53 protein-coding genes and 13 pseudogenes (2 of these 66 running past the window's edge) are annotated in these 55125 nt (G+C 68.4%); 23 read left to right on the forward strand and 43 right to left on the reverse strand.

Going from position 1 to position 55125, the window contains the following annotated elements:
- Together OG379_RS00290 and OG379_RS00295 are read left to right on the forward strand one after the other, a co-directional pair.
- Positions 1–240: the end of a TetR/AcrR family transcriptional regulator C-terminal domain-containing protein gene (locus OG379_RS00290; RefSeq protein WP_405657976.1), read on the forward strand. 393 nt of this gene lie to the left of the window's left edge; 240 of the gene's 633 nt are visible here — the last part of the coding sequence; its start codon lies beyond the left edge, outside the window; its stop codon occupies positions 238–240.
- A gap of 362 nt (positions 241–602) precedes the next feature.
- Positions 603–775 (forward strand): annotated as a pseudogene (locus OG379_RS00295) (IS5/IS1182 family transposase); the annotation flags it as partial.
- 151 nt (positions 776–926) lie between these two features.
- On the opposite strand, the gene OG379_RS00300 reads toward OG379_RS00295, so the two are convergent.
- The 4 genes from OG379_RS00300 to OG379_RS00315 form a co-directional block, all read right to left on the reverse strand.
- Positions 927–1265, reverse strand: a complete 339-nt coding sequence (locus OG379_RS00300) for a MerR family transcriptional regulator (RefSeq protein ID WP_405657979.1) — start codon at positions 1263–1265, stop codon at positions 927–929.
- 967 nt (positions 1266–2232) lie between these two features.
- Entirely contained in the window at positions 2233–2511 is a 279-nt protein-coding gene (locus OG379_RS00305; RefSeq protein WP_405657981.1) for a hypothetical protein, read from the reverse strand.
- A complete protein-coding gene (locus OG379_RS00310; protein WP_405657984.1) occupies positions 2490–3206 on the reverse strand; it encodes a hypothetical protein in 717 nt (238 codons plus the stop codon). Before OG379_RS00310 ends, OG379_RS00305 begins: the two co-directional genes overlap by 22 nt.
- A 711-nt stretch (positions 3207–3917) precedes the next feature.
- On the reverse strand, positions 3918–4775 hold the full coding sequence (locus OG379_RS00315) for a helix-turn-helix domain-containing protein (protein ID WP_405657987.1): 858 nt from the start codon (positions 4773–4775) through the stop codon (positions 3918–3920).
- 199 nt (positions 4776–4974) lie between these two features.
- On the opposite strand from OG379_RS00315, the gene OG379_RS00320 reads away from it, so the two are divergent.
- The 5 genes from OG379_RS00320 (at position 4975) to OG379_RS00340 (ending at position 10540) form a co-directional block, all read left to right on the forward strand.
- Entirely contained in the window at positions 4975–5301 is a 327-nt protein-coding gene (locus OG379_RS00320) for a carboxymuconolactone decarboxylase family protein (protein WP_405657989.1), read from the forward strand.
- A 148-nt stretch (positions 5302–5449) separates the two neighbouring features.
- Complete coding sequence (locus tag OG379_RS00325) at positions 5450–5848, forward strand: cupin domain-containing protein (protein ID WP_405657992.1); 399 nt, start codon at positions 5450–5452, stop codon at positions 5846–5848.
- 157 nt (positions 5849–6005) lie between these two features.
- Entirely contained in the window at positions 6006–7025 is a 1020-nt protein-coding gene (locus OG379_RS00330) for a zinc-dependent alcohol dehydrogenase family protein (RefSeq protein WP_405657995.1), read from the forward strand.
- Between the two features lie 2678 nt (positions 7026–9703).
- Complete coding sequence (locus OG379_RS00335; RefSeq protein ID WP_405657998.1) at positions 9704–9913, forward strand: hypothetical protein; 210 nt, start codon at positions 9704–9706, stop codon at positions 9911–9913.
- Positions 9914–10099: 186 nt separating this feature from the next.
- On the forward strand, positions 10100–10540 hold the full coding sequence (locus tag OG379_RS00340; RefSeq protein WP_405658001.1) for a hypothetical protein: 441 nt from the start codon (positions 10100–10102) through the stop codon (positions 10538–10540).
- 54 nt (positions 10541–10594) lie between these two features.
- Here OG379_RS00340 and OG379_RS00345 read toward each other — a convergent pair whose 3' ends face one another.
- From OG379_RS00345 to OG379_RS00390, 10 genes and pseudogenes are all read right to left on the reverse strand, one after another.
- Entirely contained in the window at positions 10595–10936 is a 342-nt protein-coding gene (locus tag OG379_RS00345) for a DUF6233 domain-containing protein (RefSeq protein WP_405658004.1), read from the reverse strand.
- A gap of 2 nt (positions 10937–10938) precedes the next feature.
- A complete protein-coding gene (locus OG379_RS00350) occupies positions 10939–11172 on the reverse strand; it encodes a hypothetical protein (protein ID WP_405658008.1) in 234 nt (77 codons plus the stop codon).
- A 209-nt stretch (positions 11173–11381) separates the two neighbouring features.
- A complete protein-coding gene (locus tag OG379_RS00355; protein WP_405668346.1) occupies positions 11382–11585 on the reverse strand; it encodes a cold-shock protein in 204 nt (67 codons plus the stop codon).
- 282 nt (positions 11586–11867) lie between these two features.
- A pseudogene (locus OG379_RS00360) lies at positions 11868–12198 on the reverse strand (transcriptional regulator); the annotation flags it as partial.
- Positions 12199–12282: 84 nt separating this feature from the next.
- The gene (locus OG379_RS00365; protein ID WP_405658011.1) at positions 12283–13026 is read right to left on the reverse strand and encodes an SDR family oxidoreductase; all 744 of its coding nucleotides are present in this window, start codon (positions 13024–13026) and stop codon (positions 12283–12285) included.
- A gap of 78 nt (positions 13027–13104) precedes the next feature.
- Positions 13105–14214: an NADH:flavin oxidoreductase/NADH oxidase gene (locus OG379_RS00370; protein WP_405658013.1), complete on the reverse strand. Its 1110-nt coding sequence runs from the start codon at positions 14212–14214 to the stop codon at positions 13105–13107.
- 63 nt (positions 14215–14277) lie between these two features.
- Positions 14278–14667: pseudogene (locus OG379_RS00375) on the reverse strand (SRPBCC family protein); the annotation flags it as partial.
- 45 nt (positions 14668–14712) lie between these two features.
- Positions 14713–15114: a RidA family protein gene (locus OG379_RS00380; RefSeq protein ID WP_405658016.1), complete on the reverse strand. Its 402-nt coding sequence runs from the start codon at positions 15112–15114 to the stop codon at positions 14713–14715.
- Between the two features lie 46 nt (positions 15115–15160).
- Entirely contained in the window at positions 15161–15811 is a 651-nt protein-coding gene (locus OG379_RS00385; RefSeq protein WP_405658018.1) for an NAD(P)H-binding protein, read from the reverse strand.
- A gap of 50 nt (positions 15812–15861) precedes the next feature.
- Positions 15862–16293 carry a VOC family protein gene (locus OG379_RS00390; RefSeq protein WP_405658021.1) on the reverse strand — a complete coding sequence of 144 codons (432 nt, stop codon included), beginning with the start codon at positions 16291–16293 and terminating at the stop codon, positions 15862–15864.
- A 128-nt stretch (positions 16294–16421) separates the two neighbouring features.
- Here OG379_RS00390 and OG379_RS00395 point away from each other — a divergent pair, with 128 nt between their 5' ends.
- Entirely contained in the window at positions 16422–17090 is a 669-nt protein-coding gene (locus OG379_RS00395; RefSeq protein ID WP_405658024.1) for a GntR family transcriptional regulator, read from the forward strand.
- Between the two features lie 339 nt (positions 17091–17429).
- On the opposite strand, the gene OG379_RS00400 is transcribed toward OG379_RS00395, so the two are convergent.
- Positions 17430–17795, reverse strand: a complete 366-nt coding sequence (locus OG379_RS00400; RefSeq protein ID WP_405658027.1) for a winged helix-turn-helix transcriptional regulator — start codon at positions 17793–17795, stop codon at positions 17430–17432.
- Between the two features lie 222 nt (positions 17796–18017).
- The gene (gene namA, locus OG379_RS00405; protein WP_405658030.1) at positions 18018–19094 is read right to left on the reverse strand and encodes an NADPH dehydrogenase NamA; all 1077 of its coding nucleotides are present in this window, start codon (positions 19092–19094) and stop codon (positions 18018–18020) included.
- Between the two features lie 469 nt (positions 19095–19563).
- Here namA and OG379_RS00410 point away from each other — a divergent pair.
- Positions 19564–19845 (forward strand): annotated as a pseudogene (locus OG379_RS00410) (zinc-binding dehydrogenase); the annotation flags it as partial.
- Positions 19842–19976 (forward strand): hypothetical protein, encoded by a 135-nt coding sequence (locus tag OG379_RS00415; RefSeq protein WP_405658033.1) that lies wholly within the window; start codon positions 19842–19844, stop codon positions 19974–19976. The pseudogene OG379_RS00410 and the gene OG379_RS00415, both read left to right, overlap by 4 nt.
- A gap of 243 nt (positions 19977–20219) precedes the next feature.
- Here OG379_RS00415 and OG379_RS00420 read toward each other — a convergent pair whose 3' ends face one another.
- On the reverse strand, positions 20220–20795 hold the full coding sequence (locus tag OG379_RS00420; RefSeq protein WP_405658036.1) for a transcriptional regulator: 576 nt from the start codon (positions 20793–20795) through the stop codon (positions 20220–20222).
- A complete protein-coding gene (locus OG379_RS00425; protein WP_405658038.1) occupies positions 20795–22372 on the reverse strand; it encodes a helix-turn-helix transcriptional regulator in 1578 nt (525 codons plus the stop codon). The genes OG379_RS00420 and OG379_RS00425 overlap by 1 nt, the downstream gene beginning before the upstream one ends.
- 161 nt (positions 22373–22533) lie before the next feature.
- Here OG379_RS00425 and OG379_RS00430 point away from each other — a divergent pair, with 161 nt between their 5' ends.
- On the forward strand, positions 22534–25146 hold the full coding sequence (locus OG379_RS00430; RefSeq protein WP_405658041.1) for a Helicase associated domain protein: 2613 nt from the start codon (positions 22534–22536) through the stop codon (positions 25144–25146).
- Between the two features lie 102 nt (positions 25147–25248).
- Here the strand turns inward: OG379_RS00430 and OG379_RS00435 are convergent, their stop codons facing one another.
- Entirely contained in the window at positions 25249–25656 is a 408-nt protein-coding gene (locus tag OG379_RS00435) for an STAS domain-containing protein (RefSeq protein ID WP_405658044.1), read from the reverse strand.
- Between the two features lie 100 nt (positions 25657–25756).
- On the opposite strand from OG379_RS00435, the gene OG379_RS00440 reads away from it, so the two are divergent.
- A complete protein-coding gene (locus OG379_RS00440) occupies positions 25757–26086 on the forward strand; it encodes a helix-turn-helix transcriptional regulator (protein WP_405658047.1) in 330 nt (109 codons plus the stop codon).
- Positions 26087–26349: 263 nt separating this feature from the next.
- Here OG379_RS00440 and OG379_RS00445 read toward each other — a convergent pair whose 3' ends face one another.
- The 7 genes and pseudogenes from OG379_RS00445 to OG379_RS00475 form a co-directional block, all read right to left on the reverse strand.
- Positions 26350–26946: an isochorismatase family protein gene (locus OG379_RS00445; RefSeq protein ID WP_405658050.1), complete on the reverse strand. Its 597-nt coding sequence runs from the start codon at positions 26944–26946 to the stop codon at positions 26350–26352.
- Positions 26947–27027: 81 nt separating this feature from the next.
- Positions 27028–27243 (reverse strand): annotated as a pseudogene (locus OG379_RS00450) (HNH endonuclease); the annotation flags it as partial.
- 206 nt (positions 27244–27449) lie between these two features.
- Positions 27450–28367 (reverse strand): hypothetical protein, encoded by a 918-nt coding sequence (locus tag OG379_RS00455; protein WP_405658053.1) that lies wholly within the window; start codon positions 28365–28367, stop codon positions 27450–27452.
- A gap of 389 nt (positions 28368–28756) precedes the next feature.
- A complete protein-coding gene (locus OG379_RS00460) occupies positions 28757–29875 on the reverse strand; it encodes a YncE family protein (RefSeq protein ID WP_405658056.1) in 1119 nt (372 codons plus the stop codon).
- 619 nt (positions 29876–30494) lie between these two features.
- A complete protein-coding gene (locus OG379_RS00465) occupies positions 30495–31025 on the reverse strand; it encodes a nucleotidyltransferase domain-containing protein (RefSeq protein WP_329075014.1) in 531 nt (176 codons plus the stop codon).
- 925 nt (positions 31026–31950) lie between these two features.
- Positions 31951–32319 carry an STAS domain-containing protein gene (locus OG379_RS00470; RefSeq protein WP_405658060.1) on the reverse strand — a complete coding sequence of 123 codons (369 nt, stop codon included), beginning with the start codon at positions 32317–32319 and terminating at the stop codon, positions 31951–31953.
- A complete protein-coding gene (locus tag OG379_RS00475; RefSeq protein ID WP_405658063.1) occupies positions 32316–33785 on the reverse strand; it encodes a PP2C family protein-serine/threonine phosphatase in 1470 nt (489 codons plus the stop codon). The genes OG379_RS00470 and OG379_RS00475 overlap by 4 nt, the downstream gene beginning before the upstream one ends.
- Positions 33786–33986: 201 nt before the next feature.
- Here OG379_RS00475 and OG379_RS00480 point away from each other — a divergent pair.
- Positions 33987–35007, forward strand: a pseudogene (locus OG379_RS00480) (helicase associated domain-containing protein); the annotation flags it as partial.
- A gap of 334 nt (positions 35008–35341) precedes the next feature.
- Here the strand turns inward: OG379_RS00480 and OG379_RS00485 are convergent.
- Both OG379_RS00485 and OG379_RS00490 read right to left on the reverse strand, forming a co-directional pair.
- Positions 35342–35515, reverse strand: coding sequence for a CsbD family protein (locus OG379_RS00485; RefSeq protein WP_405658066.1), 174 nt, complete (start codon positions 35513–35515; stop codon positions 35342–35344).
- Positions 35516–36016: 501 nt separating this feature from the next.
- A pseudogene (locus OG379_RS00490) lies at positions 36017–36211 on the reverse strand (IS630 family transposase); the annotation flags it as partial.
- 71 nt (positions 36212–36282) lie between these two features.
- On the opposite strand from OG379_RS00490, the gene OG379_RS00495 reads away from it, so the two are divergent.
- The gene (locus tag OG379_RS00495) at positions 36283–36615 is read left to right on the forward strand and encodes an immunity 53 family protein (RefSeq protein ID WP_405658069.1); all 333 of its coding nucleotides are present in this window, start codon (positions 36283–36285) and stop codon (positions 36613–36615) included.
- On the opposite strand, the pseudogene OG379_RS00500 reads toward OG379_RS00495, so the two are convergent.
- Positions 36591–37114 (reverse strand): annotated as a pseudogene (locus OG379_RS00500) (IS5 family transposase); the annotation flags it as partial. The gene OG379_RS00495 and the pseudogene OG379_RS00500 overlap by 25 nt on opposite strands.
- Before the next feature lie 243 nt (positions 37115–37357).
- On the opposite strand from OG379_RS00500, the gene OG379_RS00505 reads away from it, so the two are divergent.
- On the forward strand, positions 37358–37630 hold the full coding sequence (locus OG379_RS00505; RefSeq protein ID WP_405658072.1) for a hypothetical protein: 273 nt from the start codon (positions 37358–37360) through the stop codon (positions 37628–37630).
- Between the two features lie 613 nt (positions 37631–38243).
- Positions 38244–39158, forward strand: coding sequence for a YceI family protein (locus OG379_RS00510; RefSeq protein WP_405658075.1), 915 nt, complete (start codon positions 38244–38246; stop codon positions 39156–39158).
- A gap of 82 nt (positions 39159–39240) precedes the next feature.
- Here the strand turns inward: OG379_RS00510 and OG379_RS00515 are convergent.
- Both OG379_RS00515 and OG379_RS00520 read right to left on the reverse strand, forming a co-directional pair.
- Positions 39241–39675 (reverse strand): annotated as a pseudogene (locus OG379_RS00515) (hypothetical protein); the annotation flags it as partial.
- Between the two features lie 39 nt (positions 39676–39714).
- The gene (locus OG379_RS00520) at positions 39715–40338 is read right to left on the reverse strand and encodes a TetR family transcriptional regulator (protein ID WP_405658078.1); all 624 of its coding nucleotides are present in this window, start codon (positions 40336–40338) and stop codon (positions 39715–39717) included.
- Positions 40339–40462: 124 nt separating this feature from the next.
- Between OG379_RS00520 and OG379_RS00525 the strand changes: the two genes are divergently transcribed.
- Positions 40463–41455 (forward strand): aldo/keto reductase, encoded by a 993-nt coding sequence (locus tag OG379_RS00525; RefSeq protein WP_405658081.1) that lies wholly within the window; start codon positions 40463–40465, stop codon positions 41453–41455.
- Between the two features lie 68 nt (positions 41456–41523).
- Here OG379_RS00525 and OG379_RS00530 read toward each other — a convergent pair whose 3' ends face one another.
- Complete coding sequence (locus tag OG379_RS00530; RefSeq protein ID WP_405658084.1) at positions 41524–42042, reverse strand: helix-turn-helix domain-containing protein; 519 nt, start codon at positions 42040–42042, stop codon at positions 41524–41526.
- Positions 42043–42321: 279 nt separating this feature from the next.
- Here OG379_RS00530 and OG379_RS00535 point away from each other — a divergent pair, with 279 nt between their 5' ends.
- Positions 42322–42717 carry an MmcQ/YjbR family DNA-binding protein gene (locus tag OG379_RS00535; RefSeq protein ID WP_405658087.1) on the forward strand — a complete coding sequence of 132 codons (396 nt, stop codon included), beginning with the start codon at positions 42322–42324 and terminating at the stop codon, positions 42715–42717.
- The gene (locus tag OG379_RS00540; RefSeq protein WP_405658090.1) at positions 42714–43082 is read left to right on the forward strand and encodes an MmcQ/YjbR family DNA-binding protein; all 369 of its coding nucleotides are present in this window, start codon (positions 42714–42716) and stop codon (positions 43080–43082) included. Before OG379_RS00535 ends, OG379_RS00540 begins: the two co-directional genes overlap by 4 nt.
- A 505-nt stretch (positions 43083–43587) precedes the next feature.
- Here OG379_RS00540 and OG379_RS00545 read toward each other — a convergent pair.
- From OG379_RS00545 to OG379_RS00560, 4 genes are all read right to left on the reverse strand, one after another.
- A complete protein-coding gene (locus OG379_RS00545; protein WP_405658093.1) occupies positions 43588–44511 on the reverse strand; it encodes a phosphatase PAP2 family protein in 924 nt (307 codons plus the stop codon).
- A gap of 98 nt (positions 44512–44609) precedes the next feature.
- Positions 44610–45566, reverse strand: coding sequence for a hypothetical protein (locus OG379_RS00550; RefSeq protein ID WP_405658096.1), 957 nt, complete (start codon positions 45564–45566; stop codon positions 44610–44612).
- Positions 45563–45904, reverse strand: coding sequence for a PadR family transcriptional regulator (locus tag OG379_RS00555; RefSeq protein WP_405658099.1), 342 nt, complete (start codon positions 45902–45904; stop codon positions 45563–45565). Before OG379_RS00555 ends, OG379_RS00550 begins: the two co-directional genes overlap by 4 nt.
- Before the next feature lie 578 nt (positions 45905–46482).
- Entirely contained in the window at positions 46483–46764 is a 282-nt protein-coding gene (locus OG379_RS00560; RefSeq protein ID WP_405658101.1) for a hypothetical protein, read from the reverse strand.
- Between the two features lie 20 nt (positions 46765–46784).
- Between OG379_RS00560 and OG379_RS00565 the strand changes: the two are divergent.
- Positions 46785–47156, forward strand: a pseudogene (locus OG379_RS00565) (transposase); the annotation flags it as partial.
- Here the strand turns inward: OG379_RS00565 and OG379_RS00570 are convergent.
- The 3 genes and pseudogenes from OG379_RS00570 to OG379_RS00580 form a co-directional block, all read right to left on the reverse strand.
- Complete coding sequence (locus OG379_RS00570) at positions 47147–47683, reverse strand: RICIN domain-containing protein (RefSeq protein WP_405658104.1); 537 nt, start codon at positions 47681–47683, stop codon at positions 47147–47149. The pseudogene OG379_RS00565 and the gene OG379_RS00570 overlap by 10 nt on opposite strands.
- 496 nt (positions 47684–48179) lie before the next feature.
- Positions 48180–48776: an isochorismatase family protein gene (locus OG379_RS00575; RefSeq protein WP_405658106.1), complete on the reverse strand. Its 597-nt coding sequence runs from the start codon at positions 48774–48776 to the stop codon at positions 48180–48182.
- A gap of 81 nt (positions 48777–48857) precedes the next feature.
- Positions 48858–49543, reverse strand: a pseudogene (locus OG379_RS00580) (HNH endonuclease family protein).
- Between the two features lie 398 nt (positions 49544–49941).
- Here OG379_RS00580 and OG379_RS00585 point away from each other — a divergent pair.
- Together OG379_RS00585 and OG379_RS00590 are read left to right on the forward strand one after the other, a co-directional pair.
- Entirely contained in the window at positions 49942–50511 is a 570-nt protein-coding gene (locus tag OG379_RS00585) for a hypothetical protein (RefSeq protein WP_405658108.1), read from the forward strand.
- Between the two features lie 180 nt (positions 50512–50691).
- The gene (locus OG379_RS00590; protein WP_405658110.1) at positions 50692–50868 is read left to right on the forward strand and encodes a hypothetical protein; all 177 of its coding nucleotides are present in this window, start codon (positions 50692–50694) and stop codon (positions 50866–50868) included.
- A gap of 1069 nt (positions 50869–51937) precedes the next feature.
- Here the strand turns inward: OG379_RS00590 and OG379_RS00595 are convergent.
- Positions 51938–52450 (reverse strand): annotated as a pseudogene (locus OG379_RS00595) (IS110 family transposase); the annotation flags it as partial.
- 62 nt (positions 52451–52512) lie between these two features.
- Positions 52513–52974 carry a hypothetical protein gene (locus OG379_RS00600; protein WP_405658112.1) on the reverse strand — a complete coding sequence of 154 codons (462 nt, stop codon included), beginning with the start codon at positions 52972–52974 and terminating at the stop codon, positions 52513–52515.
- Between the two features lie 342 nt (positions 52975–53316).
- On the opposite strand from OG379_RS00600, the pseudogene OG379_RS00605 reads away from it, so the two are divergent.
- Positions 53317–53434, forward strand: a pseudogene (locus OG379_RS00605) (IS5/IS1182 family transposase); the annotation flags it as partial.
- Positions 53435–53664: 230 nt separating this feature from the next.
- On the opposite strand, the gene OG379_RS00610 reads toward OG379_RS00605, so the two are convergent.
- Both OG379_RS00610 and OG379_RS00615 read right to left on the reverse strand, forming a co-directional pair.
- The gene (locus OG379_RS00610; RefSeq protein WP_405658114.1) at positions 53665–54744 is read right to left on the reverse strand and encodes an endo-1,4-beta-xylanase; all 1080 of its coding nucleotides are present in this window, start codon (positions 54742–54744) and stop codon (positions 53665–53667) included.
- A 30-nt stretch (positions 54745–54774) separates the two neighbouring features.
- On the reverse strand, positions 54775–55125 hold the end of the coding sequence (locus OG379_RS00615; RefSeq protein ID WP_405658116.1) for a glycoside hydrolase family 3 N-terminal domain-containing protein. Its footprint extends 1920 nt past the window's final position; 351 of the gene's 2271 nt are visible here — the last part of the coding sequence; its start codon lies off the right edge, out of view; it ends in the stop codon at positions 54775–54777.

Consider the following 55125-nt stretch of genomic DNA (forward strand, 5'->3'; position numbering starts at 1 on the left):
CCCGCCGACCACGCCGCCATCGGCGCCGACACCCTCCTCAGCCACACCACCGGCTTCGTGCTCCAGGAACAGAGCCAGTCACCCACCATGGACATCAGCGCTGAGGAAGCCGCCACGATGCACGCGCGCTTCCCCCTCACCCTGGCCGCCGCCTCCGCCTTCACCGAGGACGACACGTTCCTCCACAGCGTGCGGCTCGTCTGCGCGGGCCTCGCCACCCTCACCGACGCGGCGCGATAGAACCGGGTTCAGCTCTCGGGGCGCAGCGGGGCCAGGGCGTCGGTGGTTGGGGACGTGGACTCGCTCCGCGCTGCACGTGATGTTCTTGGACCTGTCGGTGGGGACCCCGGCTATAGGGCAAGCCTCCTCTGGGAACAGGATCGCGCCGGGCTTCCCGGCGCGGGGTCATCGGACGGACGTCGAAGACGAGTTGATGGTTGGTCCCGTTTCCCAAAACCGTGTTGTGCCAGACGCTGCCGTTGCTGGGGTTCGACGAGGTGGAAACGCCCATCAGGTTGGATGTCACCGTGTTGCTGACGATGCGGAACTAGATCGACGCCGGCGGTCTCGGAGTTCATAATGATTCCGGTGTCACCGTTCCGCTCGACTCCAGCGAGCGGCTCGGCCGTCGCAGGTGGGTCACGCACCATGTCCTGGGTGACCGGCTACCACCGACTCAACCACCGCTACGAACGGAAACCAGGCAACTACCTGGCCTTTCTCGGACGGAGCCGCTCTCTGCTGCTTCGAACGGTTCCTCAGACTGACTATGTAGGACACGGTCTTAACTCTCACCCACACGGGCGTCGACATTCACCGCAGGAACGATTCGCTCTCGCCGGGACGCGACCGCCGTCTCGGCGGCGCGCTCCCGCCAGGATTCTTTCGAGGGAAGAACTCAGCGGGAGTTGCGTGTCCAACTCCGTTCAGACCGCGACCGCGGGGTTCTGCGAACTGGTGGTGCGCCGGTAGTCGGCATTGACGCGCCGGGCATCTTCGAGTTGGTCCTTGAGAATGATGATGCGGCAGGCCGCCTCGACGGGGGTGCCCTGGTCGACGAGTTCCCGGGCGCGGGCGGCGATGCGCAGTTGGTAGCGGGAGTAGCGGCGGTGGCCGCCTGGGGAGCGCAGGGGGGTGATGAGGCGGGCTTCGCCGATGGCGCGGAGGAAGCCTTGGGTGGTGTTGAGCATGTCGGCGGCCCGGCCCATGGTGTAGGCGGGGTAGTCGTCGTCGTCGAGACGGGTGTGCGGGGCGTCTGCTGCCATTGGCACCTTCCTGTGGAACGCGTGGAGGGGCCCCGGTGCGATGGCACCGGGGCCCCGAAGGAACTGCTACACCATCTGCCGGACCTGGTCCTGCGCCGGCTTTCTGTTTCCGCGAGCCCGACCTGATTGCTGTGGTCGGGGGTGCGGGGATCGCGGTTGCTTGACCGGAGACCACCTCACTATCGATGTCCTGCGGTACCCGGACTCGCGTGGCGTCCGGGCGATCCTGATGGCGCCTGGTTCCTCCGTTCATCCCTCTGGGATCCAACTACTACTGCTGGTACTGCCACCGCACTAATGAGGACTGCCCGTGCGGAACTACTACGGCGGCCCCTGATCACTGCGGGCCGCCCGGTCCGGTCGCCAGTCCCGTCGCCGTCCTGCACAAACCCTGGCTTCGAAACTCCGCCACCGCACCGTCCTGCGAACTGTGATGCGTACTACTCGGTGGCCTGAGACAGCGCCACGCTCTCCGGCAGCCAGCCCCGTCGCCCGTCCTGCGATCCGCTCTGGCTTAGAACCCCACTGCCGAACCTCCCGATGCGCGCGCCCGCAGCCGACGCCTTCACCGAGGTACCACTCACGTACTGCACTGCTACTGCGTTAACCGCGGTCCTGCTCATGGCGGCCCCTGATCACTGCGGGCCGCCCGGTCCGGTCGCCAGTCCCGTCGCCGTCCTGCACAAACCCTGGCTTCGAGACTCCGCCACCGCACCGTTCTGCGAACTGCAACTACCTGTACTGCGTGTACTGCTGCCAGGCAGTTCGTCTCTGCCCGACCCTGCTGTCCTTCTGGCTACGAGAGAAACCATAACCACACCACCACCCAATGTCTACTCCGCCCAGTACAGATTTTCACTCTCCTGCCAGAGAGGTAGTCGCCTTCCTCCAGCAGGGACCAGAGTTCGCTCCGTGTCCGGCGGCAGACGCCACAGGTGATCAGCCGGGGGCGCTCGGTTCTGTGCAGCTACTGCATCTCGCCGAACGGCAGGACATCGGCTTCGGTGGTGTCCAGGCGGAGCCGTTCGTAGCGCAGCGGGTGGCGCCATACGCCGTGGTCCTGTGACACGTCCGCGCTGAACTCCGCAACCAGCAGAGGCGCCACCAGGGCCGGTTCCAGTGGGGTGCGGCTGTTCCAGGACGCGGTGAACCGGACGCCGGTCCACGGGTGGTCCGGGCCGGCCGCGGTGAGCTGCTCGGCGACGTCTTGGGCCGGGCCGGGCTTCAGCGGGACGGTCTTCCCCACCAGCCGTAGGCGGCAGGTGGTGTCATAGCGGCCCAGCAGCAAGACCTGGGGGCGGCGCAGCGAGCTGGTGACGCCGCCGATGAGTGCTTCGGCGGTGTTCCTGCGGCGGACCTTGGTCCAGCCGCGCACGCCTGGCCGGTGCGGCCCGTCAGGCTCTTGACCACCACACCTTCGACGCCGGGGACATCGGTCCACTCGTACAGCCATTCCTCCGCGACCGCGGGGTCCGTGGTCGACGGGCACAGCGTCCACGGCGGCCCGAGCCGGTGGTCGGCGAACAGCGCCTCCAGGACCTCGCGGCGGCGCGCGAACGGCTCCCCCAGCAGCTCCTGGCCGTCGCTCTGCAAGACGTCGAACGCGATGAAATGGGCGGGCATCTCGGCCGCCAGGACTCGAGCATTGCGGCCGGCGGTCGCGCGGCGCTGCAAGGCGGTAAAGCTGAGCTGCCCGTGGTGGTCCAGGACGGCAAGCTCGCCATCGAGGACGAGACCGGCCGGGAGACTGCGCGCGGCGGCCGCAAGGTCGGGGAAGCGGTCCTGGACCAGCGCCCCGCGCCGCGTCTGCAACAGCACCGGATCACCCGCGCGGAGCGGGGTGAAGAGCAGCGCCCGGAACCCGTCGAACCTGGGCTGCACCGCCACCCCACCGGGGCCGGTACCAAGGGGCGGGAGCGTCTCACGGGCCTGCGCAAGCATCGGCTCCACAGGCGGCCTCAGGACCACACTGAGCTCCCTCCCGGGGTGGTCAGGCGCTTGGGTTCAGGAGTCGGGGTACGTGTCTCTCTGAAGCCTCCACCAGCTCCCGGCACAGCCCTCCGGGAAGGAGGGGAAGCGGTGCCCCGTCATGTATATGCACGTATATGCTCCAGCGGCGGACTGGACCGAAGTCGCACTCGTAGATCCCGCTCTCCGGCACAACCTCGCCCGGACGCCACGTCTGTTCCTCACCCATGTATCCGGTGTACGACGCCCCGGCGTGGGGCGCGACTTTGGGAGCCCGCCCGGCCTGCTGTGACCGGCCCGGGCGCTACGCCCCCAGACCACAGGCGCGGCCGGCCCCGCAGCTGGGGTGTAGCAACTGCCGCCAGGTCGCGCCGGCCCGCAGCCCCGCGACGCGACAGGGGTCGGCGCAGCGAGCCCCGGTGTAGCCCTGGAGCAGTTGAGGGCAGCAGGGGGCTCAGCGAGCGTTTCCGCCTCTCCGCTGTAATTGGAAGCGCCACTCGCTCGTGTGACGCAGCTGAGAGCAAGTCGGATCGTCTTGGCGTTGGCGTTCAGCAATCCTGCCACGAAATCGGCGCGCGTTCTCGGGCCGGACTGCCCTCAAATGGCTACCCGGCGCCAGGGTCGGGACGGCAGGAACAGCAGTAGCCGGGTCCTGAGGATGGCATGGGCCGCGAACACGGCAAGTCAGGTCGCCGAGGCGCCGAGGTGGGTGCTGGCGGCCCAGGAGGAGAGCAGGCGCAGGCCGTCGTGGCTTGGCGAGCCGATTTCGGCGGTCCACACGATGAGGCGCTGGTCGGGGTCGGTGCCGGCGGTGAGGGTGTCCCAGTCGAGGGTGAGGTCGCCGGCGACAGGGTGGTGGAGGGTCTTGGTTCCCACCGCTCCGGCGGTGACCTGGTGGCCGCCCCACCAGGTGCGGAAGTCGTCGTCGCGTACGGACAGCTCGCCGACCAAGGCAGCCAGGCGCGCGTCCTGGGAGTAGGCGGCGGCTTCCTTGCGCAGCATGCCGACGGTGGTGCGCGCGACGGTGTTCCAGTCGTCGTACAGGGTGCGCAGGGCGGGGTCGGTGAACATGATCCGCACGTAGTTGCGGTGCTTGTCGGGGAGCGCCGAGAAATCGGTGACCAGGGCGGCGGCGAGCGTGTTCCAGGCGAGGATGTCCATGCGCCGGCCGAGGACGATGGCGGGTGTGGTGGTGAGGTCGTCGAGCAGCCGCCGCAGCGCGGGCTGGATCTTCTGGACGCCGCGCCTGACGGGGGCGGTGTCCTTGGCCGCGAGTTCGAAGACGTAGTCCCGCTGGTCGTCGCCGAGGTGCAGGACGCCTACGAGGGCCTGCAGGACGGGCCCGGAGGGCGGGATGCGGCCCTGTTCGATGCGGGTGTAGTAGTCGGTGCTGATGGCAGCCAGCTGGGCGACTTCCTCTCGGCGCAGCCCCGGGACACGGCGTGGGCCGGTGTCGGGCAGGCCGACGGTGCGGGGGCTGAGCTCGCCGCGGCGGGCCTTGAGGAACTCGCCCAGCTCCTTGAGTGGGGCGTTGCTGGTCATACAGCCAGTCTGCACCGTGAACGCGGCCTGGTGAGGGGGAGAGATCCTTCCCAGGAAGGACCGTTCCCAGGATGTTTTCCTCCCCTTTTCGCATCATTGCTGCCGTGTGACGGTGGAAACCGAGGCCAACCGGACAGCCCGCGACAGGGCAGCCCACAAGGCCCCAACCACACCAACCCCCGCACCACAGGAGCCCCCCATGGCCGCCAAGCAGACCCCCTCGCAGCAGCTCGTCGGCGACATCACGCCGAAGCTGGCCGACCTGACCGACGACGTCCTGTTCGCTGACGTCTGGGAGCGCCCGGGGCTGTCCAAGCGCGACCGCAGCCTGGTCACCGTGACCGCTCTGACTGCGCTGTACCGCACCGACCAGCTCCGCTTCCACCTGCGGACCGCACTGGACAACGGCCTCACCAAGGACGAGCTGTCGGAAATGATCACGCACCTGGCCTTCTACGCCGGCTGGCCGAACGCCATGAGCGCCGCCACCGTCCTGAAGGAAATCGCCGCCGAATCCGGCAACTGACCGACCACGAACCTCCCCCCACTCCCGCGCCGAAGCCGCGCCGAAGCCGCGCCGCAGCGCGCCCGCAACACCCGCCGGGAGTGGGGCGGTCTCGCCCACACCGGCGCCTCCAGCCCTCCACAGCCCCCGAACACGAAACAGAGCATCCATGGACCACATCACCGAAACGCCCACCATCAAAGGCCCGGCCGATCGCTTCACCGGCGACGTCTACCTCAACATGCACCAGGCACCCACCGAGCCGGGCCGCCTGGCCGTCGGGCTGGTGCGCTTCACGCCCGGCGCCCGCACCAACTGGCACTCCCACGCCCTGGGCCAGACCCTCCACCTCACCGACGGCGTCGGCCTGGTCGGCACCCGCGACGGCACCATCGTCCGCGTCACTGCCGGGCAGACCATCACCTGCCCGGCAGGCCAGGAGCACTGGCACGGCGCCACCGGCACCACCTTCATGGCCCACATCGCCATGGTCGTCGGCGACGGCACCGGTGACGGCACCACCTGGCTCGAGCCCGTCACCGACGAGCAGTACGGACAGCCCTCCTGACCCTGGGTTCGGCAACTCCGCCATCCCTGCCACGTTCAGCAACACCGGTGGGCTCGGCACCAGCAGAGACGGCGGCGGGCAAGTCGCGGGCGGTCCCGTGCCTTCCCGGATTCCAACCGGCGCAGACAGCGCCAACGCACGACAAGGAGATCCACCCATGCGTGGAGTAGTGATGCACAAGGCCGGCGACGTCCGGGTCGAGGAGCGCGAGGACCCGAAGATCATCGAGCCGACCGACGCGATCGTGAAACTGACCGCGACCTGCATCTGCGGCTCCGACCTGTGGCCGTATCGCGGCATCGAGCCCGCCGACCACCAGGTCATGGGGCACGAGTACGTGGGCGTCGTCGAAGAGGTCGGCGACGACGTGAAGAACGTCAAGGTCGGCGACTTCGTCGTCGGGTCCTTCGTGATGTCCGACAACACCTGCGAGATCTGCCAGGACGGCTTCCAGTCCAAATGCGTGCACGCCGTGTTCGCCACGACGGTCGGCACCCAGGCGGAGAAAGCCCGCATCCCGCTGGCCGACGGCACCCTCGTCGCCACCCCGGGACAGCCCGGACCCGAGCTGATCCCCGCCCTGCTCGCCGCCTCCGACGTGCTCGGCACCGGCTGGTTCGCCGCCGACGCCGCGCAGGCAGGGCCCGGTAAGACGGTCGCGGTGGTCGGTGACGGCGCGGTCGGCCTGATGGCGATCCTCGCCGCGAAGGAGCTGGGCGCGGAGCGGATCATCGCGATGTCCCGCCACCCGGAACGGCAGAAGCTGGCCCGCTACTACGGCGCCACCGACATCGTCGAGGAACGCGGCGACGAAGGTGTCGCGAAGATCAAGGAACTCACGAACGGGCTCGGCGCGCACTCGGTCGTCGAGGCGGTCGGCACGCAGGAGTCGTTCATGCAGGCCGTCGGCGCCACCCGCGGCGGCGGACACCTCGGCTACGTCGGCGTGAACTACGACGTGAAGATCCCCGGCATCCAGCTGTTCTTCGCCGGCATCCACACCCTCGGCGGCCCCGCCCCCGTACGCCGGTTCCTGCCCGACCTGATCCAGCTCATCTGGAACCGCAAGATCGACCCCGGCAAGGTCTTCGACCTCACCCTGCCCCTCGACCAGGCCCTCGAGGGCTACAAAGCCATGGACGAACGCCGCGCCACAAAGGTCCTCCTCACCCTCTGACACACCTGCCCATAAGCCCCGGGGACCGCTCCGCACCACAGACGGCGAAGGAGCAACCCCCGGGCAGGCATCTGCCTGACCCACCCCAGGGCTTGAAGTCCGGCGGTGCCGCCCCGGAGCCCGGCCCGGAGCAGCGCGACGGGCTGGAGAAGAAGGCCAGCGCAGCGCTCTCGCTTCCCCGAGACCACGCCCGCCCACCAGCCACCACCCCACCCCCATAGCAAGGCAGCCAGGTAGAAGAGGGGAAGTCTGAGCACTCACCGGACGCAAAACCTGGTTTGACCTGCGAAGACGCGAGCGTCCCACTTGCAGTGGCGCAACAGCCTGTGCAGCTCCCGGTGCAACCCCAGGTGCAACACTCGGTGCGCCCTGGCCCCCGCGACGTCGGTGGGCCGGTCCGGAGCTCCCGCGACGGGGCAGGGAGGCGGTCGTGGTGCGCGCCCGATGTTGGAGGGGATGGTGGGCGCCCCGTTTGGCTTTGTTCACGAGAACGGGTTCTGGCTCAACTTCCGTGAAGGCGACCCGTCGCTCGGCGACGGAGGCCGGCCGTCCTGAAGAACCGGCAGGTTAACGGCTTACTCCGAGGCAGGCCATGGTCGAGGCCGGTACGAGTTCACAGAAGTTGTGCCAGAGCCCGAGTAGTGACGTCGTTTCGACGTGAGATTGAGAGTCGCACACTCACGCGCATAGCTGATGTACGTGACCTCCCAGGGCATGGGGGCGGCCATGGCCTGGGGGGCGATGGCGGTGAAGGCTGCGGTGGTCACGAACACGGCGGCGATCGCACGCTTGCGCAGACGCATCTGGACTCCTCGATCGACGGTCGGCCAGTGGGATTCGGCGGCCGGTACGCTGCTCGGACAGGCCGCCACAACTGGCTGCCATTCTCACTCTGTGCGAAGCCCCAAGCCAGGCTCGTCGGACGGGTCCGGCACTTCTCCATACGATCACCGCGAATGGCGGACTGCGTTCCGGACAGGCCCGACAACGAATGCGGTGACTCCCCAAACTCATTGACATTGATCATGCAGCAGCGTCACGAAGTGACTCCCGAAGTCGGGCTCTGGCACAACTTCTGTGAACTCGTACCGGCCTCGACCATGGCCTGCCTCGGAGTAAGCCGTTAACCTGCCGGTTCTTCAGGACGGCCGGCCTCCGTCGCCGAGCGACGGGTCGCCTTCACGGAAGTTGAGCCAGAACCCGAGCACGAACAGCACATGTACACCACTTCGGACGGCGCCTTCAATCGAACGCAGGAGTGCCGATGGAATTACCGGAACGCCCCGGCAACCCCTCTACGAGCGACCGAACCTGCTTTTCTTGACGGGCCGTTCAGGATCCAGAGCCTCTTGCTCGTACTCCAGCTCAGCGATCGTGATCCGCATGATCGCTGTCCGAGTGATGGGAAATCGGTAACTGTCCGGCCAAGTCTTGACGGCGAGCTCCACGATCCAGTTCCTGTCTGTGGCCCGAAACACTCGCCGCCCACATGCCTCAGCGTTCAGCTCTCCGTAACGGGAAGGAACGTAGGTGCGAGCAACCGCAGTGGCCTGAGCGACCGCCTGATCCGGGCCGCCGTCGCAGGGGATGGCCTGGAGCAGGCACAAACGCGCGTCCTCGCGGTAAAGCCCTTCGGGGCCCTCCACAAGAATCCACCAACCACTACGGCTACCCATGGCAGGTCCCGTGCTGAACAGCGGTCACAGACATCGCGAATGCTGCTGACTCAGTCGCTGAGGGATACCTGTCCGGTCGCACCAACGTCGACTGCTGCCGTTGGGTGGAGCTCGTCTGCCTCTCAACCAAGTGCTTCATGGTGGTGACCGTCGCAGGTCCGGGCGCCCCTTGGCAACAGTCGAACAGCAGCCGCCCGAGTGCCGTCCGAAGCGGTGTACATGTGCTGTTCGTGCTCGTGAACAAAGCCACCCGTTCGGCGTCTGGTCGCTGCGGCGCCCATCGGGCCGCCGCAGCTCCCCGGAGCCAGCGCAGCGCCGCCCACTTCCCCGAGACCACGCCCGCCCACCGCCCACACCCACCACCTATAGCCAGGCAGCCAGGTAGAAGAGGGGAAGTCTGAGCACTCACCACGGGAAAGCCGGGGCTTGACCTGCGGTTGTGCAGAGGCCCGCTCCGGTGAGGTGTCGGCCTTCCCGTCGGTCATTGTGTCGGTCATGGTGTCGGGCCCCACGCCGGCCGCGCATGGCGCTCGCTGCGTCCCTGCGCCGACGGACCTTCACCGGGCAGCACGCTGCGCAGCCGAGCGCGCGCGCTGCGGCGGCGGCCTCGAGGAGCAGGAGGGGCAGCAGCTCGGCAGCGCTGCGGTTGTTCGTGTGCCAGGGTGTCGGGGCCCGGAGCGGGAGGCTGCTGCCTGGCACCGGCGACGGGCTCCCGCTCCGGGCATCTGGCAGTCGTCCCGCCACGTCGACCACCTGCGCGTCACGCCACGAATTCGACAGCAATAGTTTCCAGCGGCCGGGGCGCCGCGGATTCTTCGTGGTGAGGCTGGACCCGCCTCTGACCTGCGGTGGTGAGTAGCTGGCCGGAAAACTCACCACGGCGGGTCAACCGCGAAAACCACAGCAGGTCAGCAGTGCTGACTGCGCAGATTGCGCAGTCGGGGCAGGTAAGCCTTGCGCGCCCGGCATGCTGCGAGCAGCCGAGAGTCGCACCCTGAAGAGATGAGCGCGCCGATCGTCATTCACCGCCTCTCCCCCACCGGCGGGCGCCGGGTCACCATCCGCGGGCAGATCGCCGGACTCGCCTACGACGACCAGGACGTCGTCGAGTTCCTGCGCCGGGCCGGGCTGCCGGACGCGGAGAAGCTGCTGGACCGGCCGGAGTGGGTCCAGTGGCGGAGCGGGCGGACGCATACGTACGTGGCGGCATGAGCGGTGTGAGTGCCGGTTCCTGGGACCCTCGGCGCTCGGTTTCCGCGTCGAGTCCTCAGCGGGGGACGTGGGAAGAATCGGGGCCGATCAGGCTCTCTCTCTGACCGGGTGGCGCGCCTGGCGCAACCTGTACGACGGATGTTCGTTGGTGCGTTGATCACGTTCGTCTTCCTCGGGAGTCTTCGCATGACGTCACCGTTCCTGCTCCGCAAGTCCGCCCTCGGGGCGGCCACCCTTGCCTTCGCCCTCACCTTCGGGGCCGCTTCGCCGGCCGCAGCCCAGAGCGCCCAGGTCACCCTCAATATCCAGGGCAGGGACTTCACGGGCACCATTCCCATCACCACCGGGCCGCGGCCCGTCTTCGACGGCACCCTCTGCGACGCAGGCTCCGACAGTTCGACGCCGATCACTGCCCTGGTCGACGCCGCCGACAAGTTCGAGTTCAACGTGCAGTCCCACTACGACGAAGCTCTCAAGGACTTCATCGTGACCGCGATCGACGTCGACGAGGCGGACAGCGCCCACCAGTGGAACATCTACGTCAACGACGCGCTGGTCACAAACGGCGGCTGCCACACAGCGGTAACCAGCGGCGACAAGATCAAATTCGCCTTGGAGTCCGTATAGGCGTCATCTGTCCCAGAACGTAGCGGGTGAGTGCGCTGCGCTGGGCCCGGCGGCTCAGCGCAGCAGTCCGGTGCCCGGCCGGCAGACCTCGCACGGCTCAATGTCCGGTTCCGCCAGGGCGATCATCGCGTCTTCCCGGGAGATGAGCCCCACTTGGTCGGGGTAGGTGGCGCAGCCGCCGCGGTGCAGCAGGGCCACCGAGGAGGAGCGTTGCGGCTGGATCTTCCACGACATCTCCGCCCGCGCCCGCGCCCGCTCCCGCTCCTGCGCTTCCTGGATCTGCAGTTCACGGACGCGGCGTTCGGTCTGTCCGAGCTGCCAGCGCAGCCACTCCAGAAGGGCCCGGTTTTTCTCCAGGTCGCTGATGATGCCGGAGTGCGGGGCGGCGTCAGGCATGGCTACACCTCGGGGCCGGCCGGGTCGTGGGCGTGTTTGAGGGCGGTGCGGGCTTCCACCCGGTTCCCGGAGAGCGTGCCCCAGTAGGGGTGGGTGATCACGAAGGTGGTCAGCTCCAGGATCCGCGCCCGGTACCCGGCCAGGCGCTCGGCCTCGTCAGGCGTGTAACCGGGGCTGTCCTCCTTCTCCGCCCGGTAGTCACTGTGCAGCTGCTTGTCCGACTTCCACCCGGGCAACGGCTCAGCCGACCAACGGCAGGGTCTGGGCGAACTGGTCACGCTCGGCCTGCACCTCATCGAGGGCGGCTTGGGCATCGAGGAGATCCTGGGGAAAGTCAAAGGCAGACACACCCCAATGCTACTGCTGTTCGAATTCTGGATGCGAGTGGCGCACCGCACCGGCCCCCTGGAAGCCCTGCCACCCGAATCGGATGGCAGGGCGCTGGCTACAAGGGACGGATCATTTCAGCTTGCGGGCCCCTCTGCCCCTGGGTGACCTCGAACTCCACCCGCTGGTTCTCTTCCAAGCTTCTGTATCCATTGGTCTGGATGGCTGAGAAGTGCACGAACACATCTGCGCCGCCATCGTCCTGACTGATGAAGCCGTACCCCTTGTCAGCGTTGAACCACTTCACAGTGCCTGTTGCCATCGGTCCCAGCCCTTTCATTCGATGCCACGGCGCGATCTCGACGCCCTGGCCGCAGCCCAACAGTGCCGACTCCGGCACTTGATCATTTCCTTCCGCCGTGACGAAATCCGCGATCCGCCCTGCACCTCACTCATGGGGATGAACCTTGCCGCGCCACGGCACCTGAGCCCGTTGCCGGTGCCTCGCAGCCGCCGAATCGAGGCGGGCGGGGTGGCGGCTACCATGCGAAACGCCCCTGTCCCCGGCAGGTCCAATGCCGGGGACAGGGGCGTTGTGGTCTTCTCAGGCGGCCCAGCCGATGGAGGAGACGTTGCTGTAGGCGTCGTACTCGGATCCGAGGTCCTCGATGATGATGTCCCAGATGGCATCGAGTTCGTCGACGTCGTCGTTCATCCAGGCGTCGACAGCGCGGTCCCAGATACCGCGCACGGTGATACTCCGGCTGGACAGGTCCCGCTGATGTTTGCCCTCCACGCGGGACTGGTCCACCGGGTTGATCTCGACACGGGTTCCGCGGCCGTCCCGGTTGAGCCGTTTCTTCAGGTCGGCGGCCACGTGGGCGGCGCCGCAGGTCCCAGTACGCGGCATCCGGCCGGGACCGGTTCGCCGTGTTCTCCTTGAGGTCAGGGCGATGGCGGGTGGGCTCGGCGCGGGCCGTCCCCGCCTTCGCAGGAGTCCTCGTTCGGGCCCGGCGGTGTTACCAGTTCTGGCGGGTGGGGGAGATGACGAGGTCGTTGACGGTGACGTCGGCGGGCTGGTCGAGTGCGTAGACGACGGCGTCGGCAATGGACTCGGGGCTGATGGCGATAGCGTTGAGCTCTTGGGCGGCCTTGCGTCCAGCGGGGTCGGTGACCTTGTCGGCCCATCCGGTGTCGATGACGCCGGGGCTAATGGTGGATGCCTTGATGCCCTCGCGGACGCCGAGTTCCTTGCGCATGGACTCGGTCATGGCCTGCACGAAAAACTTTGTCGCGCTGTAGACACCAGCGCCGTCTCCGACCTGGTGGCCGGCCACCGAGTCCATGTTGAGGATGTGGCCGGACTTCTGTCGGAGCATCACGGGCAGGACGGCGTGGACACCGTTGAGGTAGCCGCGGATGTTCACGTCGAGCATCCGGTTCCAGTCGTCGAGCGCGAGGTCCTTCCAGTACGAGAAGAGCATGAGGCCGGCGTTGTTGACGAGGACGTCGATACGCCCGTAGGTGGCGAGGGTGAAGTCGGCCAGTGCCTGCATGTCTGCGGTGTCGGTGACGTCGGTGAGGCGGGCGGCTGCCGTGCCGCCGGCCTTCTCGATGTCGGCGATCAGCTGGTCGAGGGCTTCCTGGCCGCGGGCGGCTGCGACGATCTTGGCGCCGCGGGTGGCGAGGGCCTTGGCGCTGACAGCGCCGATGCCGGAGGAGGCGCCCGTGATGACGACGACCTTGTCCTGCAAGTGGTTCATGGAGATCTCCCAGTGGGGTGGTTCGGGACGCCTTCCCTGGTGAGGGCAGCGCGGGCGGAGGCTGTACGGGCAGGGAGGTCAGCGCTTGCGGCGCTTGACGACGTAGGCGTACTGGTCCGGCCAGGTCGGCTCGGCATCGAGTGCGAGGGCGGCGTGCTGAGGCCAGTAGGGGTTGCGGAGCAGTTCGCGGCCGAGGAAGACGGCGTCGGCCTGCCCGCTGATGAGGATCTCCTCTGCCTGCCGCGGCTCGGTGATGATGCCGACCGCGGCAGTGGGGATGCCGGTGGCCTGGCGGGCCTGGGCGGCGAAGGGGACCTGGTAGCTGGGCGCTGCGACGATCTTGGCATCGCGGACCATGCCGCCGGTGGACACGTCGAGCAGGTCGACGCCGTGGGCGTGAAGTTCCTTGGCGAGGCGGACGGTGTCGTCCCCGGTCCAGCCCTCGCGGGTGTCCTCGGGGTTTTCGGTCAGCCAGTCGGTGGCCGAGGTGCGGAAGAAGACCGGCAGGTCCTCGGGCCACACGGCGCGCACTGCGTCGACTACCTCGAGGGCGAAGCGGATCCGGTTTTCGAAGCTGCCGCCGTAGGCGTCGGTGCGGTGGTTGGACGCCGGGGAGAGGAAGGAGTTGATCAGGTAGCCGTGGGCGCCGTGCACCTCGGCTACCTGAAAGCCGGCAGCCAGCGCGCGCCGCGCGGAGTCCGCGAAGTCGCCTACGAGGTGCTGAATCTCCTCCACGGTCAGCTCGTGCGGGACGGCCAGTCCGTCGTAGGCGACCGCACTCGGGGCGACGGGTTGCCAGCCGCCCTCGGACTCGGTCAGGTAGCGGTCGGACAACCAGGGCTTGTCCACCGAGGCCTTGCGGCCGGCGTGGGCGAGCTGGATGGCCGGGACGGCACCGTGGGCCTTGATGGCCGCGGTGATGCGGGTGAACGCCTTCTGCTGGCGGTCGTTCCACAGGCCCAGGTCCCAGGGGCTGATGCGCCCGTCGGGGCGTACGCCGGTGGCCTCGGCCATGACCAGACCGGCGCTACCGGCGGCGCGGGAGGCCAGGTGGGTGAGGTGGAAGTCTGTGGGCGCACCAGTGTCCGTGCCTTCGGAGGCGGCGGAGTACATGCACATCGGCGACATCCACACTCGGTTGGGTATCTGAAGGGACCGCAGGGTGAGGGGGGTGAACAGGGAACTCATGCGGGGGGTGCTTCTTTCGTGGTCGGTGATCGATGACAGCGAGGGGCCTACTGCCGTCGGAGGTCAGGCGATGATCGTGTGGAGGCCCGCAAGGGCGGGGGCGTAGGCCGCTTCGAGGAGCGTGGTGGCTTCCTGGGCGGTGGTTCCCTCGGCCGGGTCGAAGGTGGCGTGCCAGCTGAGGAAGGCGCCGCCGGTGTCGGCGACGGGCTGGACGTGCAGCGTCGAGCGATAGCCGCGGACCGGCAGCGGTGCCTCGACGATCTCGTAACTCAGCTTCCGGCCGTCGTCGTCCAGCGCCACGAGCCGTTCCCGGTAGATGCTGCCGTCCGCCCCGGTGAGGAGGCGGACCGCACCGGGCGTGAGCCCGTCGCCGCCCCCGACGATCTCGCTCGCCCGGATGGCGGGGCGCCAGTCGGGCAGGCCGTTGAATCGCCGGACGACAGCCCATGTCTCATCTGCGGAGCTGGTGAAGACCGAGCTCCAGTACGCCTGTGCTAATCAGGCGGGCAGACGGGTGTCGAGGACGAAGTTGGTCTCGATGAGTTGGCCGGGGAAGAACAGCGAGGCCACGCCGATGGTGCTGCTGGTGGGGCGGTGGTCGCCGAAGTAGGCCAGGTTGGCGGCCGCCATCGCGTTGTTGTACTTCGGCAGGTCCACGATGTACTGGGTCTCGGAGACGACCTGGTTGCGGGTGGCGCCGTAGTGGGCGAGGACCTGCTCGAAATTGGCGAAGACCTGCGCGCTCTGGGCGTCGAAGTCGCCCGGGTAGAGGAAGTTGCCCTCGTCGTCATGGGAGAGCTGGCCCGAGACATAGATCGTGTGGTCGACCTTGATGGCCTGGGCGAAGCCGAACTCGCGCTCGCCCGAGACGCCGTGGCTGTAGGAATCGATGGCAGTCAAGGCAGTTTGTCCTTCTGTGATAGGGGTTGCAGGTGGGGCGCCTGATTCAGGCGGCCAGGCGGGCGACCGCGTCCGCGACGGGGGTGTCGCCGGAGGTCAGCTCGACGATCACGCGGCTCAGGCGCGGCTCGTGCAGGGCGGCGTCAATGAACGCGGCGACATCGTCGCGGTGCACGTCGCCGTACTCCACGGCCGGGCCCGCCGTGACCTTGCCGTCGCCCGGGGTGTCCAGCAGGGTTCCTGGACGGAGGATCAGCCAGTCGAGGTCCGTGCGCGTCAGGTACACGTCGGCGCTCTTCTTGACCTTGATGTAGTGCTCGAAGCCCTCACCGGCCTCACCGCCGCGCAGCGCGTCGGGGAACACCGAGACCAGCACGAACCGTGCCACCCCGGCGAGCGCGGCCGCGTCGGCAGCCTTCTGAAGGCCCTTGCCGTCGATCAGGGTCGTCTTGTCCATGCCGGTGCCGTGTGCACCGGCAGAGAAGACCACCGCGTCCTGGCCCTGCATCTTCCGCGCGAGGTCGTCGACCGAGTCGGCGATGAGATCACCGATCACCGGTGTCCCGCCGGCCTCTCGCACGGTCTCGCCCTGATCGGGCCCGCGATGCATGCCGTCCACCGAGTCCCCGCGAGCGGTGAGAAGTTGGGTGAGGCGGCGGCCGACTCCTCCGGCAGCGCCGATCTGGAACACCTTCATGAGATCGTCCCGTCTGTTGATGGGTGGGAAAGGGGTGCGGTGTCCGCCGGTCAGGCGGCGAACACCTGGGAGTCGTCGGCGAACGCCTTGAACTCCAGGGCGTTGCCAGCCGGATCGAGGAGGAACATCGTGTGCTGCTCGCCCTTCTGGCCCTCGAAGCGGACGTAGGGCTCGATGACGAACTCGGTGCCCGCTGCACGCAGCCGGTCGGCGAGACCCTGGAAGGCGGGGATCGTCAGGATCAGCCCGAAGTGCGGCACCGGGACCTCGTGACCGTCGACCGGGTTGTGCATGCGCTGCGGGCGCTCCGGTGCCAGGTGCGTGACGAACTGGTGGCCGTGCAGATTCCAGTCCACCCACGTGTCCGCACTGCGGCCCTGCTCCAGACCCAGCACATCGCCGTAGAAGCGACGCGCGGCAACCAGGTCGTCGACCGGCACGGCCAGGTGGAACCGCGGGATCGGGGACTCGAGAACGCTCATGACACTGCCTTCCGGGAGTGGAACGGGGCGGGCCGGAAGCGAGCCCCGACCCATTGTCCTGATGTTGACATTAAGACAACAACAGAATGTTAACATTAGGGCATTACCTTAGGAGGTGTAAACCGGACATGAGTGATCAGGGCAAGGTGTCACCGGCTCGCCGCCGTGGCTTGGCCGACGAGGTCGCGGACCGCATCCGCGAAGCCATCTTCAACGGGGCCTACCCTCCGGGCGAGCAACTGCGCGAGGTGGAACTGTCCAGTGAGATGGATGTCAGCCGCGGCCCAGTGCGCGAAGCGCTGAGGCTCCTTGAGCGTGAGGGCCTGGTCCACTGCGCCTGGCACCGGGGTACGACGGTCACAACGCTGTCCGCCGAGGACGTCACCGAACTCGACAGCCTGCGCGGAGCGCTGGAGGACCTCGCCGTCCGTCAGGTGATCGCTGGCGCACCGGACGAGGAACTCGCATCCATCGCGAGGACGGCCGACATGATGGAGCGGGCCGCGGACGCGCACGAGATGGTGCGCTTGGACATCGCCTTCCACGACGCGGTGTTCGCCGCCGCAGGACACCAACGCCTCGCCGAGGCGTGGGACGGCATCCGATGCCAGGTCCACCTCTTCCTGCTGACCCGGATCAACCTCAGCACCAAGGGCTACCTCGACTGCATTCCGCGCGAGCATCGCGAACTCGTTGCCGCGCTGCGCGCCCGGGACACGGACACCGCCCTCACTCTCTTCGCCGCCCACCGCCGCCACGCCGTCGATGTCCTCGTCAGCACGGCCGACGCAAACTGAACGCCGCGCCACCTCCTGCTGGAATCGGACAGCGCACACCCGGCTAACTGGGCCGACCGCTTGGGCATGAGATTGCCCTGCTGCAGGTTGACCCAAGGCGGAGGCTCGCCAGGAAGCCGACGGTCTGCGCGATGACCTGGGAGATGAGCCACTCCGTTGTCTCCTGGGCGTCCTCCCACTGGAAGTCGCCTCTCTACCGCTGCGACCAGGAGATCGGCCGGTCCGCCGACAGCAAGCGCGCGAAGTGTGCCCCTGGGCTGCACCACCCCGCCTGGTCGCCCTGCGGCAAAGAGTTGGGACACCGTGGCCATCACTGTCCTGGACACCGACGGAGTCAAGCTAAGCCTCGGACGGTGCCGGCGGCGTGGCGGAGGAGGCTTCCTCCTGCGCGTCCTTGGGATCCGGCAGGACGATGCCACGTCGGGCCAACCACTGCTCACCCCAGTTGCTGAGTCCGATCAGCAGCGGCTCCATCGAGCGTGCCTCCTCGGTCAAGGCGTACTCCACCTTGGGCGGGACAACCGGGTAGACAGTTCGCTGCACCAGACCGTCCTCCTCCAGCTCACGCAGTTGCTTGGTCATCAGGCGCGGAGCGATGCCGGGCATCTGGCGATGCAGCTCGTTGAACCGCATGGTCCCCTCAAGCAGATGGAAGAGGATCACACCTTTCCACTTCCCACCGATGATCTTGACTGTTGCTTCCATCGCGCAGCCTGGCAGGTCGTCAAACGATCGCGTCCGCGGCATGGGGCACCTCCGAGTCGTGCTGCCTTGTCAAGTATCTCGCGCCCGCAGGAGCGTCCCCTCCGGGCCCAGGGCCGGTCCGCCGCCCGGTACCGGGAGCGCTTCAGCCGCCCCGGCCCCGGGTGGCCGCAACGAATTCGGTGTCCCTGCCCTGGGGTGGTTGCGGGACCAGGGCAGGGCCGGTCAGGAGACCGTGGCCTCCATCGGCGCGGCGGGCAGCGGGGGCTGCGAGCGCTGCCAGGCCGACCCGTAGCGGGTGTACTGCAACGGAACCTCGATGGCGGCGCGCAGCTCGTCCGCGGCGGTCCGGGCCCAGAAGGGGTCCTTCAGCATCTCCCGGCCGACCAGCACGATGTCGGCGCGGTCGTTCTGCAGGATCTCCTCGGCCTGGCGGCCGCTCTCGATCAGGCCGACCGCACCGGTCCTGATTCCCACCTCCTTGCGGATCAGGTCCGCGGCGGGCACCTGGTAGTTCGGGTAGGACTGCACCTTCACCGGGGCGATGCCGCCGGATGAGGCGTCGATCAGGTCGACGCCCTGCTCCTTCATCCACCTGCCGTAGGTGACGAAGTCCTCCGGAACATTCCCGCCCTGCGCATAGTCGGTCGAGGAGATGCGGACGAAGAGCGGGCCGTCCCACTCGCCGCGCACCGCGTCGATGGTCTCCCGCACGATCCTGTAGCGGTTTTCCCGGCTGCCTCCGTACTCGTCCGTGCGGTGGTTGGCCAGGGGCGAGAGGAATTCGTTGAGCAGGTAGCCGTGCGCTGTGTGCACCTCGAGCACGTCGAATCCGGCGGCCTTCGCCCGCACCGCTGCCGTCCGGAATGCCTCGATGACCTCCTTGATGTCCCCGACGCCAAGCTCCTGCGGAACGCGTGAATTGTCGCTGAAGGGGATGGGGGAGGGAGCCACCGCGGTCTCGGACTCCACACCGAGCTGCCGCCCCGCGTGGCCGATCTGGGCGCCGGCCCTGGCGCCGAAGCCATGGATCACCTCGACGATGCCCGACAGGCCCGCGACGTGGTCGTCGCTCCAGATGCCGAGGTCGCCCGGGCCGATCAGCCCGTTGGGCAGTACCGCCGCCGTCTCCAGCATCACAAGGCCGGCACCGCCCAGTGCACGCGCGCCGTAGTGCACCGTGTGGAAGTCGCTGGCGCACCCCTGGGCGTCCGCGGAGTGCATGCACATCGGGGACATGGCAATCCGGTTCCGGAAGGTCACGTCGCGGATCGTGAGCGGGTCAAAAAGGTGTGCGGACACGAAAGATCATCCCTGTCGTTCAGTGAGGTTCTTGTCGCTTCCGACCGTAAAAGAAGCACACTGAATGCAACAGTATGCACTTTAAAGTCCCATATAGACAAAAAGGGAAGTGTGCTGGTCGAGGGCAGATGAGGCGCCTCCTGCAGCCTCGATCGCCGCTCGGGGGCAACCGGGTTCGCCAGTGTGTGGTGGAGGCAGGGTAAATGTCCCCGAACCTCAAGATTCCCGACAGAATCGCTGACTGGAGTTCTCAGCGTCGACCCGCCCGTAGCGCCCCTCAGGCGTTGCAGCCGTAGCCGCGTTCTGCCCGGCGTTCGACAGTCAGGACGTCACCTTCGGCAAGGTCGGAGATTCCGTCGCATCCTGGGCGGCGGCCACGAGGGCGGGGAAGAGGCCCGGGAAGCGCTCCTCCATCTCGTCCATGCGAAGCGCGTTCATTTTTGTGGTCCCGACGTAGCTCAAAAAGGTAGCCGCCCTCGGTGCCGGCGACCTCATCAACTACCGAACCACCCCCAACTGGGCTGACAGGGTACGCGAGTTGACCGACGGCCAGGGCGTCGACCAGGTCATCGAAGTCGTTGCGGGCGAGGGGCTGAACCACTCCGTGCACGCCACCAAGGCCGCCGGCCACATCTCCCTGGTCGGCTTCCTTGGCGGCCAGACCGCGTCACTGGACGTGCTGCCCATGCTCTACAGCCAAGCCGCCATCCGCGGCATCGCCGTCGGCCACCGCCGCGCCTCCTCGACATGAACGAATTCATCGAGAAGCAGGGCCTCGCCCCGGTCATCGACACCGTCTACGCCTTCGAGGATGCGATCAAGGCATACGAGCACCTGGCCCGCGGCGCCTTCGGAAAGATCGTCATCCGCGTCGCGAACTGACCCGCTGCACCCCTACAGGACGGGGCCCGGCGTCCCCTTAGGCCACCTACCGCACCACCGGCGGCTACCCAGCCAGGATGCGCATCGCCCAGGACGACGACACCCACTTCACCCTCACCTACGCCCACTCCTGAATCCGTTTCCGGGCCGCTCCCGCATCCTCTGATACGGACGGGCAGCTACGATGCGAAATGCCCCGCCCCCGGCAGCTCCAATGCAAGGGACGGGGCGTTTTCGCTGGTCTCAGGCGGCCCAGCCGATGGAGGAGACGTTGCTGTAGGCGTCGTACTCGGATCCGAGGTCCTCGATGATGATGTCCCAGATGGCATCGAGTTCGTCGACGTCGTCGTTCATCCAGGCGTCGACGGCGCGGTCCCAGACGCCGCGCACAGTGATACTCCGGCTGGACAGGTCCCTCTGGTGTTTGCCCTCCACGCGCGACTGGTCCACGGGGTTGATCTCGACACGGGTTCCGCGGCCGTCCCGGTTGAGCCGCTTCTTCAGGTCGGCGGCCACGTTGCGGCGTCGCAGGTCCCAGTACGCGGAATCCAGCCGCGACCGGTTCGCCTTGTTCGGGGTCCGCTCCTCTGCCAGCCAGGCCATGAGGGTGCGGGGTGAGACGTGGATGCCGGCGCGGTCCATGGCCTCGTATCCGGCATCCGTCTTGGTCAGGTACTTCAGACGTGCGGCCAGGCCGCGCTCGCTGTCCACGGGCGAGGCGATCCCAGTCACCATCCGCTCGATGGCAACGCCGAGCGCGTCCGCGCCCGGGACGCCCCGGGCGTTGTACATGCCCAGGTCCATCCAGCGGCCGGCCATCAGCGGGCCACCGTGCCCACGGTGTACTCACCGGACGCCTTGCCGTCACCGTGCTTGATCTTCATCTGGGCCACGCCCCGGCCCTCGGGGAAGACCTGGCGCCAGTCGCCGGTGACGTGGAGTTCGTCGGTGCCCATCATCGCGACGACATCCAGCCCTGCCTGGCTGGCCTTGTAGGCCTTGCCCCACAGGTTGGCGTACGCCTGGGAGTGGATGATGTGCATCCAGTCCGGGCGGACCATCTCCCTGTTGTGGATGGACTCCCCCATGGTGCTGATGAACTTGCTGTACATCGCTTTGACGTACTCCAGCGTCAGCGTGTCCCGGTTCTCGATCGCCTCGTCACGGGCGGCGGACAGCAGCTTGCGCAGCGCGTCCAGGAAATTCTCCGTGGCGCCCGAGGTCCACGACTCGTGGATGACCGGGGCGTCCGTCAGGCCGTACTTCGGGCCCGCCAGGCGCTGGAGCAGGCGCAGCGTGCTGTTGGTGACCCAGAGGGCGCCGGGCTCGTCGCGGTCCCCGATCGGGTCCGGCAAGTGCGGGTGCGCCCACGGGGCCGGGGTGATCAGATGCACCCCGGACCGCTTCGGCCCGACACCATCACTGCCGGTGCTGCGCTCCAACTTCCCAATCGGCAGCCACGTCTTCAGCGCGGACAAGTAGGCCGCGTTCACGTCCAGCGCGGTCACCTTGACCTCGCCGGGGGCGCGCAGGGAGTAGCCGGGGTGGTGGAACTTGGGGCGGGCCTCCCAGATCTGGTCCGGGTCCTTCTTGGAGGGCTTCTTCAGGATGTCCGGGAGGGCGGGGTAGGCGGTGTAGTCGTATCGGGCGGTGGCCCTGGTCTCGTTGAACAGGTGCATCACGTCGGGGATCGCCCTTTTGATCAGCGCCTTCAACGCCGCTTCCTCGTCCCCGCCGGCTCGCTCGGCTTCCTCCTGGACGGCGCGGCTGATGAGCAGAGTGGTGTCGGCCTGAGCGCGAGCCGCGCTGCGGGCGCGGCGCTCGGGCCGGTTGGGCAGGGGCGCCGGCGTCGGTGAGACGGGGGCGGCGGCCGGTGCGGATGCCGCCGAAGAGCTAGCGGCGGCGGGCGCGGTCTGTGGGGCGGCGGGGCCGGCGGGCTGGCACAGGGCGCCGGAGTGCAGCGGGCGGCCGTCCGTCGACTGGTAGGTCGTCTCGACACCGCAGCGGATGCAGGGGCCGGGGTCTCCCTCGATGGCCCGCCCGTCCGGGCCGCGCAGCGTCTCCGGGGCCGCGACAAACGCGGGCGGAACCGGGGCAGCTTCCGGGGCCGGATCCGCGGTGATTTCGGTTGCGGCTGCGGGTGCGGAGGTGGCCGGGTAGATCTCGGCGAGGCCCTTGAGCAGCTTCAGGTACGGCAGGCGCCCGGGCGGGGTCGGATCCGAGTGGCCGGTCTCCCAGTTGGCAACCGTCGTACGGCCGACGCCGACCGCTGCGGCGACCTGCGCGCGGGACAGGTTCGCGGCCTCGCGCAGACGCTGACGCTCAGCCGGCGCCGGAATGGAGGCGTTCAGCCTCGCTTCCTCAAGCAGCGCTTCCACGCTGTTCTCTTGGCTCATACCGCAACCCTAGCGCACTTGGACGACTATCGGCGCCAGATTGGACGTTCGGTGAACAATTCTTGTGCGTGTGCGCTACGGTCGTCATCAGCACAACGGAACGGTGATGCGGCAAGCAACGGCGTCCGGTGCTCCGGACGCCGTTGATCTCGGGAGTGGGTATGCAGGGTGTTATCTCGCTTCGGCCGCATCAGGTCGAGGCCGTCGACGCGATCATCGAGAACCTCTCGCTCCCCGTGGACGGCACCGTGCCGGCGCACGGGCGGCGTGGCCAGGTCCGCATGTCGACCGGGTCGGGAAAGACGATCACGGCGGCGGTGGCGGCGCTGCGGATGGTCCCGCGCGGGATGGTTGGCGTCCTGGTCCCGACCCTCGATCTCCTGACCCAGACCGTGGAAGCCTGGCGGGCGGTCGGGCACAAGGCGCCGGCGGTGGCGGTGTGCAGTCTCGGGGCCGATCCGCTGCTGGACGCCCTCGATGTGCGGTGCACGACCAACCCCACCCAACTCGCCCTGTGGACCGCGCAGGACGGTCCCATGCTCGTCTTCGCGACGTACGCAAGCCTGTCCCCGCAGGGCCTCATCGACGACCAGGGCGACCAAGAGACCGGCACGGCACCGGGCGTGCTGGAGAGGGCGCTGCGCGGCTCGTACGGCCAGACCATGCGCCCCTTCGACCTGTTGGTCGTCGATGAAGCCCACAGAACTTCGGGTGATCTTGGTAAAGCCTGGGCGTCCGTCCACGACCAGACGCGCATCCCTGCCGAACGGCGCCTGTACATGACGGCCACCCCCCGGCTGTGGGAAGCGACGCCCGGCAGTGCCGGCGCGGACGAGACCGGCGGGCGCCTGGTCGCCTCGATGGACGACGAGAGCCTCTACGGGGCCGTGCTGTTCGAGTTCGGGCTGATGGAAAGCGTCGAGCGCGGAATTCTGGCGCGGTTCGAGATCGACGTGCTGGAGATCCGGGACCCGCAAGCACCCGGGCCGGACGCGTCGCCGGAGGAGCGGCGCGGGCGGCGGCTCGCCGCGCTCCAGGAGGCGCTGCTCAAGCACGCGGACGAGTCGGGGGTGCGCTCGTTCATGACGTTCCACGCCCGGACCATGGACGCCATGGCCTTTGCCCGCGCCCTGCCGGAGACGGCGGCCGAGCTCCACGCCACGGACCCCGTGACCTATCCGGGACGAGTGGGTGCGGAGTGGCTTTGCGGCGAACACCCCGCCACACACCGCAGGGTCGTGCTGGACCGGTTCGCGGACGGCATCGACGAAGACGGATGGGTCACCGACCTCGGTGTCCTCTCCAGCTGCCGCGTGCTCGGCGAGGGCGTCGACATCCGAGGGAAGCGCGGGGTCGGGGCGGTCGTCTTCGCGGACACCCGCAGCTCGCCCGTAGAGATCGTCCAGATCATCGGGCGGGGCCTGCGCCAGGACCCCGGGGAGGGAAAGGTGTCCCGAATCGTCGTGCCGGTCTTCCTGGAGCCGGGCGAGGACCCGTCCGACATGATGGCGTCGGCCAGCTATCGAAGCCTGGTGGCTGTTCTCCAGGGCCTGCGTGCGCATGATGCCCGGGTCATCGAGCGTATGGCGCTGTCCACCACGACCGCCCGGGGGCAGGCCACGTCCGTGGTCGCACTCGATCCGGTCCGCGAGGAAGGCGACGTCCAGGAGGACGACGCCGACCACGACATCGAGACGGCAGCCGGCACCGAGGACGGCACGGACGAGGAGACAGCCAAGGCCGCCCTCGAGGAAAGCGCGGACGACGACGCGAGCGAGGAGGAACACCCGGGCGCCAACGTGCCATTGCTGCGGTTCTCCCTCCCCCGCGACCCGGGGGCCGTCGCCCTGTTCCTGCGCACCCGCGTCCTGCACCCCGACTCCGAGATCTGGCTCACCGGATACAACGCCCTGCGCCACTGGGTGCGCGAACACGGCGACGCCCAGGTCCCGCTGGACGCGTCCGTAGAGCTCGGCGAGGGCCGCATCACATATGCGCTGGGCGCATGGGTCAGCGAGCAGCGCCGCGCGTTCCGGCTCGGCACGCTGAAAGCGTGGCGGGCCGATCTGCTGAATGAGGTGGGCATGGTGTGGTCGGTCGCGGACGCCGGATTCTGGCGCAACCTCACCGCGGCTCGTACCTACCACGCGGTCCACGGCAGCCTCGCCGCTCCGAAAGACGCCGTGGTCGAAGGGGTGGCAGTCGGTCAGTGGCTCGCCAATCTCCGCAAGTCCGGCGGGCTCGGCAAGGACCAGGAGCGAGCCGCGCAGCGGCGGGCCGCACTGGAGAACATCGACCCGGACTGGTGCCCCGAGTGGTCCACCGAGTGGCAGCGCCACTACGCCACCGCGCGCGCCCTGCTCTCCGAGGAGAGCGGGCTGACCGAGGTGCTGCCGGGCGTCGTCGTCCACGGCTGCGACGTCGGCGCATGGATCAACCGGCAGCGCGAGCACACCGTGTGGGAGAACCTGCTCCCCGAACAGCGCCAGCGCCTGGAAGGACTCGGGCTGACACCCCTGCCCGCAGCACCGGCAAGGAAGACGGCTCCGGCGGCCGGGGCGTTCGAGCGAGGCGTCCTCGCGCTGGAGCAGTACAAGAACCGCACCGGGACCATGGTCGTGCCCCGAGCCCACATCGAAACCGTCGTCGTCGACGGCGAGGAACACCCCGTCAAACTGGGGGTATTTCTCACGAACAGCAAGACCCGCAGGGCCAAGCTCGCCGCCGACAAACTCGCCCAGCTCGCCGCCCTCGGGCTGGACTGGGCGGCGTAGCCAACTACCCGTTCAAGGGGCCATGCCGGAAGCAGCTGGCACGAACCTCCTGGGCCTCTTCCGGACGCGTCTTCGCTCAGGCGCCGGCCCGAGCTCCTGCGGCTAGGAGGCGACGGCTTCCTCAACCGTTGCCCGAACCCGCAGGAGAGCACCGACTCCACTGACCTCAAAAAGGCGCCGCAGTTGGGGCCCCGGGCCGGCCACGTACAGGGTGGTTGCCTTGTGAGCAACGATGATCACGTTCAGGAACGACGAATCCGCGAAGCTGACGCCGGAGGTGTCCAGGACCACCTTCGAATGCTTGCTGGTCGCGTTGTTCAGCGCGTCGACCAAGGGGGCGATCGTGCCCATGTCGTACTCGCCCTGCGCCACGATGACCCAGGCATCGCGACACTGATACTGGCGCACCACGCCTTGCGCCGGTTCAGGCTCAGGAGCCTGATGATGCGGACGCACGCTGTTCTCGTCGGCGTCAGCACCTGCCGGTGTGACGGCCTCGCTCCACGACATTCTCGTGGCCCTCCCGCAACTCTGACCTGTCAGCAATTACGCGAAAAGTATGTCATGCATCCGAGGGTCAGCGGGTATCTGGCTCTATAGACTGGGCTGCATGCCCGGAGTCTCCACATCTCATACCGGTTGGACGTTCATCACCAACCACGCACGCGTGCTGGCCGCCATCGCCGATGACCCGAACATCCGGATCCGCGACATCGCAGCCCACTGCCAGCTCACCGAGCGGGCCGTCCAGCGGATCATTGCGGACCTCGAGCAGGACGGATACCTCTCCCACACCCGCGCAGGGCGCACGAACACCTACCGCATCAGAGCGGACAAGCTGCTACGCCATCCCGCGGAAGCCGGCCTCCCCGTGGCAGCCCTGCTCTCGCTCCTCGTACAGGACGAATCCGACCGCAACAGCAAACCCACCCCCCTGTAGTCGCACCCAAGCGGCGCGACCCCAACCCATGGGGAAGCGATAGCGGCGGACGAGCTATGACCTCCTCGAATGCAATCCACCCCCCAGCACAGCACCACCCGCCGCAGCTGCGCACGGACACCGCTGCAGCGTGCGGTGAGGCGCCCCAGCGTGTGCCGCGGTTCAGCGCTTGACCGTGACGCACGGCATCCGGTCGCGGCCCCTGAACCCCCGCACAGACCTGGGAGCGGTGCGTGACGGGGGCCGGAGGGGCGGGCCGGCTTCTACGCTCCGGCGACCACGGGGGCGCCCGTCAGGTCTACTCCGGCCTGGCGGAGTTCTTCGCAGGCGTGCTCGATGGTGCTGTGGCTGACGCCGGCGGTCAGCTCCAGCAGTACCCGGGTGGAGAAGCCGGCCTCGGCCGCATCCAGGGCAGTGGCCTTCACGCAGTGATCAGTGGCGATACCGACCACGTCCACCTCGGTGACACCGTGCTCCCGCAGCCACGCTGTCATGTCCTGCCCGTCCTTGTCGGCGCCCTCGAAGCCGCTGTAGGCGGCCTCGTAAGCGCCCTTGTAGAAGACGGCGTCGACCGCTCCGGCTTCCGCCGCGGGAGCAAAGTTCGGGTGGAAGCCGGAGCCGGGCGTGCCGACCACGCAGTGCACCGGCCAGGAGGTCCTGAAATCAGGGGTGTCGGAGAAGTGGTCCCCCGGATCGATGTGATGGTCCCGCGTCGCCACCACGCACGCGTATCCGGCCTCGGCTGCATGGGAGACCAGGTCGCACACTTTCGTGGCGATCTCAGCTCCGCCGGCCACGGGGACACTGCCGCCCTCACAGAAGTCGTTCTGCACATCCACAACGATCAAGCCTCGCCTCATCACACACACCTCTCAGGTCAGACGGAGCAAACGGGGATCCGCGACCGGGGTGCCGCATCGGGCCCCCGGGAAGGGACGTGGCTACGGGGCGGGGGTGTAGGAGACGATGCTGTCCTCGCACGGGCCCTCGGTAAACACCTTCAGCGCCTCGAGCTCCGCAGCATCGCCGGCCAGCTGCCAGCGCAGCTTGGTGGACACCCACTCCCCCACGTACCGGCACTGCGCCTCCGGGGCCGGCGGCAGCCACTCGGCCGGGTCCTGATCGGACTTCTGACGGTTCGTACGGGCCGTCAGCGCGTCGCGGTACTCGGCCAGAGCGGCGGCATGCTCGGGTGAGCCGGTGGGTGGCTCAGAACTCTGTGGCACGCACTACCTCGGCCCTGGAGCAGCCACAGCGGCCGGACAAGACCTCGCTGCCCGGCCGCTGCCGCTCAGACATTAGTTGGCGCTGAACCCTCTCTGTACGCGAAGCCGCGGCAGAGTGGGTGGCGTCCTCGCTGGACTCAGGTCAGTGGGGTGTTGGCCAGGACCCGGCGCAGGATGGCCCAGGAGAGGTCGGACTCGGTGGCGAAGGGTCGCTGCTCCTTGGACTCCTCGTCGATGTAGTTGAAGGAGTCACGGCTGTAGCTGTCACCGTCCTCGTCCTCGACGCCGGTCTGCTCCGGGTTGAGGTAGACGTGGAAGCTGGCGCCGAAGTCGGCGGAGGCGTTCATGTAGCCGGGGCCGGTGGTGCCGCCGCCGCCGTCCATCGGGCAGTACACCCGGTGCACGGCGTAGTTGTCCCTGGACAGCCAGGCGCACTGGCCGGGGGTGAGGGTCAGCAGGCCGAGTTTGCGGGCGTCCCAGTCGAGGTGCTCGTAGACCATGACGTCGAGCTGGCCGGCGAGGCAGAAGACGATGCCGGTGGTGTGGCCGTGGGAGTGGATGAGCGAGTAGTGCTGGGCGGGCCAGATCTCCAGGACGACGGGCGAGCCGATGTCGCCCTTGGGGTGGTCGTGGGGGTGGAGGTGGCCGTGTTCGGCGGCCAGGTGGTCGTAGTCGCCCCGGCCGGTGCAGGCGACGCGGATGTACGGCGGGTGGGTCTTGTCGTGGTTGTACTTCTCCACCAGGATTTGGCGCAGCAGTCCCACCTTCTCGCCGGGTGCGGTGGCGGGGGCGAGGTGTTTGCGCATCGCCTCGATCTCCCACGCCGACAGGCGCAGGTCCTCGGCCTTGCGCGCGAGGTCCATGACGGCCGGGGGAATCATCAGCTGGCGGGCGTACTCGTCGAAGGACGTGGCCTGCCCGATCACGAGGGACGGGGCGGCCTCGGCACCCCTGAGGCGCAGCTGCCGTTCTTCTTCTTTGGTGATGTGGAAGGGGTACTGTGCATCGCCGTATTCCGGTTGCCCGGCGGGCGTCTGGGCGGCGGTCAGGCTCATCAGTGGTGACTCCTTTGTGTGCATGTGTGCCGCGGCTCGGCGCGGCACACATGCACGTCGCGCTGAGCTGGGGCTGGACTGGAGAGGCGGGTGTTCGGGGTTGACGTACCGGCGTGGGTGCAGTGGGGCGGCGCACTCCGTCCGGGCGGTGCGACGCAGGTGCGGGCACAGATGGCGGCTCGGCACATGGCGGGGCAGCTCGCGGTGGCTGCGAGGCGATGCGCTCAGCAGCCCGTGGGTGATCCGGTGACCGGTCCGCGCTTACGGATCCGGTGGTGTTGACGCCGCTTCGGTGGCCGCCCGCCACTGCCAGGGGCGGCTGCGCGCGAGTGAGGCGCCTCCCTGTGCAGTCGGTGCGTGCCTTGCAGGGCGGTGTCTCTGGTGGCGTGTCAGTGGCTGGGCAGGCGGGTGGCCCTGAGGCCGTCGAGGGGGTACTCCTGGGGCAGGCGAGCCGGGTCGCCCGGCACGGTGATCAGTACGGTGATAGGCCGGGACGTGCCCGCGGCGAGGAACTGGTCGCCCACCGAGTCCAGGTATGCCTTGCCGTCCTGGGCGATGACCTCCACGCCGGAGGCTTCGGCTTTCGCGCCCTTGTCCGTCGGCAGGTCGAAGGAGATACGGAACTTCCTGACGTCCTCCGCCGTGCCGCTGTCCTTGCCGATGGCGGTGAGCGTGAGGTCGAAGCTGTAGACCCGGCCCCGGGGCTCGCTGTTCTCCCATGTCCGGTTGAACTTCTTCGTCACGGTGATCTCGTCGTAACTGGGCGGGACGGGCAGAGGGGTGATGCGCCCGGCGCCGTTCATGATCTCCAGGTTGCCGACGGGCACCCTGCCCCGACCGATGCGCTGCGAGTGGTCGGGGATCGTCGCTGTGGTCAGATCGAGGTGGTTGACGTTGCCAGCGGAGTCGACGGCGTAGAAGTTGCCGTCCTGGTCGAAGAAGGTGGCCGAGTACGCCTTGCGGGAGCCTGCCGCGGTGCTGGCTTGCGCGGACGGGAAGACACCCTGCTTGAGGACGGTCTTCATGGGCTGGCAGCTCGGGTCGATGAGCAGCAGGTCGCCGTCGTCGCCCTCCACTGAGTACAGTCGTCCGTTCTTGGGGTGGTAGGCGAAGTCGTCCCACCGGCCGCCTCCCGGTGCGTTGCGGGATGTGGCCTTCCCGGCTGCCACATCGATGGCATAGCTGGGTGTGCCGGGGTTGCTGACGGCGAAGAGGGTCTTGCCGTCGGGATCCATATCGCCGTCGAACCAGGGCCCCTCGGGCAGCCCGTCGATGACCTGTTCCTTCAAGGTGCCTGCCGCCACGTCGATGGTGATGAGCCTGTTGCCGCTCACCGCCAGCAGCAGGGGCTCTTTGTCGTCGCCGAGGTACTGCGCCCCCATAGCGGTGTAGCCGGCCTCGTAGGGCAGCACGTTCTCGACGACACGGGTGTCACCGTCGATGGGGTCGAAGCGGTAGATCCGGGTGTGGGTCCTGCCCACGGCGAGATACACCTTCCGGTGAGCCATAACCAAGCGTCCTTCCATGCGACTTCGGAACGCTTCAAGAACTGCCCCTGATCCACACCGGTAAGCACGCTACGTATTCGTTCGAATACAATAAGCCACAACGACCAACAGCAGGAGCACGCTCATAAGAGCGACGCAGCGTCTGGACAGTAGCCGGGGGTATGCGACGGGCGTCTGCTAGGCGCTGCCCCCGGCCGGTGCCGTTCCCGAGCGCGGGCTGCGTACCCGGGCCGTCCTGGCGGCCAGCTCGGCCAGAACCCGACTGGCTCAGACCCCTGTGACACGCGCTACCGAAGCCCTAGGAGTAGCCGCCACGGCCGGGCAGGACGGCCCTGACCGGCCGTGGTTTCCGCCCGGACGTCAGCCGCGGAAGCGGGATAGCCAGGTGCCGCCGACCCAGGGCTCCGGCTTAGTTCAATCTTGTCCCTTTTGATCAGCTGAGACCGAGCAGGGCGACGAGGGGGCGGTTCTGGTCGCGGGCTGTCCGGCGGAGACCGTAGGCGATGGCGGATGCCAGCCAGGCGGAGAGCGCCCATCAGGGCTCGGACGTCAGTCGACTACGCCGAAGCCGTGGGGTGCGAGGCGACAGGCGACACCGAATGAGAAGGGCACCCTGCGCCTATGCCGGGTGCTTGGGCACATGCTCCTCAACCGGCTCGAAGCCCTCCGGCAGGGGGATACCGAACTGCTGGCACAGCAACGGCACATCGTGGCGATCGACATCACGAGCCGGGTATCCCGTATGGCAGCGCACTGCCCACTCAGCCGACTCGCACCGCACCGCAGTCCCGGCGATCAAACCGTGTCCGGCGAGTGCTTCGGCCGGGAAAGCACTGCCATCCACGACGGATCCGTAGTGCAGGGATCCGTCCGCGAGCACCTCGTAGAGGTGCAAGTCGACCCGCAATCGAACGCCGTCGTGCAAGACGAAGTTCCACGGCCTGTCACCGGGCCACGGGAAAATTCGGTCGACGCCAGCCTCGGCGAACGCAACGAACAACGGCTCAAGATGTGCGGCCGGCGCCCATACATCAAGGTCGGAATGTTCTCTCGTCTGCTTCCCGAGCAGCGCATCCACGCTCCACCCGCCGCCCACACACGCATCTACGCCGTGGGTATGGAGCCGCTCCAGAAGCGCGAGTGCATCCATGGGTGACATCGAATATTGGCTCACCGCATGAAGGTAGAGGCTGACCCGACCTCGCATCTAGCGATTTTCACGGCTTCACCAGGCAGGGCTCCCGGGAGGGCTTCGGCGTAACAGCGTGCGACTACACCGGAGCCTTGGCCGCCGGGCTTCTGCTCGGGCACGGCCTGGTCATGCTCCTGGTGCTCGGGCCCGGTCTGCGCGGCTTGGCGTTCGGCGGCGTGGGCGCGCTGCTTGCAGTCGTCGCACAGGTGCGGGTAGGTGTCGCGTGGGGGGAGCCCCCCCGGGCGGGCTCGATGGCCTTCCACCGTTCTTCGGTGAACCGGGTGCCGCAGCCCGCGCACACCGGCCGGCCTCCCGCTCCGCCTCGTGCTGTGCGGCGATGCGGCGCAGCTCCTCCTTGTGCTCCCGCTGGCGGGTGGCGTACTCGGCCTGCTTTGCGGGCGTCGTGGGCTTCGCGCCGGGTTGCCGATCGCCTCAAGGAGCGTCTGGTTGTGCGGGTCCACTCAGTGGCCTGCCTCCCGCACGCGGTGCGGCCCAGGCTCCTGCGGCCGGTATGCCTGGTGGTCATCCGGACGCATCGGGTGCATGCGTCGGCATCGTCCTTGTTCGGCGTAGCGGGGCGCGCGGGTGCGGGAGCCGTCGGCCGCCTTTGGGAGGCTGCCTCGCGTCTGTGGTCGCGGTACTGATCGCTTCCATGGTCGTAGGCACCGAAGAGGGACACACCGGCCCGGCGGGGAAAGACAGCATCCCGTGTGTCGCACGACGCCGCAACGTGTAGCGCCTGGCGGAGCGGATGAAGCGCGCGCCGCGGCCAGTACGTTGGTCGCGGCGCGCGCTTGTCCATGGCCCCGTGCCCTCCGGGAGGAAAGGCCGAGCCGTGCGGTGCCAGCCCCCTGTCGGTGCCGCCCCCGGTGAGCGAGGGGTGTCAGGCGGTGGTGCGGTTGCCTTGGCGTGCGGCAAGCGCGGCGTCGGCGCTGGGGCAGGAGGGCAGGAGGGCGTCCATCCCGGTGACGCTGAGGAGGCGGCCCAGCCGGTCGGGGATGGCCGCCAGCGTCAGGGAGCCGTCGGCCTCCTTGGCGCAGCGCCAGATACCGACGAGGGCGTTCAGGCCGGAGGAGTCGCAGAAGGTGACGCCCGCCAGGTCGGCGACCAGGTGGGGGTGGCCGGCTGCGATGAGGTCCAGGGCGCGGGACCGTACGGCGGGTGCGGTGGTGATGTCGAATTCGCCGGCCAGTGCGATGACGGCCAGGGTGCCGTCGGTGTGCGGGACGTCGATGTGGAATGCGTCGGTCATGGGCGTCGGTTCTCCTGCCCGACGGCGACGTCGGCGGGCAGGGCGGCGGCGCTGTGAGCGGTGGTGGTGGTGCCTGCGGGAGCGGCATCGGGGGTAGGAACGGACAGGGCCAGTAGGGCCACGTCGTCGCGTTCGGTGTCAGGGAGTGTGCCCAGCAGTGCGACGGTGTCGTCGATCAGGACGCCGGCACTGGCCGGCGCCGTCCGCCGGGCGAGGAAGTCGGCCAGGCCCGTGTCGTCGAGCATGTGGCCATCGGCGGTGCGGGCCTCGGTCAGCCCGTCGGTGTAGAGGAGCAGTCCCTCGCCGGGTGCCAGGTGCAGGGTGCGTGAGGCGAAGACGGCTTCGGCGAACGCGCCGACCAGCATGCCGCCCTTGGCGCGGACCGCCTCCACCCGTACACCCCCGTCCCCGGTGGGGCTCAGGTGGTAGGCCGGCGGATGGCCGCCGGTGGCGAGCGTGACCGTGAAGCCGCCGTCGTGGGCGGGGTCGAGCAGGCCGAAGATGGCGGTGCAGAAGCGGGTGCCAACCGCCGCGTCCAGCAGCAGCGCCGTGTTCAGTGCCTTCAGCGCAGATGCGGGGTCCGCGTCGACGAGGGCTGCAGCCCGCAGCGTGTAGCGGGTCAGTGAGGTGACTGAGGCGGCTTCGGCGCCCTTGCCGCACACATCGCCCAGGAAGAAAGCCCACCGGCCCCCGCCGACGGGGAAGACGTCGTAGAAGTCGCCGCCCACCTCCTGCGGGGAGGCGGTCTTGTAGTGGCAGGCCAGCTCCAGCCCCGGTACCGCGGGCAGCGCCGGGGGCACCAGGGTGCGCTGCAGGGTCGAGGCGAACGCGGCGATGGCCGCCATGTCCCGCTCCGCCCGCTGCCTTGCCTCTTCCTCGGCCTGGCGTTTGTCCTGCTCGACCTTGCGGCGCTCCTGCTCGGCGCGCACCACGTGCAACGCCGACAGCCGCAGCTCCAGCTGGTCACGCACCACCGCCGCCAGGTCCGCGAGCGTGGCCGAATCCGCCTCGCTGATCTCGCGGGGGCGGGTGTCGAGGATGTTGACCGTGCCCAGCCGGTACCCGTCGGCGGTAATGATCGGAGCGGCGGCGTAGAACCGCACCCCCATCGGGCCGGCGACCAGTGGATTGGAGCAGGCGACCGGATCCAGCAACGTGTCAGGGATCACGGTGGTGTCATCGGTCAGCACTGCCGAGGCGCACAGCCCGGGATCGCGGCCGATCTCGGTGACGCCTTCAAGCCCGTGGGTGGCCTTGAACCAGATGCGGTCCTCGTCCACGATCGTCACCGTGGCCACCGGCACCTCGAACAGCCGCGCGGCCAGCGCCGCGACTCGGTCGTATGCGCCGTCCGGTGGGGTGTCGAGGATGTCGTAACGGCGCACCGCCGCCATCCGCGCCGCCTCGACCGACGCGGCCAGAGGTTCGTTCGGTGCTATCGCAGGCAGGCTCGCTTGTTCCGGCATGTTCCTCGTCTCGCTCATCCCCCCCGGGAAGACGCCGACCAGACAGTCAGCACCCCACACAGTACCGACATGCCCCAGCCGACCCGAACCGACGAACTTCGCGGACACACCCGCAATTGAGCGCAGTGATCACAAACGGGTGAAACGTGACGGCCTGTGTGGCCCGGCGGTTCGTCGACCGCAGCCTGCTGGTCGACCTGAGCCGACACCCGCGGCTCACAGGTCGAGATCGTCCAGAACATCGGCCGCGCGCTCCGGCTCAACAAGGACGGCTCCCCCAAGGTCGCCAGGATCATCGTGCCGGTCTTCCCGGAACCCGGCGAGGACCCCACCGACCTGGAGAACGAGATCACCGGCCTCTACGCCGTGCCCTGCGACGTCGAGGTCGAGTTCGGCGTCACCAAGGACTTCCCCTTCGGGCGATTGGTCCACCAGCAGAGGAAGGCGCTGCGGGCCGGGGGAGCTGGAGGAGCGACGCAAGACGCTGCTGGACGCGCCGGAAGCCGGGATGGTCTGGGAGCCGGGCTAAGAGGCGTGGGAGAACAAGCTCGCCGCGCTCCGGTCATACCTACGCGCCACGGGGCACCTCACTCCGCGTCAGGACGCCGTGTGGGGCATGGTGCCGGTCGGCCAGCACCTCGCCAACCTCCGCGGGAAAGGCGGCCTCGGCAAGGGTTTGGAGCGGGCGGCGAAGCGCGCACAGCAGCTGACGGCGATCGATGAGGACTGGAACTGCCCGTGGCCGCTGGACTGGCTACGCCACTACCGCGTCCTCGCCGACCTCGTCGACGCCGACGGCGTTCTCCCCTACATCGCGTCGGGCGTCGTCTTCGAGGGCGACGACCTGGGCAAGTGGCTTCAGCGGCAGAGGAACCCGGGCACCTGGACGCAGCTCTCGACTGAGCAGCAGCGGCCGGTCGAAGCTGGGCGTACAGCCCAACCAGACGCCCACACCCGCCCCTGCGACCAGCCGCGGGGCGAAGAAGCCGGGCAAGGCGCAGCAGGCGTTCCAGCGAGGGCTGGCGGCCCTCACGCAGTGGGTAGAACGGGAAGGCACGGCCGGCCGGTGCGGCGCGGCCACAGCGAGGGAATCTCGGTCAAGGGTGAGACCGAGCCAGTGGTCGTGAAGCTGGGCGTATGGATCTCCAACACCAAATCCAGAAGGGACCGGCTGGACACCGACCACCTCGCCACCCTCGCCACACTGGGCATGAACTGGGCGGGGCCGTTGCCGGTGCCGGATCTTAAGGCCGCCGCGGCTCCCGCCGTTCAGCCCGCCCCCCACAAGCGCCTGCACAGCGTGACCACCACGATGAGTGCGACAAGGCCTCCGACGAGCGATTCGGCTGAGACGGAAGAGGAAGAGGGGCCGGTTATGGAGACCGGCCCCTCTTCCGCGGTGAGGACGAGGCGTGGGATCGCCGCCCCCACCTCCCCGTCTCCCCGCACCGAGCACAACCATGCTCACTCCATCGTGTGCCCCTGCCGGGCGCAGCACGGCCCCGCTGGAACAGAGCTCCGCGGGGCCGAGTGCTGGTGCTGGGTATCGAGCGACGTCAGTCGGTCAGGGCGTCCTTGACCTTCTCCTTGGCCTGACGGGCATCGCCCGTGGCCTGGTCAGCACGGCCTTCAGCGGTGAGCCGCTCGTTGCCGACAGTCCGGCCGACAGCTTCCTTGACCTTGCCCTTGGCCTGCTCCGTCTTGGCCTGGGTCTTCTCATCAGCAGCCATGTCACTTACACCCTTGCTGTGCTCGACGTTGCTGTCCCCCACCGTCTGACCACCAATACCTCATTCAAACCTGCAGCCCCTTAAAGTCCCCCGCCACTACCGGTCCCAAGCTTCGCGACGGGCCAGAGAAGAGGGCCAGCGCAGCACCGTCCACTTCCCCGGAATCACGCCTGGCCTTATCAAGCAGTTGTGGTTCTGGCTCAACTTCTGTGGAGCTGGGCCGTACGCGCCCGTGCCCGCGTCAGACCAATGGACTGACCTGCTGGTTCCCATCGTTCGGGTCCCAGTGAACCGATCGCCGAGCCGACATCACAGAAGTTGAGCCAGAACCCAAACTGGTTCTGGCTCAACTTCTGTGATGTGGAGGAGGAGGGCGTCTTTCAGGCGCCTGCTCCACCTGCCTCACCTGGGGAAACGCTGAGCGCGGCAGCGGCCTGAACCGGGCGTGACTGCTCAAATCACAGAAGTTGCGCCAGAACCACTACTGCTCGATAAGGCCAGGATGACGTCGCGCGCCGTGTCCTCGTCCGCCTGCACGAGCTCGGCGATGACCGGCACGCGGTTCCCGCCGGCCGAAGCCAGCAGCATCATCGCGCGCCGGTAGCGCACCGAGTTGGTGCTGCCTCGTCGCACGATCTGCTGCAGCTGCTGCCCCTCCTGATCGGTCAGCCTTCGCACGTGTACCGGCTCGGCCACCGCGACTCCCAGGGCAAGTGGTACCAGCCGCGCCCGGTCCTGGACTCGCGGCTGGCCTAGCATCTCGTGCCATGAACGAAGCCGAGAACGTCTTGGACTGGCTGCAGGGTTGGTACTCCGCCCAGTGCAATGAGGAGTGGGAGCATGAGTGGGGCATCAAGATCGACACGCTCGATAACCCCGGTTGGTCAGTCCGCATCGACTTGGAGGAGACCGACTTGGAGGGACACGAATTCCCCCGCCACGATCTCAAGCGCGGCAAGGACGACTGGGTCATGGCCTGGACCTCCGAGATGGCCTTCCACACGGCGTGCGGACCAGGCAACCTCACCGAGGCACTCATCCTCTTCCGCAAGTGGGCAGTCGAGAACACCCCCAATTCCACAACGTTGCGCTTCTTGTAGATCTCGCGATCGACCACTGGCGGGCGTCCGCCGCGGCTGCCCCGCCGGGCGCGGTTGCGGATCTGGTCGGCCCGTTCGGGGATGGTGTGCGTGATACCCCGGCGCCGCAGCCAGGCCCGGATCGCCTTCGAGCTGTAGCCCTTGTCTCCCAGGACATGATCGGGCCGCAGGCGGGGGCGGCCAGGACCGATGCCGGGCACCCGTATCGCCTCCATCACGGCGGCGAACTGGGTGCAGTCGTTGGTGTTCCCGCCGGTGAGGACGAAAGCGAGCGGTAGTCCAAGGGCGTCGCAGACCAGGTGAATCTTGCTGGTCAGCCCACCCCTGGAGCGGCCGAGTGCCGGATTTCGGAGCCCCCTTTTCGGGCCCCGGCAGCGTGCTGGTGGGCTCGGACGATGGTGGAGTCGACCGACACCAGCCAATCGACCTCACCCGCCGAATCGGCCCGCGCCTGGGCTTCCCGAAGCATCCGCTCGAAGGTGCCGTTCCTGGCCCATCGACGAAGCGGGTATGCAGCGTGGCAAGCTCCTGCCGTTGCTCAGCGGACAGCGCCTCACGGCGTAGGCGGCCGGTGATGTTCTGAACGCGCCCTCGCGCCTTGTTGCGCGCTTTGCGCACCAGAGCATGCGTCACGGCCTGTCGTTCCTGCTCCTGGGCCTCTGCCGCGCTGCCGCGAACCGAGTGCGGTAACAGCCCTGGGGTACACGGGAGTTCTCGACAGCCAACGGAGGGGACCTCGATAATGAGCCACCAAGGGACGGACGACCCGTCGGAACTCGGCGATCTCGAACCCGGCACCCGGCAGCGGGAGCAGTTGCGCAGCCGCATCCAGAACATCGCCCTCACCGCGCTGGTCGTGGTGCTTCTCCTGTGGGGGATCTGGTCCACTGTCGGCCTGATCAGAGGCGAGTCCGGGTGGGCGTACTGCGCGGTGGCCTGGATCCTGCTCGCCGTAGCCCTGTACGTACGTCTGTTCTCCGCCCGGCGCAGGAACCGGCTGGACGGGACTCCATAGGGGCGAGGTTCAGCACGCTCCTCGCCGCGCACCTGTAGCGCTGGCACACCGTCCGGCGCCGGCGTTCACGAGATAGCCCGGGAGAGGCCCGTCCGGGCAGGAGCTGGCTTGAGTCCGGTCGGGCTCCGATATCACCTCGGTCCACAGCCACCAGCACGGCGGCGGCGCCTCTCGTGTGGGAGGCGCCGCCGCCGTCCCCGCCGGGAACCCAGGGGGCGGGGCAGCAATGGTGGTGCGTCACATCACGCCGCGCGCTGTTCCTCTTGTCAGCGCGGGGGGGTGCCCCTATGGGTTTGGTCAAGCCGATGGGGCGGGTTGAGGGTCGTAGAAGGTGCCGTCCCGGAGCATCGCGAAGAGCACGTCGGCTCGTCGTCTCGCGAGGCAGAGGAGGGCTTGGGTGTGGTGCTTGAGGACGTTCTGGTCACCAGCACCAGGTCGCCCGCGGGTCCACGCGCTACGCGGGCGGTGACGGAGTCAGAGGCTGCCGGACGCCGGAGCAGCAGCAGTGGGCGGGCGTATGCCGCCCGGGGCGAGGCAGGATCCCGGGGTCGTTGAACGAGTGATTCTGGTCGGTTTCTATGCTGATGTTTTCCGCGCTCGAAAGGTTTGTGTGATGGTCCTCTCCCTCCTCCGTGGCAGGCGATCCAAGGCGGCCTCCGGTGGTGGTGCGAGATTCGCTCTTCCCGTGCCGCCCGGGGCCGGAACCGTCACCTGCGAGGTCGTCGACCCCATGGGACAGCCGCTCGGAGGCGCCGAGATCACGGTCACGTCCCAGAAGTCGGCCCGGACGGCGGCGAAGGGGACCACCGACCTGTTCGGCATGTTCGTCGCGGCTCTACCCCCGGATGAATACCGCCTGCTCATGACGGCCGAAGGCATGCAGCCGGCCAGCTGGGCCTTCGACATCGCCGTGGGCGAGACCCTGTCGATGGGCCGCGTGCAACTGGACGTCGCCCGGCAGCTTGAGCCCCCGGCACCCGGCACCTGGCTCTTCGATCCTCCACACACCGCGATCCGCTTCATCGCCAAGCATGTCGGCATGGCCAATGTGCACGGCCGTTTCACCGCTTTCGAAGGCGGTATCCGGATCGCACCCTCCGTCGAGGACTCCCAGGTCGAGATACGCATCGATGCTTCGAGTATCACCACGGGCAACAAGACCAGGGACAACCATCTGCGGTCGGCCGACTTCCTCGACGTCGAGAACTACCCCTACCTCCATTTCGTCAGCAGGCGCTTCACCTACCGGGGCGGCAACAACTGGACCGTCCAAGGAGGGCTGACAATGCACGGGGTCAGCCGCTCCGTCTCCCTGGACACGCAGTATCTGGGCGCCGTCAACGGCGGTTACGGCGAGGAGCTGCGCTGTGCGGCACGTGCCACCGCCGAGCTGCACCGCGAGGACTACACGTTGAACTGGCGCAACATGCTCGCCCGCGGCATCGCCATTGTGGGGCCCACGATTCAGTTGGAGCTGGACATCCAGACCATGTTCCAGGGCCCCGACACCCCGACGCCTCCGGAGTGACGGCCAGTGAGGGCGCCCTGGCTCGGCGGGAGCCCGCCTGATCTACGCGGCGGGAGGGCCTGCCTCCCGACAGGGCCCGAAGTCACCCCGACTGACTCCGGGCCCTCCGTCGGGAGCATTGCTCATGACCTGCGGATCGGCCTCGGGTCGGAGGCGAAGGCGTACCTCCCCGAGTGATCGACTTCTGATCATCGAGTAGGCCGACGTTGCATCGTCGGCCGGGAAGGCACGCCCGTGCTGAGCGTAGTGAATGCCGATGGAACGACCGAGACCGGGCTCCCTGATCGACGATATCGCCCGGGATGGCACGAGGCGGATGCCGGCCGCCGCCGTAGAAGCCGAAGTCAACAGCGAACAGCGCCTCCAGGACCTCGCGGCGGCGCACGAACGGCTCCTCCAACAGCTCCTGGCCCTCGCTCTGCAGAACGTCGAACGCGATGAGATGGACGGGCATCTCAGCCGCCAGGACCCGGGCGTTACGGCCTGCGGTCGCGCGGCGTTGCAAAGCGGTGAAGCCGAGCTGTCCGCGGTGGTCGAGGACGGCGAGCTGGGGACGTCAGTGCGCTCGGGGGAAAAGCCGCTCGACAGCGGTCACCACCGCGGCGCGGCGGGCGGTGGTGGTGGGGTCGACGGCATGTGTGGCAGCGGCCTCGCTGAGTTCGGGCTGTGCCGCCCAGGTCGTGGCGATCTGGTTGACCAGGGCCAGGATGTCGGCCGGGTCCCAGGCGGGGTCGAGCTGCCCGGCCTGCTGCACCTGGCGGAGCAGGTCGATTTTGCGAGCGATCACTGCCTGGTCGGGATCGTCGGCAGCGGCCGTGGTGCCCGGCAGTTCGAGGCGGCCCCAGGTGATGAGGCGGTGGTGGTCCGGACGGGCGACGAAGTAGTCGAACAGGCGGCCCGCGTAACCAGGGAGGTCGGACGGGTCCAGCTGAGTTGCCTCGGCGATGACGACATACTCCCGTGCAGCCACCGCGGCATAGAGCGCATCTTTGCCGCGGAAGTAGGCGTAGACCCGTTCTTTGCTGGTCCTGGCGAGTTTGGCGATGCGGTCCACGCGGGCGCCGGCGATGCCGTGGCGGGCGAACTCCTCCATGGCAGCGGCAAGGATGCGCTCGCGCGTGGTGTCGCCGCCGGAGGCGGTGGGCGCTGCGCTCTGGCCGGGGTCGCGGGACTGGGACATAACCCGAGCATAAAGCACCGAACCGTTCGGTTTGGCATCCCGGCGACTGGTGCGTAGGGTTCAAACAGAACAGTTCGGTTTGAACTCTTCGGGTGAAGCCGACGAAACACTGAGGAGTGAACTCATGCGGCACCGCAATCTGGGCTCTCAGGGCCTGCGCGTCTCGGCGCTCGGCCTGGGCACCATGGGCATGTCCATGGCCTACGGCGCCTCGAACGACGACGAGGGCATCGCGACCATCCGCCGCGCCCACGAAGTCGGGATCGACTTCTTCGACACCGCCGAGCTGTACGGCGCTGGTACCGGCAGTAACGAGACCCTCCTGGGCAAGGCAGTCCGCGACTTCCGCGACGAGGTGGTCCTCGCCACCAAGTTCGGCTTCGACATGACGACCCAGCCGCTGGGCTCCGGCTTCAACAGCCGCCCGGAAAACATCCGCAAGGTCGCCGAGAACAGCCTGCGCTACCTGCAGAGCGACTACATCGACCTCTTCTACCAGCACATCTCCGACCCCGCCGTTCCGGTCGAGGAGGTCGCCGGCGTGGTCGGCGAACTGATCGCCGAGGGCAAGGTGAAGTACTTCGGCCTGAGCAACGTCGGCCCCCAGTACATTCGCCGCGCCCACGCCGTCACCCCGGTCTCCGTGCTCCAGTACGAGTACTCGCTCTTCGAGCGGGAGGTCGAGGAGAAGACCCTTCCTGTTCTGCGGGAACTCGGCATCGGCCTGGTGCCCTACTCCCCGCTCGGCCGCGGCTTCCTCGCCGGCCAGGTCAAGCCCGCCAGCGAATACCCCGCGGACGACATGCGCAGCTGGGACGAGCGCTGGCAGGGCGAGAACTACACATACAACGCGCACGCCATCGAACAGCTCAAGAACCTGGCCGACACCAAGGGCATCACCACCGCCCAGCTCGCGCTGGCCTGGCTGCTCGCCCAGGGCGATGACATCGCGCCCATTCCCGGCACCCGCAGCACCAAGCGCCTCGAGGAGAACGCCGGCGCCGCCGACGTCCAGCTCTCCGCCGCCGATCTGGCCCGCATCACCGAGATCCTTCCCCACGGCTCGGCAGGCAGCCGATACCCCGCCGCGATGCTCTCCAGCTTCACCACGGACTGACCACGCCGGGAACCATCGCCTCCTGACCGGCAAAGGGCCTGCGCCGCGTCTCCGTCACACGTCGGTCCTCACTGCGTGGGGCCGCGAAGGCGGTCGGGGTAAGACCGGTACGGGTCGCGGAAGAAGCGGCCGAAGTTCCCAGGATCGGTGAAGCCAAGGTGGACGGCCACGGCCCGGGCACCCCACCGGGCAGCTCCCAGCAGGCGCCGGGCTTCCAGGAGGCGCCGCTCGTCGATGCGCTCACGCATCCCCTTGCCGGTGGCGTCCCGGGCGGCACGGCTGAGGGTGCGGACCGAGCAGCCGAGCAACTCGGCGTAGTCCGCGGCTTGGTGCAGCTCGCGGAAGTGCAGCTCCAAGGCGTCCAGGAAGCGCCCGTACCTGTCGGCGCGGCCGGTGCCGGCCGTGGCCGTCCCGCCAGGGGCGATGCCCGGGGAGTTGGCCAGGCGCAGCAGCAGCGCTTCAAGCAGGCTGCGCCGCAGGGCGTGGTGGATGTCGAGAAGACGGCGCCCCAGCGCGCGGTGTTCGTCCAGGAGCTGGAGTGCCGTCTGCTGGAGCGGGGCGGCGGCGTCGTGGTGCGGGCTGAGCACGGCAGGGGCGCGGTGGGCGTGGCCGAGAGCGGGGCGAGGTCGGGCAGCAACATGTCCGGTTCGAACACCGACCGGGGGCTGGAAACCGTACAGCGGAACAGCGGCCGGTCCGGCCGCTGTTCCGCGCGGGTCGGGATGTCGCTTGTCGACCATCACGTGTCCGCCGCCTACCGCCCTCTTTGTTGGCTTTGAGGGAAGGATGGGACGTACCGCCACGACCGCGCGCTCTCCGTAACCGTCGACGCGACAGCCCGTTACGATCTGAGAAGGCCCACCCCCATGAACGGATCATCCCTGCACAAGATCGCCGCAGGCCGCGCGGAGGAACTCCCCGGCGCACATCTGGAGCATCCCTTCGGCCCCGACTGGGAGGTTTACAAGGTCCGCGGCAAGGTGTTCATGCTGCTGACCGAAGTCCCTGGGCGACCCGTCGTGATCCTCAAAGCGGACCCCAATGAAGCCCACGCCCTGCGGGAGCAGTACAGCCACATCACCCCCGGCTACCACATGAACAAGAAGCACTGGATCACCCTGGAGAGCGGAGAAGGCGTCGACCAGGAGCTCATCAGAGAGCTCGTCACCGAGTCCTACCGGCTCGTCGTCGCCCACTTGCCCAAAGCCGAGCAGCCCGTCGACCCGCGCGTCTACGGCACCGGCACGCGGGTGGCCCGGTGAGCGCGGCCGGGGACCGGCTCCAGGCCACCGCCCGCCAGGCGGCCTTGGCCCTCCCCGACGTCAGCCATGGCTACCCCTTCACCCGCGGACTGCACGTGTACAAGGTCGCGGGCAAGGTGTTCCTGATCGTCACCGACGACCCGGACGACCAGATCATCACGGTCAAATGCGAGCCCGAACACGCCCGAGCGCAACAACGCGGCTACGCCTCGATCACGCTGGGCCGCTATCTCGACAAACGCCACTGGATTTCGCTGGGGCCCGGACCCGGAATCACCGAGCGGCTGATCACCGACGCGGTCGAGGATTCCTACGACCTGGTCGCCGAGCGGCTGCCACGACGCGACCGCCCTCGTACCCGATGAACGCCGCGCGCTTCGCGAACGGCTGAGCCCTCGCTCATCAGCGTCCCGCGCAAGGGCTCACCCCTCTCCAGTCCCGCCCGCCTGCGACCCGAGAGACCGATGGCACCGACCGTAGTGCCTTCCGTTCCGTTGCTGGGCAGCGGGCGATCCCCCGCAGTTCCAGCCGGTCCTGAAGGCCGTCCGGATTCCGAGGCCAGGGCTTGGCAGGCCCCGCAAGCGTTCGGACCAGGGCGACCCGAGCAGCGGTCAATGCTCGCTGCTCGACATCCACGGGGACGGTGTAGCCGGAGCAGTGCGCTCCCATCCTGTGCAGCTACTGCGACTCGCCGAACTGCGGAAGATCAGCTTCGGCCACGTCCAGGCGGAGCCGCTCGTAGCGCAGATGATGTAGCAGCGGATCATACTGCCCTGCTCTGCCCTCGATGTGGTTGAGCCAGGGGGAGTTCGTCGGGATGCAGGCGATCTCGACATTGTTCGCCGCGGCCGCCCGGAGCCGGCCCGGTGGTCAGTCCAGTGCGTGACGTGTGCGGCGTGCGGTGCGTGCGGGCCGCCCGACCGCGGCGTACCAGACCAGGGCCGCACAGATGAAGGCCGTCGCCGCGGAGACCAGTGACCTTGTGAGGGTGTCGGGCCGTGCGCCGGAAACGAGGGCGACGATCAGTGCCAGCGCCAGGGCGATGACATGCAGCGCACGAGGGCTCCGCGTGGCGCCTGGCGCGGCGGCCGGCGGCAGCAACAGCCAGGTTGCGAGGCCGTAACAGGCACAGGCGAGCAAGGTGGCTCCCAGCACTTCGCTGGGCCGGTGGCCGCCCATGGTCGCGGTGGCGGCGGCGATGCAGGCGAGCCACAGCACACCGGCCGTGGCGACGTAGGGGCGGATGCGGGGGGAAACCACGAGGACGGCGGCGAGGGTCAGCGCGGCGGGGATGACCGTGTGCCCGCTGGGAAAACCCTGATCAAGGAGATTCTCGGGTGCGCCCACCAGATCGGGGCGGGGCACGGTCGATTTGAACACCTCCTTGGCTCCGATCGCGAGAATGGCGACCCCCAGCGCCGCGAACCCCTGCCGCCAGCACCGTCGCACCAGGGTGAGGAGCACGATGACGGCCAGGCCCGCCATCACGGTGGGCTTTGCGCTCAGTTCCAGCGGCGGCAGGGGCGTCGAGCCGTAGACCGATCCTGACAGGGGGTAGATCCATGCTGCTTCGCCACCCTGTATGCCGAGGTAGAACCACGGGTTCTCAGCTCGTTGCCCCCACGGGGTGCAGATGGCGAGCAGGTAGACCGTCAGGAACCCCAGGGTGTACAGCAGGGCCGGCATCCACGGCCGCGTCGTACACGACGGGCTGGTGTCGTCGGGGGGCTCGGGGGCCTGCCTTGAGGCCCCCGGACGGTGCGCGGGCAGGGACGGAGAATCGTGCTGAGTCATCGCTCTGTTTCTTCCGTTGGGGGGGGAGTTCGGTCACGCACGTGTTGCGGCACGACATGGGCCTCCGGGCTCGGTCGGCCCACCGGGGGGGTCCGCTCCTATTCGGCGAGTGCCTGCCCCTGTCGGCGCTGGGCGGCGATCGCCAGGGCGGGGAGGGGTGCGATCAGCAGGATGAGGACGACCAGGTCCGGAAAGGACTGCATGAACGCGTCCGGACGGACGACGATCGCCTGCGTGCGGACGATCGCGACCGCCGCGACGGGGATCAGCCACCGGCGGTCGCCGGTGGCGGCCGTCGCCGCCCACGCGGCGAACAGCGCGGCGACTTCGAGGGCGAACAGACCGCGCTGGAAGGTCGGACTGACGGAGATGATGTGCAGGCCCCCGGCCACGAACATGGCGAGCACGACAGGGACCAGCCAGCGGTACGAGCGGCGTCGCAGACGGCTGGGACGGCAGAGCGCCAGGACGGCGCACGCGGCGCACAGCGTCCCCGAGAGCACCAGGTCACGGGCCGTTATCGGGGCGCCAAGACCGTAGTAGCTCAGGCCCGCCTTGCCCTCGTCGCCGAAGAGGATGCGGCCGTGGGACGTGGCGCCGGCCCAGATCATGGCTGCCGCGGCCGGCAGCGCGATCCACGCTCTGCCGCGCAGCAGGGCGATCAGGCAGCCCAGCGGGAGCAGCCCGTAGGGCAGCAGCCGTATCCGCGTGGGACCTTCGGCCCACGGGTACCAGCCGGAGAAGTGGAAGGCGATGGCGTGCTGTCCGGGGTCGATGTGCAGTGCCCAGTGCCACACATCCTGCAAGTACGGAACCAGCGCTAGCGCGGCGAGGGCCAGGGCGGCCAGATGGATGCCGTCCAGCCACCACGGCCGGGCCGTGTCGTCGACGACGGCACGGGCGCGGGCCTGCACCCCGGCGCGCACCAGGGCGGCAACTTCCCGCGGCGGGGGCCAGGAGCGGCCGGGGTACGCCTCGGACAGGCAGGCCAGCACCTCCTCTCCCTGCCGGAAACGGTAGGGCTCGGGATAGGCCGCAAGCAGCAGACGGTTCATGCCGGGGCCGCTCCGGAATCCCGCGAGTGTCCGATGACGACGGCCGCCGCCTGCTGCATCCGCAGCGCCTCCCGGCCGAGCGCCTCGGTGCCGTCCTCGGTGAGCCGGTAGTAGCGCCGCGCCCGCCCGTCCACGATCTCCTCATGGCCGGCGGCCACCAGCCCGGCCCGCTCCATCCGTTCCAGCGCGCCGTAGAGAGTGCCGACAGCGATCCGGAGCCGCCCGTCGGTGGCCTGCTCGGCAGCCTTGATGATGCCGTAACCGTGCAACGGACCATCCATGAGTGCAGCAAGGATGAAGTACTGCGGTTCCGTCAAGGGAGGATTCTGTCTGGTCATGCATCGAGCATATATCGAGCTACGAAATATATCGCCAGCCCTGGGTGATCAACGGCAGCACCTCCACGCCCATGGCGAGCGTCACCCTCTCCCGTGAGCAGCGCAGCATGATCTGTCGCTGCATCATCCGGTGAAACGAGCACGCCGCCGACGAACGTCTCCGCGAGGTCGTGAGCAGGGTGAACGTCGCCTGTACGGTCGGGGCATGGATGCCAGCGGCCAGCCGACTCTTGATGAGACGAAGATCGCTTCGTTGAGCTTGTCGCGGGCCGGCTGTCCCGGGACGAGGTTGACCGCTGGGCGGCGAGGTGGGTGATGGAGGACAGGATCGTCTGGGACGACTTGTCCTGGTGGGCTCTGAACCGCCTCTACGGAATCGATCTTCCCGCGAGCGATGGCGGCGGCTACCTGCACGATGACGAACAGGTACGGGAATGGCTGTGGACGGTCGCGCCTTCCCGCTTCTCCACGGCGCCCACCCGTTGGCGTTCAACGACACAGCGCCACGAGCAGACCCCGAAGGCACCCCCGGCGGTCGGACGGTGCCGCTCGCCCGACCGACGTCACGGGCAGCACCGTCAGCCGAACGGCAGGACCACCAGCGGAACCTGACGCAAAGCGCTCAGACTGAGAGGGAGGCCGGCCAGAGCACAGACGGCACGCATGGTGATGGAGCTGTCGGCTTCGCCCGGCTCGATGCCTTCCTCCTCCACGGTGCCCGCGGCTTCAAATGCGGCGCGCAGTTGGGCGGGCATACGGGGCGGATCCTCCTCCAGGGCGAGACCGTCGACGTCGACCCAGGCGACCTGCTTGCCGTCGACGGCATAGGTGAGGCTGGCGTCCCCGTTGATGCTGAACACGCTCGTGGCCGCCGTCCGTCCATCGGCGGACCCTGGCCCACTTCGTCACTTCCGGCCCGTGGGATGCGGCGCATGTGCGGGCCCGGCTGGCCTGGCGCATGCAACCGGTCATCAAACCCACCGCGCTGGTCATCGATGACACCGGACTCCTCAAGGCCGGGGACGCCTCGGCGTGCGTGACCCGGCAGTACACCGGCACCGCGGGCAAGGTCACCAACTGCCAGGCCGGAGTCTCGCTTCACCTTGCTTCCCACGGCGCCTCGGCGGCGGTGAACTGGCGGCTGTTCCTGCCCAGGAGCTGGGACCCTGCCTCGCCGAAGGCCGATCCGGTCAAGGTGGCTACCGAGTCGCCCGCGAGCTGCACGCCGCAGGACGGGTGTACTTATTGCTGGGTGAAGTGCCACATCTGTGAGGCGGTCGCTGAGTTGGGGTTGGGCAGTTCGCGCAGCGGTGCGTAGTTGTCGTCCCCGTACAGGCCTGTGACAGCGAGGCCCTCGTTCAGGAAGGGTGACAGGACCCAGCGTGCGGGGTTTTCGTCGGTGGACCTGAGGATCCACCATTGGGACTTGTTCGTCGTGCACGCGGCCAGGTATACCGAGGCCCCTGCCTCGCCTGTCCTGGCGTCGGCGCAGTTCCCGGTGCGGGCGCTCTTCCAGTGGAAGATTCCGGGACGGCCGTTCACTTGGTCGAACTGGAATGTGCGCGGGAAGGGATGGTCCTGCCGGTAGTAGACCTGCAGGAAGGTGCCGGCGTTGCCGACCGTGTCGTCGGGGACCAGGTAGTTGGTGTGGGCGTCGTTGGTGATGACGACGGGCCCCGAGGGGACGGGGACGGCGGTGGGTGCGGCTTGCGCGGGTCCGGTCAGAACAGCGGCGGAAAGAACGGCGGCCGCTGCAGCGGCCCAGCGTCGGATACTCATGAAAGTGATCTTGACGGACCGGATTTGTGCCGAACCGTTCTTTCTGGAGAAGATCACCCGATCGAGCAGAGTCAGCCGTCCGGAAACAACCGGGCCCGGTGTCCGGCCGTTTTCGACGTATCCCGGTCGACCCCGGTCGACGCGCTCAAGGATCTTGCAAAACACCCGCTTGAGGCATCGCTGGGGGTCACGGGAGGTCTTTCCTTCGGTGATCTTGCGTGCAACATACGTCTTCGTAGAGGTATCGGGTCCCATCCTGATCAGCGGGCCCCCCGGACGTTGATCGGCTACCCGCGGCGCGGAGCTGGTCGGCGGCGCCTGTTGGCAGCGGGCGGCGGAGCAGCCGAGGAAGAACAGGCGGTACCCCGCTCTTGGCAGGGCCGACGGTAGCGGAACAGCCAGAGGATGACCTGCTCAATGACCTACAGGCCCCGTTAGTGTTCACCGGAGTCCCCGTCCGGCTGGTGAGCGCGGGCCGGAGGGGAGGGGCGGGTTTCTACGCTCCGGCGACCACGGGGGCGCCGGTCAGGTCTATTCCGGCCTGGCGGAGTTCTTCGCAGGCGTGCTCGATGGTGCTGTGGCTGACGCCGGCGGTCAGCTCCAGCAGTACCCGGGTGGCGAAGCCGGCCTCGGCCGCATCCAGGGCAGTGGCCTTCACGCAGTGATCAGTGGCGATACCGACCACGTCCACCGCGGTGACGCCGTGTTCCCGCAGCCACGCTGTCATGTCCTGCCCGTCCTTGTCGGCGCCCTCGAAGCCGCTGTAGGCGGCCTCGTAAGCGCCCTTGTAGAAGACGGCGTCGACCGCTCCGGCTTCCGCCGCGGGAGCAAAGTTCGGGTGGAAGCCGGAGCCGGGCGTGCCGACCACGCAGTGCACCGGCCAGGAGGTCCTGAAATCAGGGGTGTCGGAGAAGTGGTCCCCCGGATCGATGTGATGGTCCCGCGTCGCCACCACATGCGCGTATCCGGCCTCGGCTGCATGGGAGACCAGGTCGCACACTTTCGTGGCGATCTCAGCTCCGCCGGCCACGGGGACACTGCCGCCCTCACAGAAGTCGTTCTGCACATCCACGACGATCAAGCCTCGGCTCATCACACACACCTCTCAGGTCAGACGGAGCAAACGGGGATCCGCGACCGGGGTGCCGCATCGGGCCCCCGGGAAGGGACGTGGCTACGGGGCGGGGGTGTAGGCGACGGTGCTGTCCTCGCACGGGCCCTCGGTAAACACCTTCAGCGCCTCGAGCTCGGCCGTGTCAGCGGCCAGCTGCCAGCGCAGCTTGGTGGACACCCACTCCCCCACGTACCGGCACTGCGCCTCCGGGGCCGGCGGCAGCCACTCGGCCGGGTCCTGCTCGGACTTCTGGCGGTTCGTACGAGCGGTCACCGCGACCAGCGATGTGGCCGCGCCCTGGTCGTTCGCATACGCCTCACGCCGGGCAGCCGTCCAGGCCGAGGCACCGGAACTCCCAGGCCTCAGCGAGGGGGACCATGTGGTCGATGTCCAGGGCGCCTGGGTCGGTGACCTCCTGACCGTCGTAATACGACAGCCACACTCCCCCGGTCAGCTTGCACCCGGCGCTACCGCCGGCGCCGTGGTCGCTTCGGCCAGCAGAACCTCGTTGCGGGTATTGCACCCATCGGCCAGATCGCCGGAGTTCCAGTGCTTGAAGGACGAGTGGGTGTAACCGGTGCAGTCCTCGTCAACGACCGTGACCAGGCCGATCGCGTCGGCGAACGTGGTCACCTCAGCAACCCGCGTGCTCTGGGGAGCGGGGCCGCCTGTGCCGGAGCGGAAGCGACGAGCGGAAGGAGCCCGAGGGAGAGCGCGCCGAAGCCGCGCAGACAGTTCTTGATCACCCCCGCGTTCTACCGGCCCCACCACCCCCAGCGGATGTCCGTCAGCCATCGCTCACCCGCACGGGTGTCGACATTCACCGCAGGAACGGTTCACCGCCGGGTCCAACATGAGCGACAGAGTCGTGGACCACGCCCACGGCCGCCACCCGCCCCACTGCCGACCGGATGCAAATCCAGCGACTTTGAAGCATCGGCCGCGCGTTCAGGCAACAGGGACGGCTCCACCCAGATGCTCCTGAACCCGGTCGTGCTTCGCGCGCCCCCCGCCCGGGCGGTTTGGCTTCCAGTGCAGGTCAAGGCAGGTGGACGGCCTGTGACACTCGGATCGCTGCGGAGGGAATGACCTGGCCGTCGGGGCTGGAACCCTCCGCATGCCTTACATCGACCAAGGGAAAAGCGTGGCGAACGAGCTGAAGTACGGCGACAAGGTCCACCTGCAGAACGGCTACAACAGCTGGGCGGGCGGTTACCTGGACACCAACGGCCACAGCAGCGACAGCGGGGCGAAGTACGCGGTGTCGACGGCGGACTCGCCCACGCGGGGAGAGGGCACCGGAACCTGGGAGGTCCTCTCCGCCGCCGACAAGGCCGTCGGGGCCAACGTCGTCAGCGGGGACCTGGTCTACCTGCGCAACCTGTACGGCGGGGACGGCGGCTACCTCGACAGCAACGGGCACGCGAGCGCCGACCAGAAGAACAGCGGCGGCAAGTACAACGTCTCCACGTCCAAGGACCAGGACCGGGCCCCCGGCACCGGCCGCTGGCGCCTTTTCGCCCAGGCGTCCGCTCCCGGTGACCAGCACGTCCGCACCGGCGACGTGATCCACCTGTGGAACACCTACGGCGACAACGGCGGCTTCCTGGAGACGAACGGAGGCGGACCCGGCGGCGGCAAGTACGACGTATGCACCAACGCCTACTACAACCGCGCCCAGAACGTCGCCGACTGGAAGCTCCACCGCCCGTAACCCGTAACCGGCGCCACTCCACCGCGGCCCGCCGGCACCTCATCAGAACCACACCGCACCCGCCCTGTCCTCACCGGACCAGGGCGGGTGCGCCCCCTTGAGCCAGACGCAGTTCCTGGCCTCGCAGGGTGTCGCGTCACTGTCAGGAGTAATGCGCAGCCCGCGAGCCCGCCTGCCTTGGTGGCCGAGCGCCTCAAGGCCGATGCGGTGGAGGCGCGGAAGGCCACGACCGCCAAGGACCGCGCCACCCTGGCCCAGAACGTCACCACGACCAGTACCGACGCCCGCACCGCTCACGACGCACTACCCGCCGTACGCACCGACCTGAAGACCTGCCTGCAAAAGGCCACCGCCTGACCGCACAACGCCTGAAACCAATTCCGTTCGGGGAACGGTCACCGTGACCGTTCGCCGAACGGCTCCGACAGGGGTGGCCCGGAGCAGCGCGACGGGCTGGAGAAGAAGGCCAGCGCAGCCCCCTCGCTTCCCCGAGACCACGCCCGGACGACCTCCCAGCGCCCCACGAACGCCGTGTCCAGGGAAGACAGGGGCCGAGCTTCTCCGCGCGTCAGCGGGGCGCGGGTCATGAGCGTGGGGGCGCGACCGGAACCACAGTCGTGGGCGGGGCAGGCCGGTACTGGTCCCAGTCCTTCGTGCCGCGGGGTGGGGGGAGGGCTTCCGAGGGCCTGGAGGTCTTCTGCAGGTCTGCTGGGGCGGCGGAGCCGGGGTCTGGCCCGATGACAAGGTGGGGCGGAAGTCCGAGGCGGAAGTAAACGAGGGCAAGATCCGCGAGCGCGCGGGCGTCATCCGGGCTGCCCTGGTCAAGGGCTTTTGATGCCTGCCAGGTAAGGTCTCGGCCGGTTGCCACGTCATCTGCGCCCGGTGTGGGCGGTTGGGTGTCCATGCGAGCACAACGAGCCGGGCCCCGGCGGGTACCGGCGCAGGACAGTCCCGGTTGACAACCGTCACCTGCAAGACGTCGAACGCGATGATATGGGCGGGCATCTCGGCCGCCAGGGCTCGAGCATTGCGGCCGGCGGTCGCGCGGTGTTGCAGGGCGGTGAAGCTGAGCTGTCCGTGGTGGTCGAGGACGGCGAGCTCGCCATCGAGGACGAGACCGGCCGGGAGGCTGCGCGCGGCGGCGCCAAGGTCGGGGAAGCGGTCCTGGACCAGCGCCCCCGCCGGGTCTGCAACAGCACCGGGTCACCCTCACGGAGCGGGGTGAGGAGCAGCGCCCGGAAGCCGTCGAACTTGGGCTCACCGCCACCCGGCCGGGGCCGAGGGGTGGGAGGGTCTCGCGGGCCTGCGCGAGCATCGGCTCCTCAGGCGGCCTCAGAACCACGCGGGGCACCCTCCGGGGCGGTCAGGTACTTGGTGTCAGGAGTCGGGGTGCGCGTCCGTCTGAAGCCTCCACGAGCTCCCGGAGTTTCTTGCTCAGGTTCACAGCCCGTTCCAGGGCCGGGGAAATCTCCAGGAGTTGAGCTCGGAGCCGGTTGATCTGGCGGGTGCGGTCGTTGACCAGGTCGGTGCGACGCGCGGTCAGTGTGCGCAGGTCGACGGCTGTCTCGTCGTCGGGCCGCAGGAGACCGAGGTCCTTGCGTATGCGGGCTTGGTCGGCGATGACGAAGGCATCCTTCTCATCCGTCTTGCCCTGGCCCCGGTATACAGTCGACGCCTGGTGCACCGCCAGGCCGGGGATATAGACCATCGGCTGGTCGTGGCTGAGCAGCAAGCCGATCAGCAAAGCGGCCCCGCCGTGGTTGATGTCCACCGGCCACAGAGCCTCGCCGGAGAACGTCAGCACCTCTGAGATCAGCTCCAGCAGGGCCGTCTCATCGTTGAGGACTCGGCGCGAGAGCAGTCGCTCGCCCTGTCCGTCCAGCACCACGCAGTGGTGATGTTCCTTGCCGATGTCCACTCCGGCCCAGATCTGGGGCACGGTCACCTCCGCCAGCTCATCGTCCAAGTACCAGTCCCGCAGACGACCTCGCCGACGTTGCCCTACGAAGCGATCGAGTTGCGTATCCCAATTAGCGGTCGAGTCGTCGCGGGGCTCCGGGCGGCCAAGTTCTTTGAGCCCTCCAACGGCGACAAGCTCACAGCCATACCCAGAACCCCCGGGGGTCCGCCGATCTTACGAATGACCGGCTCAGACTCACGCTTGGCGACGGCGCCGAGCCGGCCGGTCGGCAACCGCACCTCGTCCGGGCGCGGACCGCTCGGCAGCCGGCCGTACAGGACCAGCGCGTCGTCGTCCTCTTGCGCTGTCTCGCCGCCCACGTCGACGAGCAGCGCGAGGGTCGTCTCCAGCTCCCGCTGGACCAGCCGCTCGATGGCATCCTCCACCTGCTCATGCTCCGTCGCACTCAGCCCGCTGAGTGCGAAGGTGAGAATCTGGACGTCTGGCACCACGTACCTGATATGGCACACCACATCCGTGTCAGCCGACAGCCAGAGCTGCATGAAGAGCGGTCCGACCGACAGGCCGACAAGTTCGAGGATGCGCTCGGGGGGGCAGCTTCACCTGCTCCCCCTCGACGTCAAGCAGCATTCCGCAGCCCAGTGCCGGATGTTCGACGCTCATCCCGCACTCGGCCAGCAGGCCGGTGACCGAGCGGAACGCGGGCTCGTCCATACGGCCGTCGCGGTACCAGGCCAGGTAGGTCCGCGTAGCCACCGCCGGCACTCCTTGTCGTCATTGCCCCGCCTCTGGACAGGAGAGGCCACGGATACCGGGCAATCTGCGTCAGCGAGGAGCTGACCTCGAACAGCACGGGTGCTGGCGCCGGGCCCGCAACGGCACCGGCCCGCGACTACGAAACCCACCCCCCACCGATCAGCAGCCATGATCAAACTCGCCGCCATCAACCTCATGACCCGCCGCCTCACCCACGAAGCCACCCCCAACTGGCGCGACAACTAAGCCAAATGAAACAGACAAGCGAGAATCAAACGCTCACTAAGCTTGATCTTTAACCTGTGCGGCGCGGACGTGGGTCCGTCGACTTCTTCGTTCGTCGTTTCGTGGAGCCTGGTTTGCCGACCGTGTGCACGTCGTGGCGTGGGGTAGGCCGGATGTTCTTGCTTGCGGGTGGCCGGCCAGGTCCGGGGCGGGAGGCTTTCGGTGCTCCGGCTGGGCAACAGCCCTGAAGCCTACGACCTGGCCGCCGTGAGCGCGGCGTGGATCGCATCGTAGGCCGGCTTGTGCCTCAGGTTCTCGTCCCAGGGCAGGGCCGCTCCCTCGCCGGGGAAGGTGGAGGGGATCCACGAGTGGCCGTCGGAGTAGCCCCACAGCGTGATGCCGACACACCGACGCACGGCCAGGCATGCGCTGGTCACCTGGCTGTACCAGTCGGCCTGCCGAGCCAGCGTCGTAGCGTCGGAGGGCAGGACCATGCGGATGTCGAGCTCGGTGATAGCGACGTCGACCCCGAGGTCGGCGAACCGCTGGATGTTCTGCTGCAGCTGGTACGGGAATCCGTACTGCAACGCCAGGTGGGCCTGCATGCCGAAGCCGTCGATGGGCACGCCGTCGGCCTTCAGCTGCTTGATGAGCGTGTAGTACGCGTCCGACTTCGCCCCCGTTCCCTCGACGTTGTAGTCGTTCAAGTAGAGCTTGACCTTGGGGTCCGCGGCGTGGGCCCAGCGCAGGGCGTCGGCGATGTAGGACGGGCCGATGGTCTTGTAGAAGATGTTCTCCCGGTAGGTGCCGTCCTCGTTCATGATCTCGTTGGCGACGTCCCAGGCGAAGACCTTGCCGCGGTAGTGCTTGACCACCTGCGTGATGTGGGTCTTGAGGACGGCGCGCAGTTCTTCCGCGGTCCAGCTGCCGGAGCTCAGCCAGCTCGGCAGCTGGCTGTGCCACAGCAGGGTGTGCCCGCGCAGTTTGAGGCCCTTGGCCTTCGCGTAGTCTGCGATCTCGTCGCCCGAGGTGAAGTCGAAGACGCCACGCTGGGGTTCGGTGGCGTCCCACTTCATGCCGTTGCCTGGTGTGGTCTGGCCGAACTCGGCGCCCAGCAGGTCGGCGTACGCGGTGTCGGCGAGCTCCGGGTTGTCGACGGCTGAGCCGAAGTAGCGGCCGTGCTGCCGGGCCAGGTCGTCGAGGGTGACGGGCCGGTGCCGGTGGGGGCTCGCCGCCTCGGCGGCCGGGGCGGAGGCCAGGCCGACCAACAGGGCGGCGGACGCGGTGAGCACGGCAGCAGTGCGGCGGGGACCGCGCGCGAGGGTACGCATGAGTGTCTCTCCTCGATTGTGGCGTCTCGACTACGGGGCAGGGATGTGCGGTCTGTTTGGCGCGAGCCGCGTGCGGCGCTGTTTGACGCGCATCTCGCACCACATCCGGCGCTCGTGCCCGACCTCGAGCGCCGGCCCGGTCAGGGTGAGCGGCACGGTGTGGTGGACGTGAGCGCTGGAGGCGGCGAGGCGCAGTTCGAGGGCGCCGGGTTCGACGACGCGGCAGCCGTCGGCACCGGTGTACGCGGCAAGGTCGGCAGGGAACATGGCGTGCAACTCGGCCGACGCGCCCGCGGCGAGCGTGACCCGGGCGTAGCCGACGAGACGGACCTCCGGACGGGCGACGGTCCCGACAGGGTCGTGGAGGTAGAACTGGACGAC

It is taken from the genome of Streptomyces sp. NBC_01166, assembly GCF_045039765.1.
GTDB lineage: Bacteria > Actinomycetota > Actinomycetes > Streptomycetales > Streptomycetaceae > Streptomyces.

Excerpts from the sequence above, each read along its gene's own strand:
- OG379_RS00300 (WP_405657979.1), bottom strand. The coding sequence starts at position 1,265 with ATGGCAGCAGACGCCCCGCACACCCGTCTCGACGACGACGACTACCCC.
- OG379_RS00310 (WP_405657984.1), bottom strand. The coding sequence starts at position 3,206 with ATGCTTGCGCAGGCCCGTGAGACGCTCCCGCCCCTTGGTACCGGCCCC.
- OG379_RS00315 (WP_405657987.1), bottom strand. The coding sequence starts at position 4,775 with ATGACCAGCAACGCCCCACTCAAGGAGCTGGGCGAGTTCCTCAAGGCC.
- OG379_RS00320 (WP_405657989.1), top strand. The coding sequence starts at position 4,975 with ATGGCCGCCAAGCAGACCCCCTCGCAGCAGCTCGTCGGCGACATCACG.
- OG379_RS00325 (WP_405657992.1), top strand. The coding sequence starts at position 5,450 with ATGGACCACATCACCGAAACGCCCACCATCAAAGGCCCGGCCGATCGC.
- OG379_RS00330 (WP_405657995.1), top strand. The coding sequence starts at position 6,006 with ATGCGTGGAGTAGTGATGCACAAGGCCGGCGACGTCCGGGTCGAGGAG.
- OG379_RS00335 (WP_405657998.1), top strand. The coding sequence starts at position 9,704 with ATGAGCGCGCCGATCGTCATTCACCGCCTCTCCCCCACCGGCGGGCGC.
- OG379_RS00340 (WP_405658001.1), top strand. The coding sequence starts at position 10,100 with ATGACGTCACCGTTCCTGCTCCGCAAGTCCGCCCTCGGGGCGGCCACC.
- OG379_RS00345 (WP_405658004.1), bottom strand. The coding sequence starts at position 10,936 with ATGCCTGACGCCGCCCCGCACTCCGGCATCATCAGCGACCTGGAGAAA.
- OG379_RS00355 (WP_405668346.1), bottom strand. The coding sequence starts at position 11,585 with ATGGCAACAGGCACTGTGAAGTGGTTCAACGCTGACAAGGGGTACGGC.
- OG379_RS00365 (WP_405658011.1), bottom strand. The coding sequence starts at position 13,026 with ATGAACCACTTGCAGGACAAGGTCGTCGTCATCACGGGCGCCTCCTCC.
- OG379_RS00370 (WP_405658013.1), bottom strand. The coding sequence starts at position 14,214 with ATGAGTTCCCTGTTCACCCCCCTCACCCTGCGGTCCCTTCAGATACCC.
- OG379_RS00385 (WP_405658018.1), bottom strand. The coding sequence starts at position 15,811 with ATGAAGGTGTTCCAGATCGGCGCTGCCGGAGGAGTCGGCCGCCGCCTC.
- OG379_RS00390 (WP_405658021.1), bottom strand. The coding sequence starts at position 16,293 with ATGAGCGTTCTCGAGTCCCCGATCCCGCGGTTCCACCTGGCCGTGCCG.
- OG379_RS00395 (WP_405658024.1), top strand. The coding sequence starts at position 16,422 with ATGAGTGATCAGGGCAAGGTGTCACCGGCTCGCCGCCGTGGCTTGGCC.
- OG379_RS00400 (WP_405658027.1), bottom strand. The coding sequence starts at position 17,795 with ATGGAAGCAACAGTCAAGATCATCGGTGGGAAGTGGAAAGGTGTGATC.
- OG379_RS00415 (WP_405658033.1), top strand. The coding sequence starts at position 19,842 with ATGAACGAATTCATCGAGAAGCAGGGCCTCGCCCCGGTCATCGACACC.
- OG379_RS00420 (WP_405658036.1), bottom strand. The coding sequence starts at position 20,795 with ATGGCCGGCCGCTGGATGGACCTGGGCATGTACAACGCCCGGGGCGTC.
- OG379_RS00425 (WP_405658038.1), bottom strand. The coding sequence starts at position 22,372 with ATGAGCCAAGAGAACAGCGTGGAAGCGCTGCTTGAGGAAGCGAGGCTG.
- OG379_RS00430 (WP_405658041.1), top strand. The coding sequence starts at position 22,534 with ATGCAGGGTGTTATCTCGCTTCGGCCGCATCAGGTCGAGGCCGTCGAC.
- OG379_RS00435 (WP_405658044.1), bottom strand. The coding sequence starts at position 25,656 with ATGTCGTGGAGCGAGGCCGTCACACCGGCAGGTGCTGACGCCGACGAG.
- OG379_RS00440 (WP_405658047.1), top strand. The coding sequence starts at position 25,757 with ATGCCCGGAGTCTCCACATCTCATACCGGTTGGACGTTCATCACCAAC.
- OG379_RS00445 (WP_405658050.1), bottom strand. The coding sequence starts at position 26,946 with ATGAGGCGAGGCTTGATCGTTGTGGATGTGCAGAACGACTTCTGTGAG.
- OG379_RS00455 (WP_405658053.1), bottom strand. The coding sequence starts at position 28,367 with ATGAGCCTGACCGCCGCCCAGACGCCCGCCGGGCAACCGGAATACGGC.
- OG379_RS00460 (WP_405658056.1), bottom strand. The coding sequence starts at position 29,875 with ATGGCTCACCGGAAGGTGTATCTCGCCGTGGGCAGGACCCACACCCGG.
- OG379_RS00465 (WP_329075014.1), bottom strand. The coding sequence starts at position 31,025 with ATGGATGCACTCGCGCTTCTGGAGCGGCTCCATACCCACGGCGTAGAT.
- OG379_RS00470 (WP_405658060.1), bottom strand. The coding sequence starts at position 32,319 with ATGACCGACGCATTCCACATCGACGTCCCGCACACCGACGGCACCCTG.
- OG379_RS00475 (WP_405658063.1), bottom strand. The coding sequence starts at position 33,785 with ATGCCGGAACAAGCGAGCCTGCCTGCGATAGCACCGAACGAACCTCTG.
- OG379_RS00485 (WP_405658066.1), bottom strand. The coding sequence starts at position 35,515 with ATGGCTGCTGATGAGAAGACCCAGGCCAAGACGGAGCAGGCCAAGGGC.
- OG379_RS00495 (WP_405658069.1), top strand. The coding sequence starts at position 36,283 with ATGAACGAAGCCGAGAACGTCTTGGACTGGCTGCAGGGTTGGTACTCC.
- OG379_RS00505 (WP_405658072.1), top strand. The coding sequence starts at position 37,358 with ATGAGCCACCAAGGGACGGACGACCCGTCGGAACTCGGCGATCTCGAA.
- OG379_RS00510 (WP_405658075.1), top strand. The coding sequence starts at position 38,244 with ATGGTCCTCTCCCTCCTCCGTGGCAGGCGATCCAAGGCGGCCTCCGGT.
- OG379_RS00520 (WP_405658078.1), bottom strand. The coding sequence starts at position 40,338 with ATGTCCCAGTCCCGCGACCCCGGCCAGAGCGCAGCGCCCACCGCCTCC.
- OG379_RS00525 (WP_405658081.1), top strand. The coding sequence starts at position 40,463 with ATGCGGCACCGCAATCTGGGCTCTCAGGGCCTGCGCGTCTCGGCGCTC.
- OG379_RS00535 (WP_405658087.1), top strand. The coding sequence starts at position 42,322 with ATGAACGGATCATCCCTGCACAAGATCGCCGCAGGCCGCGCGGAGGAA.
- OG379_RS00545 (WP_405658093.1), bottom strand. The coding sequence starts at position 44,511 with ATGACTCAGCACGATTCTCCGTCCCTGCCCGCGCACCGTCCGGGGGCC.
- OG379_RS00550 (WP_405658096.1), bottom strand. The coding sequence starts at position 45,566 with ATGAACCGTCTGCTGCTTGCGGCCTATCCCGAGCCCTACCGTTTCCGG.
- OG379_RS00555 (WP_405658099.1), bottom strand. The coding sequence starts at position 45,904 with ATGACCAGACAGAATCCTCCCTTGACGGAACCGCAGTACTTCATCCTT.
- OG379_RS00570 (WP_405658104.1), bottom strand. The coding sequence starts at position 47,683 with ATGAGTATCCGACGCTGGGCCGCTGCAGCGGCCGCCGTTCTTTCCGCC.
- OG379_RS00575 (WP_405658106.1), bottom strand. The coding sequence starts at position 48,776 with ATGAGCCGAGGCTTGATCGTCGTGGATGTGCAGAACGACTTCTGTGAG.
- OG379_RS00600 (WP_405658112.1), bottom strand. The coding sequence starts at position 52,974 with ATGCAGCTCTGGCTGTCGGCTGACACGGATGTGGTGTGCCATATCAGG.
- OG379_RS00610 (WP_405658114.1), bottom strand. The coding sequence starts at position 54,744 with ATGCGTACCCTCGCGCGCGGTCCCCGCCGCACTGCTGCCGTGCTCACC.